The sequence below is a fragment of the Bacteroidetes bacterium SB0662_bin_6 genome (assembly GCA_009839485.1).
Classification (GTDB): domain Bacteria; phylum Bacteroidota; class Rhodothermia; order Rhodothermales; family VXPQ01; genus VXPQ01.
This window is the reverse complement of record VXPQ01000038.1, coordinates 1-57671: the sequence shown is the minus strand read 5'-3', so window position 1 is coordinate 57671 and position 57671 is coordinate 1. Positions and strand designations below refer to the sequence as shown.

Below are 57671 nucleotides of genomic sequence, written 5' to 3'. Positions count from 1 at the left end.
CGGTCTGGAGGAAGGGCTCTTTCCTGTATCCATGGCCATCGGGGAGGTTGCCGCCGTGGAGGAGGAGCGCCGGCTTTTCTATGTAGGCGTTACGCGCGCGGCGGAACGGTTACACCTTTCTTATGCCCGGACCCGCTTTCGCTTCGGCAGTTCGGCGCCGACGGTACGCAGCCGCTTCCTGGACGAGATCGATGGCAGCGTCGTGCGCACCGAAGCCGGGGAAGCTGTCCGGCAGGAGGCGGGGCGCTTTCTTCCGGATCCTGAAGTGGTTTCCGGCTTCTCCGGAGGTCCGTCGTACGACCGGATGGCGCCGCATTATTACCGGCAGAACCTGGCCGCGCCCGCCCGCAAGGAAAGCGGTCGTACGGTGGTCTACGATCAGGGGGAGGGCGCCATTATCCCGGGGTGCTGTGTGAATCATCCCCATTTCGGCGAAGGAGAGGTGCTTTCCGTGGAAGGCCGCGGCGAGAAAGCAAGGGCTGTTATTGCCTTTCGGGAAGCGGGCCGGAAAAAGGTCATGCTGAAATTCGCTGAATTGCGTCTCGTGGAACATTGATTTCCTGCATTAACCCCCTTTGGTATGAAGAATTTTCACGTTTTTCGGCATACGCTGCTTCTGTTTCCGGCTCTCGCATGGCTTGTCGGGTGTTCTTCCCAGGATGAGCGTACCCGCGTGCTGGTGTATTCGCCGCACGGCAAGGAAATGCTCGGAGCCTATGAGCAGTTGTTCGAGGCCCGCTATCCTGATGTGGATATCGCATGGATAGACATGGGAGGGCAGGATGCGTACGACCGGATCCGGACCGAACGGCAGAATCCGCAGGCAAGCGTCTGGTGGGGCGGCGCCGGGATGGCGTTCGACCGGGCGGCCCGGGAGGGCCTGCTCGATCCGTATACGCCATCCTGGGCCGCGGAAGCGCCTCCGCACGCGTCCGGGGCCGGAGACACATGGTACGGCACCTTTCTGACCCCTGAAGTGATTACGTACAATACCCGTTCTCTTGCACTGACGGGCGAAGCGCCTCCGCAGGACTGGGATGAAATGCTTGAGGAGCAATGGCACGACCGGGTGATCATCCGGTATCCGCTGGCTTCCAGCACCATGCGGACCATTTGGGGAGCGATGATTCTCCGGCAGCCTACCGTAGAGGAAGGGTATGCATGGCTGGCCCGTCTGGACCGCAACGTGGAGACCTATACCGCCGACCCGACACAGCTTTATCTCAAACTGGCCCGCGAGGAAGGCGATGTAACGCTGTGGAATATGCCGGATACGTATATCCAGGCGCAGGACAACGGGTATCCTTTCGACTATGTGGTGCCTTCTTCCGGAACGCCGGTCCTTACGGACGGCATTGCGCTTGTGGCGGGGGGGCCGAACCCGGAGATTGCGCGGACTTTCTATGAGTTCGTCACGTCCGATAGCGCCCTGGTCGATCAGGCGCACCGGTTTTATCGCATCCCGGTCCGGAATACCATCCCGGATGCGGATCTTCCGGAATGGATGACCGGGGTGGATATCCAACCCATGGAGATCGATTGGGAACGTCTTGCCGGGGAAGGCCCTGAATGGATGCAGTACTGGGACGAGAACATCAAGGGGCGCGGCGCTGCGTATCTTGCGGACCGCGGCATGGAGTAAAGGGTGCTCTCACTTCGCGGACTCAGGGCCTGTTACCACTATGCAGCAGCACTCTGCGGGGCCTAATCAGAGTATCCGGAAAGGGCCGGTGAGGGACTGGGCCGGCTTATGTCAGTCGGCGGTGCGCGCCGCGCCGTTTTTTCCCATGCCGAGACGCTCCGCCAGTTCTTCGAACGTGTCAATCACGATGTGTGCGCCGGCCTCTTCGAGTTCGCCGGCGGAGAACGATGTGGTTATTCCCGCTACATGACACCCGGCCCGGTACGCCGAGCGCACTCCGTTCACCGAGTCCTCGATAACGAAGCACATCTCCGGCGCCAGACCGAGACGTTTTGCGGTCTCCTGATACGGTTCGGGATCGGGTTTGTGGCGGTGTATATCCTCCGCCGTGACGACGACCTCGAAAAAGCGATCCAGATCGAACCGGTCGAAGGCGAAGCGCTGGTATCTGCTTGTTGCGGAAGTCGTCAACGCAAGGCGCATTTGCGATTTCGCCAGGCGTATAAAATCCAGTACGCCCGGAATGGGGCGCATATCGGGCATGAGACTCAGGAAGGTTTCTTCCTTCGATACGGTGAGCGTGTCCACATCGTGCTCGTCCGATCCGAACTCGGACACGACCCGTTCGAACAGTTTGCGCTCAGGGATGCCCTTGAAGGAGGGATAGGCTTCGGCCGGGACGGGCAAATCGTGCAGGCCGAAAATGATCCGGTGCGACCGGTCGTGTATCGGCTCGGAGTCGATGACCACGCCGTCCATATCGAATACGATCGCTGCGAAAGGCGGCGCGGGCGAAAGGTCCGGGTTCATACGTCTTCGGCAAGGGGCGTCGGATCAGGTGCCTACGACCGTCCGAAGACAAAATACAACACACAGCCCAGCACCGGGAAGAAAATGATAACGAGGGCCCATCCCACCTTGTTGCCGACGGATTTTGAACTGCCGATCAATTCGACCAGCGCGATGATGTTGAGGATGACGATGATGACCCCGAAACACGTCAGTGATCCGAAATTACCGGCGCGTTCGAATAGATTCGGGCCGCATCCGGCAAGGAAAAGGGTTGCGGCGAGCGCAAGCGGTGCAGAGGCTGCAAGCGGGATCGGGCGGCGCGCGGGGTTATGCATGGCGTGGGGAAATAGGAATTTCAAGGGAGTGTTTCGGCAAAAAAGCTTTCCGGGTAACAGGGCGCTATGCGGGTTTTTGCCCGGATAAAAAGCCGGCCTTACGCTTGTGCTACGGGAACGCATGCGGTCCGGTTACGTTTTTGCGAGAAAATCTTCGGCCGGTATTTCCTGTTTTTCGCTGTCGAAGGCTCGATCCTTTTCCTTTTTCCGCCTGACCATGCGCATCGGTTCTCTCGAATTCGGCAGGTATCCCCTGTTTCTTGCGCCTATGGAGGATGTGAGCGATCCGCCGTTTCGCATCCTGTGCAAGCGGTACGGGGCGGATTTGCTCTACACCGAGTTTATCTCCAGCGGGGGATTGGTCTACGACGCCAGGGATTCCCTGCAAAAGCTGGATATCTATGAAGAGGAGCGACCGGTCGGCATACAGTTGTTCGGCGGCGATGTCGAACAGGTGCGGGAAGCGGTATCTGTCGTGGACCGGTCCAATCCGGACCTGATCGATATCAATTTCGGATGCCCGGTGCGCAAGGTGGTATGCAAGGACGGCGGGGCCGGGATTCTGCGCAATCTGCCAAAAATGCTGCAGATCACCGAGGCGGTGATCGAGGGCGCCACGCGGCCTGTGACGGTCAAGACGCGCCTGGGCTGGAATGACGACTCTATCCGGATCATAGAAGTGGCGCGCATGCTGGAGGAAGCCGGTATTGCTGCACTGGCGGTGCATGCCCGTACGCGCAGTCAGATGTACCGGGGCGAAGCCCGCTGGGAGTGGCTGCGCCGTATCCGGGAGGAGGGTGTCCGGGACATTCCGCTCATCGGAAACGGAGACGCCACCGATCCGGTCAGAATACGGGATATGTTCGCCGAGACGGGGGTGGATGCCGTGATGATCGGGCGCGGCGCGATCGGCAACCCATGGATTTTCCGGGAAACGAAGTCCTGGCTGGAAACGGGCGAGAAGATGGATCCGCCCACATGGGAGGAGCGTCTCGCCGTGGTAGCCGAGCATCTTGCGTTGAAATGCGAATGGCTGGGCGAGAGGAAGGGAGTGCTTGAGATGCGGCGGCATTACGGAGGCTATTTCAAGGGATTCCGGAATGCAGGCGCGCTGCGTACGGCACTTATGGAGCAGAACACCATGGAGGACACGCTCGAAACGCTTCTGAATTTCGAAGAGCGCACGCCGTATGTCCGGGTGCCTGTCCGGTCCCTTGCGTCACGCAGGAAGGTCCCCGTTCGTTCCGTCCTGCCCCGGACGGTTCGGGGCGTTTCCGTCGAGTCTCTTTCCGGCGCGCCGGCGCGCTCGAGCGCGGGATCGACTCAGTAGCAGGCTGTCCAGGGCATAGATGGAGCCTCCTCCGGCCACGAACAATATCAGGGTTGTGAACGGCTCCCAGATCACCAGCCCGCCCGCGGTGCCGAGCACGCCCCCGAGATATTTGATGTATCGGAGTTGTTCGTTGGAAGCGTTCAGAATGAGCGCCTCCAGTTTGTCTTCATTGTACTTCTGCATGTTCGACACGACGATGCCGTAGACGTCGAGCCGTTCAATAAACCCGAGTACAATGCGCGCAGACCAGTTCTCGATGTCTTCGGCACGGGCCTCGATTTTGTCCGGCAGTTGATCAAGTACGGGGTCCAGTTCGTCCAGGATCGTATCCATCGAGGCAGGAATTTCCTTGACTATTTCTTCCAGCCGCCGCCGGAAATCGTCCTGATTCCAGAAACGCCAGCTGCGCAGCGCAAGGCCCGCCACGCCTCTGCCGGCCAGGAGCCGGAGTTTGTCTTCCATGAAGGTTACGATCTGATCGCGTACTTCCGGTGAGGAGAGCGCCTCGTTGACGTAGCGGGATACAAATGTCTTCAGTTCGTGCCGGAACTCAGGGTCCTCGACGATGTTGCGCGTGACCAGGAAGGCCGTTTCCCGGTATTTCCGGAGGAGTCCCGACGCCTCGATCTTTTCCTTGATAATTTCTTCGTTGATGAGTTCTTCGGAGACGGTCTTCGCCAGCCGGTATATCACGCGTTCCCGTTGCGCAGGAATGAGACCTTGTCCCAGCAGGGGGCGCCTCCGCCTCGGGTGGAACAGCATGGTGATGGCCAGCCAGTTCGTGAGGTACCCGATCAACCCGCTCACGGAGATGATGCGGAGGAGGTTTTCGAAGCGGTACGTTATGCCGAAGTACGTGCGGTCGCCAACCGGCACATCCCACCAGAAACTGAAGACGAACGCAGCGAGGAGCAACGGCGGTACGCTGCGCAGCAGAAGCAGTACAAGCGACAGCATACGGCCTCGTTCCTGGCGTGCGGGTTCGAATTCCGTGCGATCTGGCGCAGGAAGAGCGGGCAGGTGGCGCCGGATGTATTCAATCAGCATCGGATAAGTACGAAGACTCTGGTGTGGTGTGGCGCCAAAAATAAAAACGGCGGCGTCGGCGCGTGAGAACAGGAAGAGGAGAATCTTGTCTTCCGGGTGTGCCTTCCGCTAAAAAACGTCCACAATGTCCATGTGCCGCAAATACTTGCGAGGATTCTCCTGCAGGTCTTTCAGCAGGGCGTCGAGCGCCCCGAGCGTGGAGCCCATCTGGATGTACAAGGTCGGATCGTTCAGCAGCCGGGCTATTGTGCCGTCGCCGTTATTGATTTTATCCAGAATCTCGTCCAGGTTGTGCGTGGTGCCTTCGAGCGTTTCCAGAGAATTTTCGAGATACATCGCTATATGGTCGAGGCGTTGCAGCGTCTGAGCCAGTGTGTCCGCACTGGCGCCCGAGATTCTGGAAAGGTCCTCTGAAACGGTCTCGACGTTGCTGATGATCTCTCTTACGGATTCCTGTTCCTCGCGCAGCGTGCGGGCCAGGGCATCCGTGACTTCTCGCAAAGCCCGGAGCGTCGGACGGATATCGGCGCCGGTTTCCCCGATCAGGAGGCCGGTATCTTCAAGGAGGAGGTTTGCGTTCGCCAGGGCTTCCTCGACATTTTCGGTAAGGCGGACACTTCGTTCCGTCACCGCTTCAAAGGCATCCGGCGCACTGATACCCTCGATGTATCCGCCGTCGGCTATCGGCGGGTTGCCCGGAGGGCCGGGGAAAATAACCACATAATTATTACCCAAGGCGGAAATGCCGCCAATTTCGGCATGGGATCCCTCCGGGATATGGATACTGTCATCGAGGTGCAACCGGACGCGCACCCGATTATCCGTGTCCAGCCGGACATTTCCCACCGTGCCCACATTGACCCCATTGATGCGTACGGAGCTGCTTCCTGAAAGCTCACCGGCCGATTCGAAATGGGTGTAGAGTACGTACGTGCTGCGGAAAAGCGGCACATCCTGCAGGAAACGGATGCCCAGTGCAAAAACAACCACCGCAGCGGCGAGGCTCAGACCGACGATCAGTTCTTTGGAGTACTTCACAGGGATGGACATTCGTTAGGGATGCAGGGATACTTCCGATGCGGAAGTCTGTTCTCCGATCACGTATTCGTTGGCCCGGACGAAATCAAGCAGAGATTCGTGATCGCTTCGGTGGATATCGTCTACAGTTCCGGTCCAGGCGATCCGGGCCTGATGGATAAAGGCGACCCGGTCAGCAATGGCAAGTACCGAATGCATGTCGTGCGTTATCACGATACTGGTTACGCGCAACTTCTCATTCAGTGACAGAATGAGCTCATCGATACGGTTGGACGTTGCAGGGTCGAGGCCGCTCGTCGGCTCGTCGTATATGATGTATTTGGGTTCCAGTGCAATGGCCCGGGCCAGTGCTACGCGCTTCTGCATGCCTCCCGACAGTTCGGACGGCATTTTTTTATCGATATCGGGCAATTGCACCATGTCGAGGCACTCTTCGACGCGGCTCCGGATAGCCTCATCGGATTTTCCTGTGAAGGTGCGCAGCGGAAAAGCAATGTTCTCGAAAGCGGACATCGAATCAAACAGCGCTCCACCCTGAAACAGCACACCGAACTTGCGTCGGATACGCCGCAACTCCTTGTAGGACACCTCATGGATATTGGCGCCGTCCACAAGCACGCGCCCCTCGTCGGGTGTGAGCAGGCCCACCGCATGTTTGATGAGTACGCTTTTACCGGAACCCGACCGGCCGATGACCGCCAGCGTTTCTCCCTCGGGAATGTCGAGGGAAACGTCGCGAAGCACGACGGTATTGTTGAACTGCTTGGTGATATGTTCGAGCCGGATCATGGCGCGTGAAAGCCTTTACAGCAGCGTGACGGCGAGGACCAGGTCTGCAATGAGAATAAAAACGCAACTCATCACGGCCGCCTGCGTGGTGCTTTTGCCGACGCCCTCGGCGCCGCCGGCCGTAAAATACCCCATATAACAGGATACGGAGGTAATGATAAATCCGAAAACGAATGCCTTGCTCAAGCCGAAGTACGGATCGAATGGACGAAAGAAGTCCCGGGCGCCCTGTACGAATTCCTGCGTGGTCAGATAACCGCCGAGGTTGGCTACGGCGATACCGCCTCCGATGCCGATGGCGCAGGCCGCCACGTAGAGCATCGGAAACATGATGATGCCCGCGAGGATCCGGGGCGCGATGAGGTAGCTTATTGAGTTGAGACCCATTGCCTCGAGGGCGTCGATCTGCTCCGTGACGCGCATGGTCCCCAGTTCGGCGGCAATGCGCGCGCCGACGCGCCCTGCCAGGATGAATCCCGTGACTACAGGCCCGAGCTCCAGAATCATGGAGGGCGCCACGACCGATCCGATGACGGTGGCGGGCAGGAAGACCGAAACGAGCTGGTAAGACACCTGTACCGTGGTCACGGCGCCGGAAAAAGCGGCGGCCAGCGCAACGATGGGGATGGATTCCACGCCGATGCGCATCATCTGGTCGAAGATGTTCTTGCGGTACGTGCGAAAATCGTCCGGCGATACAAACGCCTGGAAGATCAATAGCGAATATCTCCCCAGGATGGTGAAGGGACGCAGAAACCAGGTAAGCGTGTACGTCATCGTGCGCGGCGGAAATCGAACGAAGAAGGTGGCGGTAGCGGTACGGGGAGTAATGGGTAGTGATGCCGCTGCGCACGGCATGTCGCGTGGCGTTTTCGAACGGGAATCTGCCTTTGCGACTGTCTTCGGCAACCAAATCCTTATGAAAATAACGCCCGAATGGTTCCTTGTCTCCCGGATCGATCTTTCCCGGCAGCGGGCGGTTTCAATCAGACTATCCGCCTAATCCGCTTGTGATACAATAATTCCGCTCCTGCCCCGTTCTTGCAAAGGAAATTGGTTCTCTGTAAGGATTGCGCGGCTGGAACAGGATAGTTTTTCTGCATCCCGTCCGTTCCGTCATTCCGAATGCATCGTACGGATGAGGCCCTTGCGGTCGCATACATTGAAGAAGACGATCAGGAGGCGTTCCGCCAGTTGGTGGAACGGCATAAGGAGCGCATATTCGGCTATGTGATGGGTATGGTACGTGATCGGGACGTAGCGAACGACCTGTTTCAGGAAACCTTCTTTCGCGCGATCCGCGCGATGAAGAAGGAACGCGGATCGTACGCGTCGCAGGGCAAATGGCTGGCCTGGGTGATGCGCATTGCCCGCAATGCGGTCTTCGACCATATGCGCGAGCGGAAAAAATGGACCGATGTGGAAACGAACGATGCGCAGGACGGCTCCTTTTGGGACCGGTTGCCGGGTACACCGGCGCCTGCTGACGAGCAGGTGGACCTGCGCCACCGGATTGACATTATGGAGCAATGCATCGAACGGTTGCCGGGCGAGCAGCGCGAGGTACTGCTGCTGCGTCACGAAACCGGTATGACGTTCCGGGAGATTGCGGAGCTTACGAATGTATCCATAAATACAGCACTGGGGCGGATGCGTTATGCGCTTCTCAACCTGCAAAAGATGATACGGATAGAACTCGGCGAGGAGGCCGACGGAATACGAACCACCTGATACAACGAACCGGTATGGACAAGAAAGACGCCTGGCTTCTCGAACTGTACGAGGGTTCGGGGAAGCCCTCGGATCCCGGCTCCGGGAATACGGAAGAGGCCGCTTCCCTGCGCGAAATGAAGGACTGGCTGGATGCGCGATCCGCGATCCGGTCCGCACGGCCCGATCCGGAGGCCGTAGAGGCTGTACTGCAAGCGGCAGCACAGTCTGCCCAGCCCGCTGGCGCCCGACAAAATCGCCCTGCCCTGTCCCGTAAACGAGTGGTGTGGCGGTTGCCGAGACGTATTGCAGGCGGAGCCATCGCCGCGATGCTGGCGGTGGTCGCGATTGTCGGATTGTTTCGGGCGGATGTATTTGCTCCGGCTCTGACCGATTCCGAACCGGTAGCGCTCCGTCCCGATGCATCCGTATCTACGGAAGCAGTCCCCGCCGAAGCTTCTCCCGAAACGCTTTCTCCAGCCGGAGAGGCTGAGGATCGTGGGGCGGATGTACAGCCCGGGAATGCGGGGCTCGCTGCGGCCCCTTCTCCTGATCTTCCGGCTTCTGCCGGCGCCCCGCCCTCGGAAACAGCAGTGGAAGCTCCCTCTCCAACGGTTCTTGCGGGCGCATCGTCCGCTGATGCTGCCGGACCGCTGCAATCGGCTGCTGCTGCGTCCGAACAGGCCGAGGACGGCACGCTGGCCCAGCCGGGATTCATTTTGGTGGAAATACCGGCCTGGGACGACCAGAGCGATGTCATATCCCTGCAACAGCGCATCCGGAGTATCGGCGATGGGGTGGCCACGGGCTGGGAAACGCCCGCGGTGCCTCTTGAGATGCTCCCTGCCGGATCGGGGAATACCGGGTTGACGCCCGCCTCGGAACGCCGCTGACGATGTGCGTCGGAACTATGCTATTCATTACTGGAAACTGGAGGTAACGCACCCTGCTCAACCAATACCGTAAAGCCATGACCTCTCTTTCCCTGTACTTCAAAGGCTGGTTGCTTGCCCTGCCGATCCTGATTCTTGCTGCCGGAACGGCGGCGGCGCAGCAACCGGATTCGCTTCGAGGCGATGACCCGACGCTTCGTTCCTTTAACATCCAGGATGGCGTGGTGTCCATAAATGGGCGGCAAATTCCACCCGAAAAACTGCCGGAAGACTTCCCGCCGAAAGGCGCTTCCGTGAATTATACTATGTCTTCTTCTGACGAGAACCTGATTATTCAACTGCAAGACGGGCGGCGGTATACTCTGGAAGGGGACAGTCTGTGGTTGAAAACCCACATGGGCGATTTCGAATGCATTTTGCTGGATGGGGCTTGTGCAGACATGGAAGCGGACGCCACTTTGTTTATCGTTACCGCACCGCCCGAAGCCATTCTGGCGCGGAAGGCCGACGACCTGCGCGAACAAGCGAGGCGTCTCCAGGACCTGCAACATCGTTTTGATGAATCGCAGACGAACGAATTGCAGCAAATGCTGGAGGAAATGACGATGCACGCGGCGGAAGCGGCCCGTACGGCGAGCGAGTTTCCGCATATTCAGATGCAGCACTATCTCTCGGACATACAGGACAACGACAGGGGGCTTTTCGACCGGTTGATGAGCGAGCGGCGCATGGAGCATGAGACGGTGAACATGGCTCGCAAGCTCGCTGCGATGGAGGAGGGGAAGGCGCGCCGGGACAGCATAGCGGTATTGCGGGAACGACTGACCGAGATTTTCGAACTCAAGCAGGAGAACCGCCGCCGCGAGGTGGAGCAACTCGAGGAGAAACTGCAGGAGTTGCAAAAGGCGGTTTCCGAGCGCGAGCGCCTCGGCGATCAGATCGTGGACCGTCGCCTGCAGGAGTTGCTGGGCAACGATACCCTGGACTGGTAACGTAGCTTTTTTGAAAGGCCGGGGGGAGCCGCAAGGCCTCCCCCTATGCTTTTTCGACAGTTTTTTGTATATTTATAGATAGTGTGGGGTTTTGCGCTGCGATTTGCTTTTCTGCCTATCCACCACCCACCCTTTTCGCCGGCGCAAGATGCAGAGGAGGCGATCCTGTTAGACCGTTTCCGTAACCATGATGCATCGTTTGCGTTCGGGCTTTTTTTTGCGCAACGGATTTCCCGTAGGGGGAATGGTCCGGTTTTGCGCCATAATCGTTCTTGCCGCTTCTGCGGTGGGGGCGGCTTCTCATGCAAGCGGGGCTGCCGGCGCCCCGCTTGCTTCCTCAAACGCGATTGCGCTTCGCGCCGTCCCGCAGGTGGAGCGTGTTTCGCTGACCGAGCGATCCGACGGCGAGGGCTACGTTATTCGATTTCATACGGATGGCCCGGTAGCTGCCTATAGCGAGCCACGCATGCTTGCCGACGGGCAACTGGAGGTGATTCTTTTCAATACGCGGCTTTCCTCCGATCACATGAGGGATGATGCCGCAGGGCCCGTCCTCCGGTATTCCGGGGAGGAAGAGGAAGGCCATCTGTTTTTCCGGTTTACATTGGATGCCGGACAGCCTGTGGATGCCTCGACCTACCGCGACGGAGGCTCCAACGATATTCTTGTAGGACTTGCGTATGCATCCGGGCGGATTGCTTCGCGCCGTGAAGCGGACAGGGAAGTCCGGCAGATTCCCGTTCGGTCGGTATCGCTGCTGGCCACGCCTTCCACCAATCAGTTGCCCGCTATCGGAGGAGGAACGACCGGCCTGACGCGAGAAGCGGTATTACCGTCAAGCGAACCGGCTCCGGCGGGCGGGCATTGGCTTCTGGACACCGTGGTGATCGATGCTGGGCATGGCGGCAAGGACCCGGGGGCGGAAGGACACGGCCTCCGCGAAAAAGACATCGCCCTTGCCGTTTCGCTGAAACTCGGAGCGTACCTCGAGGAGCGTCTTGGCGTGAATGTCGAGTATACGCGTCAGGACGACCGCTTTATCGAACTCAAGGATCGGGGGCGGATCGCCAACGAGCGGGGGGGCAAGCTTTTCATTTCGATCCATGCGAATTCGGCGGGCAATAAGGCGGCGAGCGGCGCCGAAACCTTTTTCATCGGCCTGCACAAGACCGATGCTGCCCGCAATACGATGGAGCGGGAGAACGAGGTGGTGAAGATGGAGAGTTCCCAGCAGGAATACGAGGACATGACCGAGGAAGCCCTCATTCGCATGGCGCTTACGCAAAGTGCATACATGCAACAGAGCCAGGAACTCGCCGTGCTGATCCAGGATCAGTTCGAGAAACGGGTGAAGCGCAAGAACCGGGGCGTCAAGCAGGCCGGTTTCTATGTGCTCTGGGGCGCTTCCATGCCCGCCGTGCTGGTCGAATTGGGATTTATCAGCAATAGGTCCGAAGCGGCGTTTCTGGCAAGCGAACGCGGGCAGGATTATCTGGCAAGTGCTATCTTCAGGGCGGTTCGCGCGTACAAGGAGCAGTATGACAGGGGTCTCGGTCCGCAGGTGAGCCTTCCCTAATGCGCCCGGACGGAAGAATTTCCATTCGGCCGTGCAGTTCGTTTTCCGTTTTTCAATTTTCTTTCGAATGCATTTTTCCGCCGAAACGTCTGTACAGTCCTTGCATGATGCGATTCGCACCGTGCCGGATTTTCCTCAACCGGGGATTGCATTCAAGGATGTCACGCCGATTTTGCTGGACCCCGTCCTGTTTCGAGAGGCTGTCGAGGCGCTCGCAGAGCCTTTTCGGGATGCCGGCGTCACAAAGGTAGCGGGGATCGAAGCCCGCGGCTTCCTGTTTGGATTATCTCTGGCCGAGGAACTCGATGCAGGGTTTGTCCCCATTCGAAAACAGGGCAAACTGCCCTGGCGGACGTACCGAATGGAATACGATCTGGAGTATGGCACGGATTGTGTCGAGATGCACATGGACGCCATTTCGGAGGGAGACCGAATTCTTATCCATGACGATGTAATCGCTACGGGCGGCACGGCGGCGGCGACGGCGAAACTGATCCGGGAGGCCGGCGGCGAGCTTGCCGGATTTTCATTCCTTGTCGAGCTGGATTACCTCTCAGGCCGGGAGCGCCTCGAAAGCGATGCGGTGATCGGATCTGTGCTCCGGTTCAACGCGTAGGGCCCGGCGGGCAGACAACCCCGAAATCAGGGCTAACGGACCGCGATACAGGAGATTTCCACCCGGGCGCCCCTCGGAAGTGCGGCAACTTCCACTGCTTCCCGGGCAGGGGGGCGTTCCGAAAAATACCGGGCGTATACATCGTTTACGATTCCATAGTCGTTGATGTCCGCCAGGAACACCGTGCACCGAACGACATTTCTGTAATCCATTTGTGCGGCTTTGAGCACGGCGCCGAGGTTTTGCAGTACGCGTTCCGTTTCGGCCTCTGCACCGCCGGACACCATGCTCCCCGTTTCGGGATCGATTCCCAGCTGTCCGGAGCAATAGAGGGTGTTTCCGGCGAGAATGCCCTGATTGTAAGGGCCTATGGCTGCCGGAGCCAGCGGCGTCTTGACGGCGCGACGGGATGTCGATTGGTCGGAGTTGTGGTGGGTCATGGAGCCGCTGCTGTTAAAAAATGAGGAGTATCCCTAACTTTCGTAATTGTATCGGTTTTCACAAGCGAATATTTGTCAAAGACCATGGACCTGGGTATCGAAGGACGGATCGCATTTATAGCCGGCGCCAGCAGCGGGCTGGGGCGTGCCGTGGCTGTCGCGCTTGCCGGAGAAGGGGCTCGCGTAGCGATCTGTTCCCGGAATAAGGGGCGTATTGCAGCGGCTGCCGACCGTGTGGCGCAGGAAGCCGGCGTCGATCGGGAACGTATTCTTCCGCTTGCGTGTGACGTGACGAAAGAACGTGATGTGGACGATGCGATCGAGCGGACTTGCGCGCATTTCGGCGGGCTGCATATCCTGGTGACGAACGCCGGCGGGCCGCCCCCGGGCTATATCGACGATTTGTCCCTCGAAACGTGGCGTGCGGCGATTGAGTTGAATCTGGTAAGCACTATCCAGTTGTGCCGGGCGGCGCTGCCGCATTTGCGGGCGGCTGCGGCGGCCGATGATCCGCATGCCAGCATTCTGATGATCACGTCGATTTCAGCCAAACGCCCAATTCCCAGCCTGTACCTTTCGAATGCGACCCGCGCCGGGGTACAAGGCTTTGCAAAGACCCTTTCGGAGGAATTGGGTCCGGCGGGTATTACGGTCAATACCATTTTGCCGGGGTATACGCGTACGGAACGGTTGAAGGAACTGGCGGCGCACCTTGCCTCGACATCAGGGACTCCTGTCGAAGAGATCGAGGCCGGATGGGCCGAAAACAATGCCCTGCGGCGCATTGCGGAACCGGAGGAGTTTGCGGCGGCAGCGGCTTTTCTGGTAAGCAAGCGGGCCGCGTACATAACCGGCACAGGGTTTCCCGTGGACGGCGGGTGGTCGAAGCACGTATTGTAGCAGCATAGGACAAACCATGAACAGGAAGGGACGGGTACTGGTGGCCATGAGCGGCGGCGTGGATTCGTCGGTTGCGGCGGTCATGCTGCACGAGCAGGGATACGAGGTGGTCGGCGTCACCATGAAGACATGGGATTACGCGCGCAGCGGCGGGCGTACCGGAAAGCATGGGGGCAAGGAAGTAGGGTGTTGCACGCTCGAATCCATGAACGATGCACGCTCCGTCGCCGTGAAGTATGGCTTTGCGCATTTTATCGTAGACATCCGCGAGGAATTCGGCGATTGGGTGATCGAGCGGTTCACCGGCGAATATCTCGCCGGTCGCACGCCCAATCCGTGTGTATTGTGCAATACGCATATAAAGTGGGCGGCGCTGATGCGCCGGGCAGACCAGCTGGACTGCGACTACATTGCTACGGGGCATTACGCCCGGCTCCGGCGCGAAGAAGCCACGGGCCGGATCGTACTGATGAAGGGCCGCGATGCCCGCAAGGATCAGAGTTATGCCTTGTGGGGGGTGTCCCAGGAGCATCTGGCCCGCACCATGCTGCCCCTGGGCGTATTCGAGAAGCCGGCCATCCGGGAGATGGCTGCTGCGTACGGGCTGGACCGCGTGGCGGATAAGCCCGATTCCTACGAGATATGTTTTATCCCGGACAATGATTACCGGCGGTTCCTGAAAGACCGCGTAGAGGGGTTGGCGGAGGACGTGTCGGGAGGGTTGTTCGTCACCTCGGACGGGACTGTCGTCGGGAGGCATGAGGGGTATCCGTTTTACACGGTCGGACAGCGCCGGGGTCTTGGCGTGGCGCTCGGGTATCCGGCGTATGTGATCGATATCGACGCCGAAACGAATACCATTGTCCTGGGTGCGCGCGACGAGTTATTCCGCGGTGCGCTCACGGCCCGGCAGATCAATCTCGTGAAGTACGAACATCTTGACGACGAACTGCCGGTGGACGTGAAGATTCGTTACAACGATCCGGGGGTGCCCGGCATGGTCCGGCAGGAAGGGCCGGATGAACTCCACGTGGCTTTTGCCGCGCCGCGTCAGGCTATTACGCGCGGGCAGTCCGTGGTGCTGTACGAGGGCGACGATGTGGTGGGCGGCGGATGGATAGAGCAGGTGGGCGAGTCAGTCCAACCTGATGCTTCTCTGGAGTTTCAAAAATAGAGGCCCCAGATATCCTCGCTGAAATCGTCGAGGCACGGAACGGGCGGAGAAGTGCATGACGGGTTGGTGGCGCTCGGCACCAGAGAGCATCCCTGCTCCGAACTGTATCCGATGAAGTCCCGCAGGCCTTTCACAGGGGTCCACCGTTCGGCGACCACCACGCCGGCGCCGAAGAAGCCGTATCCGTTTTCGATGTTGGAAAGGGTGCCGGGTTCGACGAGCACCTCAGGATCGAATATGCCCCCCGGAGGACTCCATTCTTCGTTCGCCGCTACAAAATGAAACTCGACGCGGCGCAGGGCGATATTGGGGTTGCCTTCGGTCACCAGACATCTGCTTTTGTATACCTCCTCCACGATTGCAAAATCGTCTGTCATGTTGATGTCGTACCGTACGACGCCGGGCGCTCTTTGCTCTGTCCCCTGATAGGACACTTCCACCGGGTAATTCACGACCGGATGGAGCTTCAGGTCGGTGGGCCAGACCTGGGCGGGGGGTACGTTGGTGGCTTCGTACCGCATCTCGACCCCCAGCAGGTTGGGAAGAGGATTTCCTCGTACGTAGACATGTATTCTCGGGCTTAAGTCCGAGCGTTCGATGGTAAAATCCACTTCGGGCGGTACTTTCACCGTGGCGGTGGATACGGCGCCGTCCGAGCGGGTGACGTCGAGACGGTACCGGTGTCCATGTACAGGGCGAAATACTGCTTCGAAGAGATGCGCCGTAACGCTATCGCCGTACGTTACCTGGTAGGGCCTCCAGACGAACGTTTCTCCGGTTTCAAGGTTCGTAGTGGTTACGGAAGCATCCAGCGTGCCAGGGCGGTCGATGCCGGGCTCTCCTTCGATAGAAAAGATGCGCACGCGCTGGGTGTCTGCCGCGGCGTCCAGAAGCCCCCAGATCGTGAACGGGCGTGGTTCGCCGATCAGTGGGTTGACCGCGCTTTCGCAGGAGGCGAGAAAAGCGGCGGCAATCAGGATGCCAAGCGTTGTATTTCGAAGGGATGCAAGGCGCATAATCAGAATTCGATCTCGATGCCCGCGGTGGGAACGAAGGGGAGCTGGTCGGTTCTTTGCAGGGTGAAAAGATCCAGAGCAAAAAGATTGGGCCGGTTGTAGGTGTTGATGGCGCCGATCTGTACGGTGATGTCCGCCGAACCTGCGGACATTTGCCGCTCGATCGTTACATCGAGCCGGTGGTATGCAGGGAGCACGCCTTCGAAGGGCCGATCATAGATCACGCGCGGAAAGCCCTGGATCCTTTCCACATCCACCACCCCGTCCATCAGGATGAATCCGTCGAAAGCACGGACCCGGGTATAGGGAAGACCCGATCCGATATTCCAGCGGGCGCTCATGTCGAATCCGTATACGGAACCGCTCAGGATCAGGTTGAACTGGTGGCGCCGGTCGTGCGGCGGGCGGAAGGAGAGCCGGTCGGTGCCGAACCATACAGGCAGTGATTCCTGCATAGCGTCGTACCGGGTCGAGGAGTAGCCGTAGTTGAGGAAGGCGTAGAAGTTGGGGCGGCGGAACTCCACCCGCAGATCCATACCCCCGACCTGGCCGTCCGCCGGCTGAAGCCGCGTCGTGAAACGAGGGAAGGAGGTCCATTCCGCAATAAACAGGTTGCGGAGATTCTTGTAGAATGCTTCCGCCGAGATTTCGAGCGACGAAGACAGTGTGATCCGGTATCCGGCAAGGCCGTGCAGCGCAAACGGAACTTCTCCGGTCGGCGCCTCTGCCCAAGCCGTAAAGATACTGGCGGCGTCGCGCCGGTCGCTTAATCCGATGATGTTTTGCCGGTAGATACCGCCGGCCATGCTCCACTGGTGCCTGCCCCGTTCGAAGACGCCCCGGATACGCGGCTCCACGAAGAAGCCTGAATTGCCGAAAAACTGCGCGACGGCGCCGGCCCGCAGCCGGAGGCCGTTTCCAAAGTCGAATTCCGGTTCCGCCCAGCCGCCTGCATTGGTCGAGCGGACAAAATTGTCCACGATATTCTGGTAGGTTCCTCCGAGGTCCGCCGTGAGTTCCACATTGCGCACGAAGAATCCCCATCCCACTTCGACGCGTTGCCCGAAGTTGGTGAAATTGACCTCGAGGTTGTAATTGTCCACATCGGTGGTTCGCGACGGTTCTTCGCTCGGCCCGAATTCCGTCTGGAGGCGCGACCAGGAAAACATGGCTTCGCCGAGGATGGGAAGCGCTCTGGGGAGCACGAGGTGCCGCACGCCGAGCGCGGTGTTTTTCCAGCGAATCTCGTTATTGGAACTGAAGAGATTCGGTTCCGCCAACGTGCCCCGGTCGAACGTATGCACCGACGAAACGGAGGTCTGGTGATTCCGTGCGATGGGGATGTGGACCTTGCCGAACAGGTCGCCGAACCGGTAGGGCAGGTCGTCCGCCACATAGAGGGACGCCACTTCTTCAAGCGTCGAGATGCGGGCCGATCCAAGGAATGAAATATTTCCTACAAGCGGTCCCTCGAGCCGGAGGGAATTGACGAAGGGCGTCAGCGCAATGCCCGTTTCGTAGTTTCGTTTGTTACCGTTGCGCGTTTGCACGTCGATCACGGAGGAAAGACGTCCGGAAAATTCTGCGCCGAATCCGCCTGCGTAGATATCCGCGTTATTGATGATGTCCGACGGAAACGCCGAATAGAACCCCAGCAGGTGGAACGGCTGGTAGATGTACATGCCGTCGAGCAGCGTAAGGTTCTGGGAGGGCTCCCCGCCCCGGATGAAGACCTGTCCTCCGCGGTCTCCCATGGATACCACGCCGGGTTGGGCGGCGAGGTAGTTGACGAGATCGCCGGAAACGCTGGGCGAAGGGATCAATTCGATGTCCTGCGGAAGCACTCGTTGCTGGCCCGCGGTCACGCGGGCGGCGCCGGTTTCCCGTTCGGCCTCGACGACGACCTCGTCTATTTCGGCTTGTTGCCCGGCCAGTGCGATGTCGAGGTGCCGCGAATCGCCCGCCGCGAGATCGAGGGTATCCGTAAACGTTTCGAATCCGATGAAGGAGGCCTGTAGTATGTACCGCCCTTCCGGGACGCGGCCGATCAGGTATATTCCGTCCGGATCGGTTACCCCGCCAAGCACGGTGTCGTCCCGGGTCAGGATGACGTGTACGCCTTGGAGCGGTTGCCCATCGTCCAGCGCGGTGACGAATCCGCGTACGGCGGCATACTGCTGCGCATGGACACGGTCTGGCATGAACAATAGCGCGCACCCGATAAGCCCGAGAAGGATACAAACGTTCCGTGGCAGAGGTGCGATCATTGGGCCGAATTGTTTTCCATGCGATTTTTCTTTCTCACGATGAGAAAGGCCATTTCCAGCGCTTGTTCATAATTCAGCCGCGGGTCCACTTGCGATTTGTAGGCCCGCGCCAGATCCGTGTCTTCCAGGCCTCCTGCGCCGCCCGTGCATTCGGTAACGTCTTCTCCCGCGAGTTCGAAATGTACGCCGCCGAGATGCGAGTCCTCCGCAGCATGGATATCGAATGCCTGTTCGAGTTCGTCCAGGATGTTTTCGAAACGCCGGGTCTTGATGCCTGTCTCCGTCAACTCGGTGTTTCCGTGCATGGGATCGCTCATCCACAACACGGGCGTCCCCGAAGCCTTCACGGCCCGGATCAGGGAAGGCAGGAGATCGGCAATGCAGCCGGCGCCCAGACGATGAATGAGCACGAGTCGGCCGGGGTCGTTTTCGGGATTCAGGATGCGTACGATGCGCACCAGATCCTCCGGCGACATGAAGGGGCTGACTTTCAGGCCGATGGGATTGACAAGCCCCCTTGCGTATTCGATGTGCGCTCCCTCGTAGTCCGACGTTCTGGCGCCGATCCACGGGAAGTGGGTCGCCAGATTGAATATGCCTTCATTGTGCGGCACGCTGCGCGTAAAGGCTTCTTCGTACGGCAGGTGCAATGCTTCGTGGCTGGTGAAGAACTGGGTGCGCTCCAGACTGTGAAGCGGGTTGCCCGAGACGGTTTCAATGAATGAAACGGTCTCGCGAATGGATTCCAGAATCTGCCGGTATTCCTTTTCCAGGGGCGTGCGGCGGATGAAATCAAGGTTCCAGTATTCCGGATGGTGGAGGTCCGCAAAGCCCGTATTGATGAGCGCCCGGACGAGATTCAGCGTCATTGCGGAATGCGCATGAGCGCGCAGCATGCGCTTCGGATCCGGTTCGCGCGCTTCGGGGGTGAACTCTGCGCCGTTCACGATGTCGCCCCGGTAGCTTGGGAGCGTTACTCCATTGCGGGTCTCCGTATCGGCGGAGCGGGGCTTGGCATGCTGGCCCGCAAAGCGGCCTATCCGCACCACACGGGTCCGGATCCCGAAGATCAACACGAGACTCATCTGAAGGAGCACCTTCAGACGATTGGCGATAATCTGCGCACTGCATTCGTCGAAGTGCTCTGCGCATTCGCCGCCCTGAAGGATAAAACGCCGCCCTTGCGCCGCTTCCGCAATCTGTTTCTTGAGCACATGGATTTCCCAGGATGTCACAAGCGGGGGCAAACTGTGTACTTGCTCCAGCGCTTCGGACAATGCGGCCTGATCGGGGTACGTGGCTTGCTGCGCAGCAGGCCGCTCGCGCCAGGACGCAGGACTCCAATCTGTTATGGCAGGGGAGAGGGGCACGTCCGATGAAATGCAGGGATACGGGGCGAAATATACGCAAGATACACGCAAACGCCCGGAAACCCATCGCGTTTCATGAGGGCTGATGCGTTTTCCAGAAGGTGCTCAGGGACGGTCGGCAATATGAATCATGCCGGGATCAAGTCCGAAGGTAATGCGTGAGAGGGGCGCGTTTCGCAGGCGCAAGCGGCGCATCTATTATCTCTATTAATCGGCCAACGTAGCTCAGTTGGTAGAGCAGCTCACTCGTAATGAGCAGGTCACCGGTTCAAGTCCGGTCGTTGGCTCCACCGGAAATGCGCCTGCCGGAGGTTCGTAACCATTCTGGTGACCTGCCAACCATCGCCTGCACATCATGGAGCGCCCCCTCCTTACCCGATGGTATGCTTGAGGTGATCCGACAATCGCAAGCTTAAAGCGATCAACGTCAACGTTGGATTCGGAGCCCCTGAAGTCGGGAAAGTCGAGGCGCCGGCTACATACAGATTCTCGATGCCATGTACCTTTGCGTTGGCGTCGAGCACCCCTTGCCTGGGATCATCATGCATGCGCGTGGTGCCCATGTGATGAAACCCTCCACCCAGAAAGGATGGCCAGGTGGTATCGTCTTCGAGCAACCAATCCAGGATTTGAACCCGCCCCTGCCCGGTCCGGCCGAATTCATGCGCCACCATTTCGAAAAAGATTCGCATCGACCTTTTGTCCAACTCCGACAGTTTCCAGTGCAAATCGGCATAGGGCATTCCCAGCGCATCCTTCTCGGTACTGAGCACTACGCGGGAGGCGGGATTAGGCATTTGCTCGGCGCGTGACTGGAGTTGATAATCACGACGTCCCTCGTCAGGTGCAGCAGGTCGGTTGGGTGGGCGCCGCGGCTGTTCCCCTTCCTGTTCGTCACTGCGCATCCATTGCCTGAGGTCGTCGTCCGAAAATCTCTGAAAAAAACTCCTCATCTCTTCGGGAAAGGTCCCCGGCCGGAGCGAGGCAGTGCCGTTGAGAATACGATGCTTCCGCTGAGCCTGCTCGGCCAGGGCCAGTTCTCCACTGGGCGGCCGTTCCCCGCCCAATCGGAACGCGTACATAGGCATAGGGTCCGGCTTTTCCAGGATCAACTGCGCTCCGCCCATCTCGAAGTGTTCCATGAAAAAGCGTCCCACCAGATCGTGGTCATTGCCCAGCCCGGCGGGCGCCTGCGCATTGGAGGCCAGCAGAATCCGTGCATTCTGAATCGATCCGCAGGCCAGCACGTAATGCCGGGCCCGGACACGGTGACGCTTGCCGTCGATGGTTTGCGCCCGCAATCCGGCCACGGCCCGTACCGACTCGTTCGCTTCGATCTCCGTGACGTTGGCGTAGGTGTAAAGATGAAGGTTTTCCGCATCGATAATCGTATCCCGGTACTGCGTCCCGAATCGTGTTGGCGGACTGAACTGCCACATCTTCGTCCATATCTTTTCTTCGTCGAATGGCAGCCGTTTCCACGAGGGATACCTGGCTTCATAGTCGGCCACGTCGTATACATAAGGCCCCAGTTCAACATAGGCTTGTGCACGTTCATAGAACGGGTCGAGATGTTCTTTTTGGAACGGCCAGCCGCTATGGGGCACCCAGTCGCGTTTTTTGAAATCGATGGGATCCATGGGCGCACACCAGCCGCCCCAGTGCCCGGTGGTGCCGCCAAAGTAATGGAGCCGGGCGGCTTCCAGGGGCACCTTATACGGATCGCCAATGCTTTTGCCGGCATAGAGGGCCTGCATCTGCGGTTCATAGTTGAACCCGCCGCCTTCAAGCAAAATTACGGTGTAGGGCGTTCCTATCCATTCCATCGCCATGCTGATGCCGGCGGCGCCGGCGCCGACGATGCAGAGATCGCCTTCAATGAGGGCGCCGTCCTCCAGGGTTCGGGCATCTGTATGCATATCCGATGACGATTATGAGTAGACGAGCGAGAAGAGAGCGCACTGGCGTGCTTCGGTGACGGAGAGCACCCATCCCTTGAGAAGAACCGTTCGTCCGGCGGCAAAGTCGCTTCGGATCGTTGCCTCCAGGTGAGAGTGCAGTGTTCTGGCATCCGTCAGGGCCGGCATATCGCTGCCCAGGATGGCCGCACGCAGGATATCCACATCGCACTCTGCGGGATACACCTCTCGATAATGCATTCCAAGGTCGCGAACACGGCGTTCGCCGAGCATGTCGAGTAAAGCAGGCCGGGCCAGGGTTTGCAGATTCGCGGAAGGGCCCGTTTGCCACGCTGCACCCGGCAGGCCGAGAGCCAGCGCGCCTGCCGCCGCACACGTGATAAAATGGCGTCTGTCCATCGTTCGTCCGCGGGTTTTCAGATATGGGAAGAGTGTGTCCAGGATGCTACTCACTCTGCAAGATACGCCTCAAAAAAATCGCGTGTGGACTGGTCCGTCAGCATCCCGGGTTCAACGGGATCGCCCAAACGCATGAAGTGCATGTCTTGCCCGTTCCAGGCCGGCCACTCGGGTAAGCCCGCGCCGTTCGGGTTCCCGTGGGTAGCGAATTGGACCCAGTACGACAACATCGTGTCGGCGAGGCGCCGATCCAGGGATTCCCACGGGCGGTTCAGCATATCGAGGTTGTGGAAGAAATACGGCACCTCGGCAGTGTGAAACGCCCCGAATTCCGGGCGCTCCGGCCAGGGTATGCCCCGTTCGAAATAATACAGGTAGAGGTCTGTTTTCGCCGTCTGCGCCCGCTCTGCAGCCAGCAACTCCAGAGCCACGGCGGCCAGATCGCGCTGGCTGGTTTTCTGGGCATGGCCCGCTTCTTCGTCCGTGTTTGTCGGATAGAGCGCGAGAAACGCTTCCGCCGACTCGCCGTAGCGTTCGCCCGCTGCCTCGCGAAACGATTCGACCGTGGCTTTTCCATACCCGGGGAAGGCGCTCGGTTCGTCGGCATTAAAGCCCATAAGCATAGGCACATCGTGTTGCGTTCCCCGAGTGTAGATCGCGGGGACGCTGTCCGGCACGAAGTAGCCGTCCATCACCGGCCCGAAACGCAGGGGGCCGCCCCCGGACGCGGGTGTGGCGGTCAACTCGTCGACGGTCATCTCGCGCAGTTCCTGGAGCGAAGATGCGCCTGTTGCCGTGGCGAATTCGGCGCCAGCGTCTTCCGCTTCGGACAGCGGGCGCGCCAGCGTGTGCGTGGAACTCAGGCCGAACGAGGCCAGCCCTCCCGGTCCGCTCTGTACGATCGCGCGATGGAAGAGATTTTCGGCAGGCGGAGCGACCGTGAGCAGGTATACCGCCATAGCTCCGGCCGATTGCCCGGCGATCGTGACGTTGTTCGGATCGCCGCCGAAGGCTGCAATGTGCTCTTTTATCCACTGGAGGGCGGCGACCAGATCGAACAGGCCGAAGTTGCTCGAAGCATTGCCGCCGGACCCGGCGGTCAGTTCCGGATGGGCCAGAAAGCCGAGCACCCCCAGCCGGTAGTTGACGGTGACTACCACCAATCCCTTCGTTGCCAACTTTTCTCCATCATAGACCGCTACGGAACCGGATCCTTCGCTGAAGCCGCCGCCGTGGATATACATCAGGACCGGCCGCCGTTCGCTGGCGTCTGCCGCCGCCGTCCAGACGTTGAGATACAGGCAGTCCTCGCTCACACTGCCCTGGTGCATGAACTCTTCGGTCCACGGCGGTCGCGATCCCGCCACATTCTGGATGCAGCCGGGACCGAACGCGTCCGCCTCGCGAACTCCTTCCCATGAAGAAGGCGGTTCCGGAGCGCGCCAGCGCAGCGCGCCAACGGGCGGCGCGGCATAGGGGATGCTTTTGTACACCCGGACAGTCGGATCCGAGCCGGATATGCCTGTGAGCAGACCACTCTCAAGATGGAGCGGCTCCGTGATTTGCGCCGTTGCGATAAGCGGGAGCAGGCTCAACCATGCGACGCCGAGCCATACCTTACGGGATACCTTAGCCATATAACAGTCTTTGCCTTGCCGAAATCCCCGGAAAAAAACCCTCAGGAAAGCGCCTCCCGGCAGTAGGCTACGCACTTCTTCATTTCCTCCATGACTGTCGAGCCTTCCGGGATGGGGTATTCCAGTTCGATCATTGCCGGAATCGGATACGCTTCGTCCCGGAGCAACTGGAGCACCTCGGCGATCGGCGTGTCGCCTTCGCCCCAGGGCACGTTATCTCCGCCGTTTTCCGGGCTTTTCCGATCCTTCAGATGCAGGTGCGTAATCCGGTCGTGGTACTGTTGGATCACCGGGATCGGAGAGGTGCCCAGCCCCGCCACGTAGTGCCCGATGTCGAGATTGAGCATGTTGTAGGGCGAGTAGGAAAGCGGAATGTCGAAACTGAAATCCTCATCGGCCACCTGGGTATGGTTATGCATGCCCGTGACCAGCTCGTGCTTCGTGGCGAAAGGTCCCATTCGCTCGCCGGCTTCATTCGAGATTTCGAACGAGATGCCGCGCGCGCCCACTGCCCGAGCAGCCCGGAAGGCGTAGTCGATCTCCCCGTCGGACCACCCCGGATTGCCCAGCTTGAGAATGTCGATATCGACCCCGGCGTCACGATACATCTTTCCGAGGGCTTCGAACTTGTCCATAGGGGCCGACAAGCGCCATTCGGCGGCGTCTTTGTCCGCAGCTTCTCGCTCGGCCCTGAGTTCGGCCCGCTCTTCTTCGCTCAACTCCCGCCAGTTGCGGGGAAACGGCGGTGCTGCCGGGCCGCCCGCGAACTCTTCCGCGGGGCTGCCTATGAGTTCGACCATATTGAGGCCGAGTTCAACCATGTAGCTGAGAATTTCCTCGGCGCTGGCGGGAATCTGACGAAAGCTGTAGGAAATAGCTCCAATTTGTACGCCGGAGGTTCCGGGGTGCAGGAGGCCCATGCTTTTTGCTGAAAAGCCCAGGCTGCTCAGTGTCAGGCCGCCGACGGCGGCGCCTCCCATGCGGTACAGAAAATGGCGGCGATTCATGGTAGTGGGGGGTGGGGGTGGGGAATAGGATGAAAAATTAATGTAGGAAAAAATTTGGGTTTTGGCGCAGCCGTCAGCCGCTGGTAGCCAGGGTTATATTTTGACGGGCTATGTGTCTATATGTGCGGAACCGGGCCGGCATGCAATAAGGGAGACCGCCAGAGAAAAATCGCCCGGATGGGGGACGTTGCAAGGCGCTTTTTCCATTTTGACCTTTCATGGAAACAATGCGGGTACGCTTGAAACAGAGCGCCGAAAACGGCATATTAATTCTTGAACCTTTTCCAAAGCCATGATCGATACCCTTGCCACCGCACACGCTCTTGTGGAAGCGGGCCTTGAACAGCGCCCGGCCGAAGCGATAGCAAGAGCTATCCGTAACGGGCAGGGGTACGCGGCTTCGGAAGATTTCGTACGCGCCGAAATAGGCGCCGTACGATCCGAAATAGGCGCCGTACGATCCGAAATAGGTTCCCTACGATCCGAAATAGGCGTCGAAATAGGTTCCGTACGCGCCGAAATAGGTTCCCTGCGATCCGAAATAGGCGTCGAAATAGGTTCCGTATGGGCCGAAATGGGCAAACTCCATGCCGACCTGACGGAGCAAAACAATGCCCTTCTTCGCTGGATAATGGGGTTGGGCTTCGGGGCTATTGCAGGCGTATTGGCGCAGCTTGTAGTTCAGATTTTACAGCAATAGCCTGCTTTGCGAGGATTCCGCGAAGAACGCTCCTTCAATGGATGTGATTTCTCTTCCCCTCCTAGACGAAATCTTCCGGCAGGTTTAAGCCCCGCTTGGCGTTGCCGCTATGGCCGAAGTCTTGTAACAAGCACGAAACGGTCAACGATCTCTCAGGAAAGCGCCTCTCGACAGTAGTCCACGCACTTCTTCATCTCCTCCATAACCGTCGAGCCCTCCGGTGTCGGATATTCCAGTTCGATCAATGCCGGAATCGGATACGCTTCGTCCCTGAGAAACCGGAGTACCTCGGCAATCGGCGTGTCACCCTCACCCCAGGGAACGTTACCCCCGCCGTTTTCCGGACTTTTCCGATCCTTTAGATGCAGGTGCGTAATCCGGTCGTGGTACTTTTTGATCACCGATATCGGAGAGGTTCCCAGGCCCGCCACGTAGTGCCCGATGTCGAGGTTGAGCATGTTATAGGGCGAGTAGGAGAGCGGAATGTCGAAACTGAAACCCTCATCGGCCACCTGGACATTGTTATGCATGCCCGTGACCATCTTGTGCTTCGTGGCGAAAGGCCCTATTCGTTCGCCGGCTTCATTCGAGATTCCGAACGAGATGCCGCGTGCGCCCACCGCCCGGGCTGCCCGGAAGGCGTAGTCGAGTTCCCCGTCGGACCACACCGGCCTGCCCAGTTTGAGAATGTCGATATGGACCCCGGCGTCGCGGTACATCTTGCCGAGGGCTTCGAACTTGTCCATAGGGGCCGACAAGCGCCATTCGGCGGCGTCTCTGTCTGCCGCGGCCCGTTCGGCTCTGAAAACGTCGCGTTCATCCTCGCTCAATTCGCTCCAGTTGAGAGGCCACGTCGGCCCTGCCGGCCCACCGGCGAATTCCTCCGCCGGCTGACCCATGAGTTCGATCGTATCGAGACCGAGTTCGACCATGTATTCGAGGATTTGCTCGGCGCTGGCGGGAATTTCTCGAAAGCTGTAGGAAATAGCTCCAATTTGGACGCCGGAGACTCCGGGGCGCAGGAGGCCCATGCTTTTTGCCGGAAGGCCCAGGCTGCTCAGTGTCAGGCCGCCGACAGCGGCGCCTCCCATGCGGTACAGAAAATGGCGGCGATTCATGATAGTGGGGGGTGGGGGTGGGGAATAGAATGAAAAATTAATGTAGGAAAAAATTCGGGTTTTTGGCGCAGCCGTCAGCCGCAGGCGTATTGGCGCAGCTTGTAGTTCAGATTTTACAGCAATAGGCTGTTTTGCACGGTGTGCTACCCGGACGCAAGGGGCTTTGTGTAGCTATTCACCGCAAAAGACGCGGAGAATAGTCATGTAGCCCATGTGCAAGAAACCTGTCTAAATATTCGCCGCAAAAAATGCGGTAAATAGTTGTCCCGCTCATGAAGAAGAGGGCTTACACGGATATTCACCGCAAAAAATGCGTCGAATAGATATGCTGTTCATGTGTAAGGAGCTTGTGCTCTAAACTGGAAAGCTGGTCCCGGTTGCCTATCTTTACAGGGGGTGTCCCTTCGTCTCCTGAGAAGAAAATGAAACCCACCTATCTGATCACGGGCGCGATCCTGTTCCTTTCGTTAACGATACCTGCCCGTTTTGCGTTTGCTCAAGAGATCGGGCAGGAGAGGAAAGCCTTCACAGGGACGGTCGGTCTTACCCACAAAGGCGTTTCCCACATACCCAGCTTCACCCTCGGTAAGCCTGCCGTTATTTTTAACTTGAGCGTCGGAAAGAGAAAATTGGCGTTCGAGCCGCGGCTTCAATTTTCCACAAGAGGGAAACCCTGGGCCTTTTTATTCCGGTTGCGCTACCGAATGCTGCAAACCGAGAGGTTTCGGCTTGGCGTCGTGCTCAGCCCGGTGCTTTCCTTCATCACGTCGTCCGTCACGGAAGACGATGTCCAGCGGGACGCCATCGAAGCCCGGCGATTCATAGGCGGGCAGGTCCTATCTGATTATTCCCTTGCGAAAAATCTGAATGCAGGAATGCACTATCTGTATTCGCGCGGTATCGAAGAATCCACCTTTCGAAACATGCATTTTATCAGATTCACGACCCGACTATCCAATATTGCAGTGCTCGACGAATGGACCGTCACCTTAAACTCGCAAGTCTACTACCTGAGAATAGACGAAAAGGAGGGGGCGTATTTTTCCCCGAGCGCCGTATTGGCCAAAAGGGGTTTTCCGTTTTCCCTGTCGGCCATGATCAACAGAGCCTTCCGCACCGACGTCCCCGGTGACACGTTTCTCTGGAGCGCAAGCGTGATTTATTCGTATTGAGGAAGGAGAGAGGGGATTTATCCGCACCGTTATACCGTGTTGGTTGCGGGGGTGTGCGGCGATGCGCGCGCCGGGCACGGATGGGCTACAATCATTGCGGCGTAATCCGCAGCAGTTCATCAGGAGCGTTAGTAAGCACATAGATGGCTCCATCCGGCCCCATGGCGATGTCCCGGACGCGGCCATGGCCCTTTAGCAAAATTTCCTGTTTCACAACTCGTCCCTCTTCAACGACCAGGCGCCTTACTTCTTCAGCTCGGAGTGCTGTCACAAGCAGATCATTCCGCCATGCCGGAAACCGGTCTCCCGTTACAAATGCTGTAGCACTCACGGCAATAGAGGGGGTCCAATAGGTGATCGGTTGTTCCATCCCCTCTTTCCGGGTCTGGTCTGTGATGGTGCTGCCGTCATAATTGATGCCGTAGGTAATCACCGGCCACCCGTAATTGGCTCCATTCCATAATATGTTCAGTTCATCACCTCCTTGCGGGCCATGATCCGTAAAGTATATATCACCCGTTTCAGGGTGCTGCGCCAGGCCTTGTACATTTCGAGTACCCCAGGCGTAGATGGCCTGCAGCACATCATGCCGGCCATACAAGGGATTATCTTCCGGTATAGAACCATCCGGACGGATTCGATAAATTTTTCCTTCCGGCCTTGCCAATAGTTGCGGGTTATTACTTTCCTGTATACTTCGCTCCATATCGCCAATGGTGAAATACAGATAGCCCTGGTCATCAAATATGACCCGGCTACCCCAGCGCGCTCCACCGCTTACCAGCAGGGAGTCGTGAACCTGAAACAGGGTTTGCTCTTCGACCCATTCATGGCCGCTTATTTTGCCCCGCACGACTTTCGTCATACCCGGAGCCGTCCTGTCCGTAGCGTTGTCCGGATTGTGACTCAGCGCGATATAAATCCAGCCATTGTCCGAATAGTCAGGATCTACTGCAAGGCCCATCATCCCGCCAGCCGCATCATACGCATATGTTTGAGGCAGCCCGGCAATGGATTGCTCATCCGGTTTGCCATCCGCCATCCTGTAGAGTTCCCCTTGATAGCCGGTGATGTAGGCCAGGTTCTGGTCAACAAAATCGATAGCCCACGGCCCATTTAATCCTTCGGTAATCACTTTTTCAACCTTGAGCGCGTAGTCTTCGGTTTCAACGATTTGATAAATGGCTTCTCCGGATTGCGCCTGTACACACACCGAGAGGGTTGCGTTAACGATTAGCGGCAATAAGGCTTTCGTCATGATGACGGCCTTGAAGTGGGGGTGGAAACCCGCGACGCCCATTCCATGAGCAGGAACCTCTTCAACCGGTCCGCAGCGCAGGAAATCTCTTTTCCGCGAAGGCGAATCCGCCGAAGAGCACGGCCGTGAATAACGCGTCTCCGAGGAGGGTATTGTGGAAGTAGGGGATCGCGGCGACGTAGCATGCTATGAGCCCCTCGAAGGTTTGCGGGTACATCGACTGCGGGAATAATGCGCCGCCCGCCCAGACACCGAAATTCGTCACGATAAAGAAAAGTACGGACCCGGTTACGGAAGCCCCCGCGATCCGCCACGGACTGCGGTTTTTGCGCAACAGAAATCCGATGCCCACCACTCCTGCGAAGGCGAAATACACAATAGGCACCGGCTGAAAGCCCAGGAGAATATCGCTGATAAGCATGGCGGTGAAGACCATGGCGACGGCCACCCCCTTTCTGGCGAAGAGCGCGCCTCCAAACAGCGCCATGGCGCCTATGGGAGCGACATTGGGAGGGTGAGGGAGAAAGCGCAACAGCGCCGCCGCAAGCACGAACGCGCAGAGCGCGCCGAATCGTAGCGTGAGGAATCGGGAAGGAGAGGTGCGATCGGTCATGAATGCGTCGAATGCTCGCTGAATATGCAGCGTTGTTTTCAGGAGGGATGGCGTATACGAAGATACGGGCAGGGCAGCGAACGATCAACGGCCCTGCCGGGTATAGAAGCCATGCCGGTCTCTGCCGGTCGCATTTTTCTTGCGCCTCACGCCATTTTTTGATTATTTGCGATACTGCCCTTTTCCTGCAAAGCCACTCCTTATAACCGTCATGCGCTTCTTCCACAGTTCCTGCTCCATTTCTTTGCTTGCCGCCTTTGTGTTCATCCTGACGGCCCATCCTGCTACAGGCCAGTCGGCTCCTGATCGTGTGCTGGCGTTTCCGTCTCCCGTTTCAGGCGAGGTTTTACCGTCTGATCAGGGAGCGCCTGGCGCCTGGCATCGCATCAACAAACTGGGCACGACCGCTTCGTTGCTTCATGTGCTGGCCCATCCCGACGACGAACACGCGGGCATGCTTGCCTTGTCTTCCCGGGCATGGGGCGCACGCACGTCCGAGTTGAGCATCAACAGAGGTGAAGCGGGCGCCAATGCCATCGGCTCGGAACTGTTCGATGCGCTGGGGTTGATTCGAACACGGGAACTGGTACTGTCGGGCCGGTATTACGGCCTGGACGATTTATACTTTACCCGCGCTGTCGATTACGGGTATTCCAAGACGCTGGACGAAGCGATGAGTAGCTGGGACCCCGAAGTCGTACTGGAGGACATCGTGCGGGTCATTCGCCTGAATCGTCCGATTGCTGTCGTTTCCCGGTTCTATGCCGGCTTACGGGACGGACATGGACACCACCAGGCTTCCGGGGTGCTTACCCCCCAGGCGGTAGCTGCCGCAGCCGACCCCAACCGCTTCCCGGAACAGATTTCGGAAGAAGGGCTCCGCTCCTGGTCCGTTCCGCTGCTTTTCCGGGGCGGGGCCGCTGACGACGAGCCGCACCATGTGGTTCTGGACGCCACGGCATACAGCCCGCTTCTCGGCGTCTCGTACGGAGACTATGGGCGCTATGGCCTGAGTCTCCAGCGTTCCCAGACATCGGGGCGGTTCCGGAACTGGGGAGGCCGTACGTACCGCTATGAACTGCTCGGCGACTCGGCCAGCGATGCGGAGAACCGGGTATCCGACACCTTTTTTGAGGGAATCGATACGAGTCTGCCCGGGTTTCCGGCGCTTGTAGGGGAAGAGGCGTCTCTCGAGGTTGCTTCATCCCTTGCCGAACTTCAGACCCTGATCGACGGGGTGATGCAGGATTTCGATTTTCTGGCGCCGGAGCAGGTGGTTTCCGAACTCGTACGCGGCCTGGGCCTGGTGCGCTCCACCATCGAGGCTGCGGCGGATCTTCCGGAAACGGCCTTTGAATTGTCCGTGAAGGCGCAGCAATTCGAAGATGCGATCATAGCCGCAGCGGGCGTGCGCATACGCGCCGAACTGGCCGATCAGGCATTGGGCGCTTCGCTGGTGAGAAATCAGGAAGCCGCTATTGCCGTCGCTGTGGAGAGCGAACTGCCTGATCGTATTGCGGTGCGCGAAGTGCTGGTTCTTGAGCGGGACAAGGGAGGCGTTGCCGAATTGGCCCGGTCGGACGAAGGGGCCGGAAACGAGGTGGAGCTCGTGGCCAGGGTCGGATCGGGGGATCCGCTCTTCGACGGCCCGTATTTCGAGCGCAGCAGCCCCACCGAAAATATGTATCGGATTCTGGAGCCTTCTTCGGCGATGCACTTGCCCTGGCGCCCCATGGCCTTGTCCGTGCAGGTGCTTCTGGAGGTGGACGGGGTGGAGATCGTGCGGACGATGCCTGTCACCGGATACGTATCCCGCTTACCTTTCGGTTTCCTTGCCCGCCGGGTGGAAATTCTTCCCGATTTGTCCGTTTCGATCAGTCCGCGTGTACATGTCCTTCCGATGGACATGGAGGATATCGGGGCGGTGGAGGCGGTTCCGGTGCTCGTGCGCGTCGAGGCTATTGCGGATTCAGTGGTTGCGGACATAGCCATCGAACTGCCTGAGGGCTGGACGAGCGATCCGGCTTCCATACAGCATGCGTTCGGGAACCAGGGCGAAGTCGTCGAGGCGCGTTTCATGGTACAGCCTCCTGCGGACTGGTCCGGTGAAGCAACGATCCAGGCCATGGCCGAATCCGGGGAAGGGGAAGACCGCCGGCAATACCGGAATGGCTACCAGGTCATCGAGCATCGGGATTTGCCGCTTGCCCGTCTCCGGATGCCGGCGGAAATCACCATCCTCTCCGTGCCGGTCGCCCGGCTGGACGGCATGCAGGTGGGGTACGTCATGGGCGTGGGTGACGAGGTGCCCGCTGCGATCGAAAACCTCGGCGCCTCTGTGCAACTGCTTGGCGAGGGGGATCTGGCGAGCGGTTCTCTGGATCACTTCGATACCATCGTTGTAGGGACGCGGGCGTATGCCGTGCGGCAGGACCTTGTAGAGCATAACCGGCGCCTGCTGGATTATGCGGCGGCGGGCGGCAACCTGATCATCCTGTATCAGACCCAGGAGTTCGTGCCGAACGACATGGCGGCGCATCCTGCCGAATTGCCCCGGGGGGCGCAGGAAGTCTCCGAACAGGATTCTCCCGTGCGTATTCTTGCGCCGGATCATCCCCTCCTGACCACGCCCAACGCGATTACCCTGGCCGATTTCGACCACTGGATCGAGCAGCGGGGCTCCAAGTTCTTCACGGAGTGGGATGCTGCCTATACCCCGCTCGTGGAAACACAGGATACCGGGCAGGCGCCGCAGCAGGGCATATGGCTGGCCTCGGAAGTGGGGTCAGGGCACTACAGCTACCTTTCGCTGGCGCTTCACCGCCAGGTGCCGTACGGGGTCCCGGGCGCATTCCGTATATTATCCAACGCGATTGCGCTCGGCGGCAGGTAAGGTCATGACCGGATTTGCCCCGATTCCGGAAAGTATGGCAAGGAAAGAAGGGATATCCCTGTGCAAGGGCCAAAGATAGAGAAGGTCATTTTCTGGGTTACCTTCGGCGGGGTTCTTTGCCTGATCGTCCCGCTGATTATGTTTCCGTCCGGCGGCGCTGAGGTGCTGGGCAACGCCATGAACTGGATGACCCGGACCCTCGGATGGCTGCATCTGTGGTTTTTCGTGGTCGTCTTCGGTTTTCTGCTCTACGTGGCTCTGGGGAAATACGGACGTGTCCGATTCGGCGGTCCCGACAGCCCGCCGGAATTTTCGTTGTTCAGCTGGGGCGCCATGCTGTTTTGCGCCGGCATCGGGGCCAGTGTCATCTATTGGGGCACGATCGAATGGGCCTATTACTACACGGAACCCCCGTTCGATATCGAGCCCCGGTCCAAGGAAGCCATAGAGTGGGCCGCCGCCTATGGCATGTTCCATTGGGGGCCGCTCGCCTGGGCCATCTATACTGTGCCGGTACTTCCTCTCGGGTATCTGTACTGGAACCGGGGGCGGCCCGTGCTGCGTCTTTCGGCGGCGTGCGAAGGGGCGATCGGCGCCCGGGCGGCTGCGGGCCTGCCGGGCAAGATCATCGACATCGTGTTCATTCTGGGCCTGCTCGGCGGGGTGGGGACTTCTATAGGGCTCAGCACGCCCCTCATTTCCGCAGGTATTGCAGACCTGTTCGGCCTCGAGCGCACCTTCCTGCTCGACGCCTTCGTCATAGTGATCTGGAGCGCCCTGTTTGGATTCAGTGTCTATTCCGGGTTGAAAAGGGGGATCAAGGTCCTGAGCGACATCAATGTCTGGCTGGTCACTGCGCTGATGGCGTTTGTGTTCGTGTTTGGTCCGACGATGTTCATTATCGATTCCTTCACGCATAGCGTCGGACTGATATTTCAGAATTTCATCAAGATGAGTTTCTATGCCGATTCGGTTGCCAAGGCCGGCAGTGCGATTGCGGCGTCCGGCGTGGCCTCTGCGGAGTCCGGCGCCACCTTTGCCGAAGAATGGACCATTTTTTACTGGGCCTGGTGGGTGGCGTATGCGCCGTTCATGGGGCTCTTCATCGCCCGCATATCGAGGGGGCGCACCATCCGCGAAGTGATTCTGGGCGAGATGATTGCCGGGTCGCTGGGATGCTGGCTCGTTTTCGGCGTGCTCGGCAACACCGGTATGTTTTTCGATCTGGAGGGATCGCAAAACCTGACGGAGATGGTGGCAATCGGTCAGGCGCCCGAGGCGATCATAGCAACCATTGCCGCAGTAGGCGGGCGGGTGCTCCCGGTTGCCGCGCCCCTCGTGGCGCTTTTTGTTGCGCTGGCTTTCATTTTCGGGGCGACCACCCTGGACTCCGCGGCCTATGTGCTGGCTGCGGTGGCCACGAAAGAGCAAGGAAGGGTTGTCGAGCCGGCCAGGTGGCATCGCATTTTCTGGGCCATTGTACTGGCGTGCGTGTCTCTTGCGTTGATGTTCGCAGGGGGACAGCAGAGCATAGATGCTTTGAAGGCGTCCTCGATCCTGGTATCCATCCCGTTGATGGCGATTCTGGTTATCCTCGCCGTGTCCTTTATGAAGTGGATCCGGGAGGATGTCCGCTGACGGGGAAAACAGGCCCCGCCCTTCGGGTTCCGCCGGTCACGGCGTCACTCTTCGTTGCTCGTCGCTCATTTGGAACCACCAAACTTCACTCCTCGCGCCTTGATTGACGCCGTGCCTGACGGAACAGAGCATTGCTGCATAGTGGTAACAGAGCCTAAAAACGAAATACCGCGAGAAACTGGGGAATGACCTCGTCGGCGTCCTCGAAGCCGAACTTGTTGATCCAGATATGCATTTCGGTTCCTGCAAAAAAGCGTCCCGGGCTTCCGGCGAGCGCCTTGCCGACATCGAGGCGTAGCTGGGGTTGCATCAGGATCCAGTACGGCGCATCACCGACTTCGGTATTCCGGCTGCTTTGCCACTCGGCATGTCCTTCCAGGGAGAATGCGCCGCCGCCGATATTGAACGGCAGCGCCCAGTTGAAATCGATGAGGTGGCTGTTGTCGTCTTTGGGTGCGCCGCCTTCGGTGAGTCCTGCACTGCGATCCACGAGATACACATAGTCGAGGTTTGCGAAGGCGAAGCCAGGCAGATCCAGTTGCAGCCGGAACCCGGGTGTGATCTTCAGTACCTTTCCTTGCGCTCCCCAGTTTATTCCTCCCAGCGGACCTACGCCCCGGATGGGCCCCCATGCAATTTCGTGCCCCGTGAGCGCCCCGAGGCTGAGGAATGGATACCATTCCATATATATATCCCGGTTAGCGCCCCCGGCGCCTTTGCAGCACGCCATATCCACAAAGAAAAAATTCTCGCCAAGACTCCAGCCGCTGGCATGCTGGAATGTGATCAGGTGCTGTGTTCCGGTGGGGCTCACGGCGTGCTCCTCGAGTGCGGAGCCCACCTGATATTGTACTTCCGTGACGCTCCACCCTTGGGCGTCGGCGCTGCCGCTGGTGACGAGCGAAAAAGCCGCAACAAGGAAGAGGGGCACGAGGAAGCGGGGGGCGCTGTGCATGGAACAGGCAGGTTTTTTGCTGGATTTTTTGCAGGATACTCTGATTAAGTCCTCAAACCTCAGAGACTGCGAGGGGTGCGCTGGCAAGGAATGACGAAGAAGCGTGGCAGGCCCCACGTAATGAGGAATGACACAGCCAGCGCACCCCTCGCAGTCTCCCGAAGGGCGCGTCACGTCCACAACGTACCGAATCTACAGTGTTTTCTGCTGGTTTCAACAATGCGATCATGAATCCTTTACGCACGAACGTGACGCGCTGAGGGAAGCGGTTTTGATCAGAGTATCCTGTACTGAAAGCACTGTGGAACAGGTCGAAAGATACTGTACGCAGCGACTTTGATCAGAGTATCCTGATAAGGTATTTGTGAAAACAGCGCGTTTGCCCGGTTATTAGCGGCGTTCTGCTCTTTACGGACAATGCTCCGATGGTTATACTTCCGTCTCTGTCCGGTATTTTTCGCGGTCGGGGATCAGGCTATAAGGCCTCCGGTAAAAAAGTGTTCGTACAGGACGAGCGAGCCCGTTCCGCTTCGTGTTTCTGTGCGGGCCGGACTGTTTTCTTAACAAGTGCAGGTACCTGTCATGTCTTTTCGCGATCTGACCCGTCGTCGATTCGTCAAAACAGCCGCCCTCGCTTCCGCAGGGGTCGGATTTGCTCCGTACGCCGCCGGCGCCGCTTCCCCTTTCAGGGAAAAGCGTTCCGATGGACACATACCTTTTACCCTTGGCGTAGCCACCTATTCGCTGCGCAGATTCGACCGGACCGAGGCCATCTCCATGGTCCAGGCATTGCATGTGGAGCATGTCAGCGTCAAGTCGTTCCACATGCCCTATGAAGATTCCCCGGAAGACCTGGCGTCGGGTGTGCGGGAATTTGCGCGGGCGGGTATCGAACTCGTAAGCGGAGGAAACAATACGATCGATAAAGACGACGATGATCATGTCCGCATGTTTTTCGAATACGCCAGGGCCGTCGGCATTCCTATGCTGGTCATCGCCCCGACTGCGAAAAACATGCCCCGGATCGAACGATTCGTCAAGGAATACGACATTAGCGTAGCCATTCACAACCACGGCCCGGAAGACCCGCATTTCCCGGGACCGCGGGATGGTCTCGAAGTGATCCGGGATATGGACCCGCGCGTGGGTTTGTGCATCGATGTCGGGCATACGGCCCGAACCGGCGTGGATGTGGTGGAATCCATTGCCGAAGCGGGTGACCGCCTGCTGGATGTCCATATGAAGGATCTGCGGGACATGAGCGATCGGGACAGCCAGTGCATTGTGGGTGAAGGCGCCATGCCTGTAGCCGACATTTTCAGGCAGCTGGTGGAGATGAACTATCAGGGCTACGTGAACCTCGAATACGAGATTGACGCCAGGGACCCGTTACCGGGTATGAAGCAATCCTTTGCATACATGCGGGGCGTGCTTGCCGGGATGGCGGCGTAACGAAACAGGCATTTACTGAACATACCTTTCCGGAATCATCATGACGCACAAGCGAACCTCATCATCTCGCAGGAGCTTTCTCAAAACCATGACCGCCGGTGCGGCCGGCGGCATGCTTGGGGGTGGCATCATTACGAGCGGTATGACCTCGAAGAGTTACGGACGCATCCTCGGGGCGAACGATCGCGTCCGCGTCGGTGTCGTGGGCTTTTCCGATCGGGCGCGCGGATCGCTCATTCCGTCACTGCTTGCTTCCGCCAGGGACATGAATTTCGATATCGTGGCCGTGTCCGATATCTGGAACCGCCGGCGCGAAGAGGGAACGGCATTTGTGCAAGCGCAGCGCGCGGAAGCCGGTCTTGAGGGAGGCGACGGGGTCAAGGCGATGCGCAACAACGAGGAACTGTACGACTCCGGCATGGTCGATGCGGTAGTCATCTCCACCGCGGATTTTCAGCATGCGCTGCATGCCATTGAAGCTGTCGAAGCCGGATGCGACGTGTATGTCGAAAAGCCGTTCGCCAACACGATGGGGGACGCCAATCTGGCCCTGGAGAGGATTACGGCGTCGGATCGCGTGCTGCAAGTGGGTACCCAGCGCCGCAGCGCCTCGAATTACATGGCCGCCAACGAGTATATCCGCTCCGGAAAGTTCGGCGATATTGTGGCGGCGCATATGACCTGGAATGTAAACCAGCCCGGACGGTGGCGGCGTCCGAATCTGGTGGCGTCCATCAAGGAATCGGATACGGACTGGACGCGCTATCTGATGAACCGCCCGTATGAGGCATGGGACCCGCGGAAATATCTCGAATACCGGTTATTCTGGCCGTACTCCTCCGGTATTCCCGGTCAATGGATGGTGCACCAGATCGATACCGTACACTGGTTTAGCGGCCTGCCGTATCCCCGCAGCGTAGTCGGCAACGGCGGCATTTACCTGTGGAAGGACGGGCGAAAGAATTTCGATACGATGACCGCGGTCTATGATTACGGTCCGCTGGATGACGCCACCGGCGGGTTTCAGGTGGTGTATTCTTCCCGGCAGACGAACGCGGCCGGCGGGGTCCGGGAACTCTATTATTCCAACGGGGGCACCCTGAACCTCGATACGAACACCGTGAGTCCGGACGGAGGGCTGACCGAGCGCCATGCCGTTACCATGGGTATGCAGCCGTTCCAGCTCAATGAAATGAAGCTGGACGAGGTGGGGGGCGTGGCCACGGCGGCAAACACCGGCGGCGATGACGCCACCATGGCGCACATGCGCAACTGGATGGAATGCGTGCGCTCTCGCGAGACACCCAATGCGGACATTCATGCTGCCTGGAACCATTCCGTGGCGCTCTGCATGACGATCGCCGCGCTGCATACCGGCAAGCGGATCACCTTCGATATGCAGAAGATGGATGTCGTCGTGAGTTGAACAATGGGTTTCATGGCTGTACACGGCGTCGGGGGACTCTTGCGCAGACGGCTCTTTTTCGGGTGGGGGGCATGGTTCGTTCTTGCGGCATTGATTCCTGTGTCGGGCGCTTTCCCCGGCCTCGCGGTTGGGCAGGATCTCGATACGCCGCAGGTTCTTGTAGTGCCGGATTCGGCGGCGCAGCGCGTGGATGTGCTGGTCGATGGGGAGGTGTTCACCGCGTACCTGTATGCGGACACGCTTTCCGTGCTTAAGAAGCCGGTGCTGTATCCGTTGCGGACGGCATCCGGCATCGCCGTGACGCGGGGGTATCCCCTGGAGCAGACAGCGGGCGAGCGCGTGGATCACCCGCATCATATTGGCCTGTGGTTCAATTACGGCGATATCAACGGGCTGGATTTCTGGAACAATTCGGATGCCGTATCCGCCGAGCGCGCCGCTTCGATGGGCACGATTCGTCACCGGGCGGTCACGCAAGCCGAAAGCGGGGAGGGACGCGGCGCGCTTCATGTCACGATGGATTGGCTCGCTCCGGACGGCACGGTGCTCCTTCGCGAGGATACCCGCTTCGTGTTTCACGCCGAGGCCGATCTCCGTGTCGTCGATCGCATCACGACGCTGACCGCGCTGGACCGGGAGGTGTCTTTCGACGACAACAAGGAAGGAGCCCTTGGTTTACGGGTCACGCGCGCGCTGGAAATGCCTTCGGGCCGTCCTGTGGATGTGCTTGCGAATGACGGTTCTGTAATGAGCACGACGGACAACGAACATGTGACCGGGCAATACCGCAACAGCGAGGGGATTGCGGGATATCCTGATGTCTGGGGGAAGCGCGCCCGCTGGATGACGCTCTCCGGAACGATCCGGGATCGTCCGGTGACGGTCGCGGTGCTCGATCATCCCCGGAACCCGGGGTTTCCGACCTACTGGCATGCGCGCGACTATGGCCTGTTTGCGGCCAATCCATTTGGACAGGCTGTTTTCAGTGAAGGAGCGGAAGCCCTGCATTTCGCGCTGGCGCCGGGGGCGTCTGCCACACTGCGCCATCGGGTTCTGCTTTTTTCCGGGCATCCGGCGCCTGAGGATGTAGAGGCCGCCTACCGGGATTTTGCGGAATAGCCCACTGCTTCGTCATTCCTTGCCAGCGAATCCCTTTCAGCCTCTGAGCTTTGCGGACTTAATCAGAGTATCCTTAACCGCTTACCCGTATCGCATTTTTTCTGTGTAAACCCTTTGTCAGCTATGCAGCGCATGGACCGCCGCCGTTTTTTAGAAACTTCATCCATTGCTCTCGGAGGATTCGCTTTCGGGGGACTTGTTTCCGGGTGCGGTGGGGAAGGCGCCGGGACGGGAGAAGGCGCCGGAACGGTTGTACAACCTTCCTGGAAATACGCCATCTGCAACGAGATCATGCAGGATTGGGACTGGGCGCGGCAGTGCAGGTACGCCGCCGAGGCGGGGTATGAGGGGATTGAGGTAGCGCCCTTTACGCTGGGCGATCATGTAGACGACATATCGACGGATCGTCGGGCCGAACTTCGGGGCATTGCCGAGGAAGCCGGTGTGGATATTCTGGGATTACACTGGCTGCTTGTGACGCCGGAAGGCCTGCATACCACCACGCCCGACGAGGCCATTCGCCGCAGGAGCTGGGAGTACATGGTGAAACTTGCGGAGTTTTGTGCGAACCTTGGCGGTAAGGTGATGATTTTCGGTTCGCCCGGACAGCGTTCTTCGGTGGGTATTTCAACCGGGGAGGCGGTCGAGCACCTGACGAACGGATTGCGTGACGTGGCGCCGTCCATTGCCGGGCATGGCGTGCAGTTGCTGCTTGAACCGTTGTCCAGCGATCAGACGGATGTGATCAATACGCTGGGCGAAGCGCTGACTGTGGTCGAGGCGGTCAACCACCCGGCTGTCTCGACCATGTTCGATTTTCACAACACGGCAGACGAAACGAGTCCGCTTGACGAACTGGTCCATACCTATTACGATCATATCGGGCACATCCAGATTCAGGAGATGGACGGCACGTACCTTGGTACCGGCGATGCCGTTGAGACGTACGTGCCGGCGTTACAAGCCTTCCGGGATAATGGCTACGACAAGTGGATATCCCTTGAGGTGTTCGACTTTGAACCCGGGCCTGAGTTGATCGCAACGGCTTCGATGGCCACGCTGAAAAGGATGCAGGCGGCGTTGTAAGGTAGGTACGGGCCATCCCTTCATTAAATCTTAACATCGCGAATTCATTTATCTAAATACTGTTTATTATGCAGGTGACAAAATAGATCCCTTTATATAAGGGAATAAAACCACATTCTTTTCTAATAATCAATAAAATTACATCATGCATTATTTAATTGTTAAGAGTTAAAAAACAAACAAGTTGTTTTTCTTGGCGTATCTACCTTGGCATTATAACAGGGCCACATACTCCTTGCTCCGGTTACTTCCTCCCTGACAGGTTCTTCTGAACCTGCTCGGGTTTGTCTCAATAGGGGGAATGGGACAGAGGAAGCTAACCGGGCAGGAGTTGCTATGCTCCTCCCTTGATCCTGTACCATAGTTCCCCGGTTTCAAATACCGGAGGCGTAGCCTTACAGCGCGAGCCCTACGCCGGCGGTGAGCACGGTTCTGTGGTTACCCTGGCTTGCCTCCACGTTTACGAGGAATGGGCCGAGTTTGAGCGAAGCGCCTGCCATGCCACGCAGCGTCGTATCTCCCGCCAATTCGAAGGAGACATTCTCGCCTTCGACCGCCGATAGCTCTTCTCCGAACGTGTAATCCACGTTCACGGTAGTTTCTTCCGTTTGTATCCCTGCGTACAGTGTCAGGAAGACGAACGTTTTGCTAAGGGCAACACCGGCAGCTATCGAGGAGGTTGTGAGGATTTCCTCACTGGCTGAGTTGGTGATCAAAAGACGTTGCATCATGAAATGACCGGCGATCCGGAAAGGCAGGCCCGGTATATAGCGGTCGACGCTGTGACGCAATCCGATGCCGACGAATTGGAGGTGACCATAGTTTTCGTCGCTGACACGGGGAAGGTAGCGGACGATTAGGTCTGTACCCGCCAGTGAGCCGATGCCGAGTTGCGGGATAGCGAGGGGGGCAATCGATCCGTCGTACAGACCGGGCAGCACGTTGAATGAAAGGGTACTGTCAACGACGATGTCGTCGGGGGTGTTGTCCAGTCCATCCGCACCGGGATGTACCGTTTGCCGGACAGTTCCCGTGACGATTCCCGGCGACGTGTCGCCGAATACGGTGGGGCCGTCGTTTATACGGAAGGTTACGGGCAGGTCGTACCGGTTGCCGTCCGGAGCGTGGAATGTGTAGGGGGTTTCGTATGCGATATCGAGGGTCCGGTCGACCTCCGGGATCAGTGCGCCCATCACTTTGACGCCGAGAAACAGGTCGAAGGGAAGGGCCCCGCCACCCACTTTAGCAGTGTGGATCAGTCCGGCATTGATATCCGCCCCGAAGGCGTTCACCACGGGCTGGAGGTATAATTCGGCATATTCCGCCCCGACATCGGCGATGACGTCAGGGAGTTGCTGCGCAAACGCGGGGCGGGACGCCAGAAAGGCTATGCCAAGAACTGCGTACGATACTATGCGCGGCAGGATGGGGGAGCGGCGGGGCGTCAGGAGGGAGAGAGAGGTCATACGTGCAGGCGGGCGCCCCGTAAAAGTATCGTGTGTTATTCCGCCAGCGTTACAAGCATCCATTCCTTGAATGTGCTGATGCCAAGGCCCGCTTGAGGAACTCCCCGGTATCCCCGTTCTTCCGCACTGGCCATACGACCGCCCGGCAACCCCCCGAAACCGGGCTGCTGCGCCGCATTGACGACGAACTCGTCCGGGGTAGCAATGCCGACGCCTATTTCCTGGCCCGGTTTTGCCCCGATAGCATACAACACCCCGTCGGCGTGCGCAAGAGGCACCTGAATTTCGTAGGTGAGTACGCCCTGGTCCGCCTCGACCGCTGCGACAATACCTGGAATGGAGTCTTTGTGCCTGCGGATTGCTTGTCCGTCTGCCCCGATGATTTCCACCTCCTGTGTTGAGCGCTCGATGCGAACCCGGTCGGCTGCCGCGCCTTCGCTGAGGCGGCGTTCGCCGGCGTCATCCATGGACAGACCAAGCGGAAAGCGAATCCCGAATGTTTGTTCCTTGCCGCCGGCAGGATCAACCCAGATAATCAATCCTGCGCGCATAATGCTCCCGATACTCGCCACATCTCTCGTACTGAGCGAAAGGTACAGGTGCTTGTCGTCGTTCTGCACGCCGGCCAGCAGACCGTCTTTGCTGCTGAGTGTTTGCAGTTTGCCGCCCCATTCATTCAGTTGGGCGTCCACAACGACCGGCTCGCCGGGCTCGGAACTCGTCACAAGGGCGGCGCTTCCACATCCTGTGAACAGGGTAGCAGCCAGCACCGTGAGGGCAAACGTTTGTCTAAGAGAGAGGAGTGCGTGCATGGTGCGTTGAAGGTATGGCATATCCATAAAAAAACGCCGAGCGGTACGAACAGTTGCCAAGCCATTCGTACCACTGCGGCGCTTCCGGGTTCTGCGGGTATGTTATCGCCCGCGTCCGCCTCCCCGTCCGCCGCGCATGCGGTTACCCCGATCCCGATCTCCGCCGCGTTTGCCCCTCATGTTTTTTCCTCTCCCGTTTTTGCCTCTGGAACTGCCCTTGCCCAGTTTTTCCATTTGCTCTTCGGTCAATACTTCTCCGAGGGAGTTTTTTAATTCGTCTTGCAAGGCGCGTCGACGTTCTCCGAGTTCTTCAAGGGATTGTCTGTGTTCCGCAAGGATGGCTTTCACCGAGGCGGCTTGCTCGTCCGTAAGGTCGAGTCGTTCTGTCATCCATTTGAGGTTCCGGTCCATACGGTCCGAGGCGTGTTTCTTTGCCGTGGTGTCCTGGACGGCGCTGTCCTGTGCAAGCACAGGCGGGGTGAGCAATAGACAGGCAGTCATGGTCGTGATGCCTGTCAGGATATGCAGAAGGCGTTTCATTATAGGAATACCGTATGGTGATGAATGGACCTGAGATGCAAAGCCGCATCGTTTCCGAATTTCCGTCGGCTTTCGGAAGTTGGATGCTTCGAACCCGTGCGTCATTCCATCGCCCGCGATTTTTATTTACACCACCTTCAGCTTCCAGCGTCCGCGCCGGAACCATGCGATCCCCACTGCGGCATACACTACCTGGGTAGCTGCAACGCCTATGAAAATACCTTCTGTACCAAGGCCCAGCGTATGCGCCAGAAGCAACGCTGTGGGAATCTGGAAGAGCCATCCGCAGAAGAAATTGATCCATGTAGGCGTAACGGTGTCACCGGCCCCGTTGAAGGCCTGCAGCATGGTCATGCCGAGCGCCAGGAAGGGGTAACTGCCGCCGAGATAGCGCAAGAGCAGCGCCCCGACCTCGATCACCCCGGGTTGGTCGGTGAAAAGGCACATGATGCTGTTGGATGTCATGATCAGACCGATCCCTGCGAGTGCAAGAATGGACGCGCTGGCGCCGGCAGTAATCCACACGGATCGTGCAGCCCGGTCAGGCTGCCCGGCGCCGAGGTTTTGCCCGGTCAGCGTGGCGGCTGCATTGGCCATGCCCCACGCGGGCAGAATGGCGAAGATGACGACACGTACCCCGATCGTATACCCCGCTACCGCCTCGCTGCCGAATACCGCTACAAGACGTATGATGGCGATCCAGCTGGCTGAAGCGATCAGGTATTGCACGATACCCGGTCCGGAAATTTTCAGCATGCGCTGCAAAAGTTTCCTGTTCGTGTGCATCGCTTTGCGCCGTATCGTCAATCGTCCGCTGCCCCGGAACAGCACGAGGAGTTGATAGGCGATGCCCGTGGCTCGTGAAATAGCCGTTGCGATGGCCGCTCCGGTGATGCCCATGGCGGGAATGGGTCCCAAACCGAAAATGAACAGGGGGTCGAGTGCAATATTCAGAAGATTTGCAATGGCCAGTGCCCGCATGGCGAATACGGCGTCGCCGGCCCCCCTGAAAATGGCGTTGATGAGAAAAAGAAGCAGGATGGTGATGTTGCTGCCGAAGAGGATGGCGACGTACGTGGTACCGTATTCCACCACCTCTTCCGTGGCGCCCATGAGGCGGAGCATATCGGGGGCGAACACGATGCCGACCACGGAGAACGGGATGGAAATCGCAACGCCCGCAATGATGGCTTGCCAGGCCGTGGCGGACGCTGCCTCGGGATTCTTTTCCCCGATTCGCCGGGCCACCATGGCAGTGACCGCCATGCTCAGGCCAATGCCCGTGGCGAATACGAAAATCAGCAGCGAGGCGCCGATACCCACCGCCGCCACTGCATCCGCTCCCAGCCGGCTGACAAAGAAAATGTCTGCAAACTCGAAGACGGATTGCATGAGCATCTCCAGCACCATCGGAATGGACAGCAGCACGACGGCGCGCACGAGGCTGCCGGAAGTGAAGTCCTGATGCGTTCCGCGAATGGCTTCGAGTACGGCGCGTCCCCAAGTGCCGGGACGTTGGGAGAGATTGATAAGAGAAGGTTTCTTGGGGGACAAGGAGTGTTTACCTCTGGATCGAAACCTGCGCCGGAGCGTTTGATTTTGTCCGCAGGGATGCTCGTTTATTCTTGTCTGTTATGTTCACTGATCGCTTCGGACGCCGGCATACCTGTCTTCGCATTTCCATTACGGAGCGGTGCAACTTGCGCTGCCGGTATTGTATGCCGGAGGAAGGGGTAGACCTCTCGCCCCGAAGCGAATTGCTTACTTTCGAGGAGATCGAACGACTCGCGCGCATTTTCGTTTGCCGCGGCGTCGATAAAATTCGACTCACGGGCGGTGAGCCCCTTGTGCGTAAGCATATGGAAGACCTGGCGGAAAGGCTGGGACGCTTGCCCGGGCTCAGGACGCTGGCTCTTACCACGAACGGCATGCTGTTGCCGAAAAAACTGCCCCGTCTCCATGCCGCCGGAGTCAATGCGATCAACATCAGTCTGGATACCCTCGTGCCGGAGAGATTTGAAACGATTACCCGGCGCAAAGGCCTCGAAGAGGTATTGCAAGCCATCGACCTGACGATTGCGTACGGCTACAGCCCGGTGAAGGTGAATTGTGTAGTCATGCACGGGGTGAACGACGACGAGGTACCCGATTTCGTGGAGTTGACGCGAGACGCCCCGATCGGAGTCCGGTTTATCGAATATATGCCTTTTCAGGGCAATAGCTGGTCCGAAAACGGATTTGTTCCGTATGCAGACATGCTGGAGCGCATCCGCATGGTTCATCCCGGACTGGTTCGATTGGAAGACGGACCGCATGCCACGTCGAAAACCTGGCGTGTTCCGGGGTACCGGGGCACGGTGGGGTTTATCACGTCGATGAGCGAAAAATTCTGCGGGACGTGCAATCGGCTCCGTCTTACCGCCGACGGATCGTTGAAGGTATGCCTTTTCGGGCATGCTGAGGTAAGCCTGCGCGATTTGCTTCGTGCCGGGGCTTCGGATGGGGAACTGGAAGAGGCGATCCGGAGCGCCGTGTTGCGGAAGAAGGCCGCGCACGCGGGTATGCTCCAACTGGTTGATCAGGAAAATCGCCCCATGATCCTGATCGGGGGATAGGCGGCAGGCGGTTCCGGCCCCGGACCGGCCGAAAGAAACATCTCTGTTGCCGTCATGGGTGTTCCCAATGCAGGCGTTCAAAGGAAACGGGCATGCCTGCAGGCGCTTCATCGAGGGATTCCGGAAGATGAATGAGGCCGTCCGCCAGCGCCAGCGACGAAACGATATGGGATCCTTGCGGCCCCGCAGGCGCAACGATCAACCTGCGTTCTGTCCAGCGCGCCCGTCCCGGCACGAAATGATGCAGTCCCCGTTTTTTGGGAATGTCCTTGCCCAGCACAGCAGATTCGAGCCGGGGCAACGTGTCTTGCCGTCCCAGCATGCCGGCAAGGGCAGGACGCACGTACGCCTCGAAGCAGACCGCGGAGGAAACCGGATTGCCGGGCAGTCCGAAGACAGGGATATCTCCAAGTAGCCCGAAGACGAGCGGCTTGCCGGGCCGTTGGCGTACCCGCCAGAACAGCATGGATAGCCCCATGTCTTCAAGCACCTCCTTCACGAAGTCGTAGTCTCCCACGGAAACGCCTCCGGATATAACCAGCATATCGCCCTTGCAGGCGGCTTCGAGCGCATTGCGGACGGCTTCCCGTGTGTCGCGGGCGTGAAATTGACCATATACTTGTCCGCCTGCCGTAGCGATTTGCGCTGCCAGCGCCGGGCCGTTCGCGTTGCGGATCTTGCCGGGGCGCAGCGCTTCGGATGGTTCGATCAGTTCGTTGCCCGTCGTAACGATAGATACTTCAGGTGGGCGCGCAATCGGAACCTGCACCTGGCCCAGTGAGGCGAGCACGGCAATGTCGGCAGGGCTCAATACGTTTCCTGCTTCCAGCACCGTGCGGCCCCGGGGCATGTCTTGCCCGGCCGACCGCACATGATCGCCGGGGCTTGCTGCCTTAAGGAACGTTACGGAGTTTTCCTCAGCATGCACTTCTGCGACCTCGATGGGGATCACGGCGTTCGCTCCTTCCGGCAAGGGGGCGCCCGTCATGATGCGGACACAGGTGCCCGGTGCAAGGGGGTGCGTATCGCTGCATCCTGCAGAGATTTCGCCGGCGAGCGGCAGACATACGCCCGGTGCAGGCACATCCTGTGCCCGCACGGCAAAACCGTCCATCGCCGAGTTGTCGAACGGAGGAATGTTTTCGGCGGCGGCAACAGGTCGGCCCAGCGTTTTGCCAAGGGCCCTGTCGAGGCCCGTGACGTCTTCATGCGGATCAGGCAGATGATCCAGGACGATGTCCCGCGCTTCCGGAAACGAAATGAAAGTTTTCACCGGGCTGCTTTGTATACGGAAGCCTGTTTATGTTCGGTAGCGGATCGTTACGGATATCCGCTCTCGCTGAGAGGTCACGGTCCGTCAAAATACAGCAGTCCTCCACTGTATCCGCCGACCATGAGTTCGAGGGCGCCGTCGCCATCCGGGTCACCGAAGGACGGGACGGCTGCTTCGGGCACATCGTACGGCAGTGGTTCGCTCTCCCCGAACAGGGGGGTGGTCCGGTCTCCCAGATTGCGGAACAGGAGAAGCCCCTCATGCTCGCTTCCGACAATCATGTCCAGGTCCCCATCGCGGTCTGTATCGATAAACGTCGGCACGCTGCGGCGTCCGACATCGATCCCGGCGTATTCGTCGGAAACGAATTCGAAGACCGGGGCGGAAGCGGTTCCTGCGTTCCGGTAGAAATTGATGGTCCCGGATGTTTCGCCGACGAACAGGTCCAGATCGCCGTCGTCGTCGATGTCCACCAGGGCCGGCGTGGTGTGGCTGCCGCGGGTCAACCGGATGTATGCCCGCTGTTGCAAAACGAAGTCCGGTGTTCCGGGGGCGCCTTCGTTGCGGTACCATGCGATGCCGTCGTTCCATGTCCCGAGCAGAAGATCGTGGTCCCCGTCGGCATCCAGGTCTGCGAAGGCCGGCGCGTAATGATAGGCGGGAAAGAAGGCAGGCGCTTCTCCGGTACGGTATGCGCCGTCCACATTTTCGAAGTATGCCAGCGAGGCGGTGCGCCCGTCTTCCGATGAGATTTTATTGGAGATGAGCAGGTCTTCGTCGCCGTCCGCATCCATATCCACCAGTACGGGATAGCTTTCGCTTCCCACATCGATCTGATCCATGAACCGGGTCGTGCGCAGCGCAAACCGTTCTTCGGGAAGCTGTTCGTACATATACAGATTGGATTGCGCGGTCCTGTTCGGGTTGAACGCTCCCCCGAGGACTCCTGCCAGCAGATCCATATCCCCGTCGTTGTCGAGGTCTCCGAAGGAAGGAGCATTGTATCCACTGGACTGGAGCGGATCGTCGATCGGAAAGGGAACGGGCGTAGTGCGCAGGCGAGGCCGGGCGCAGGCTCCTGTGTTTTCGATGTACAGCAGGCCGGGCTCGAAGAAATCTCCCCAGAACAGATCCTGGTCGTTGTCGCCGTCGATATCGGCAAAGGTCATGGTATTGGCTCCATGCAGCGGATCGGAGCGGTTTTGCGTGTCTTCGGCAAAAACATCTTTTCCCGGAGACGGCCCCTCGTTCATAAAGTCGTCATTAGTCCCCGGAATATTCGGAAGGGCTGCCGGGGCGGGCATGCCGGGTTGCCCGAACTGAGCCACAATCCGAATGTCCTCAAAGTTTTCCGTAACGAGTTGAAATACGGGCGCGGGCTCGGTTTCGACGGCTTCATACCGCATGACGGTGCCGTCAATGCGTCCAATGAACAAATCCGGCATGCCGTCGCAGTCGATGTCGGTAACGTTCGGGATATTCTGTCGGTCGGAGAATACGGGTTCCCCCTCTGCATCCCGGAGGGTATCTACTGCCTGTACGAAGTCGGCCTGCAGGGGCGTGCCCACGTTTTTGTAATACCGCATATGACTGAAAGGCTGCTCGGCAAGCAGGTCGAAATCCCCATCTCCGTCCATGTCCGCGAAACGGTACCATTCTCCGACATCGAGTTCTGCGTACTTGTCGGACCGCCAGGTCCATAAAGCCGGGCCCTGCGTGTCGTTGCGCTCGAAAAACATGATGGCGTTCGGATGCTCCTGCACGAACAGGTCGTTGTCCCCATCCGCATCGATATCGAGGAGTTGGGGTCTCGGCATGTTGAATCCGCCGAGAAAGGGATATGCGTATGCGTCGCCGTTCGCCTTGTATACCTCGAAGGGAGCGATCATACGCCGGATGGGCATCTCGCCGGCGGCTCGTTCGCTTCCTGCACGCGGTTCCGTACCGGCGCAACCGGCGAGAAACGTGACCGGCAGCGCGCCGAAAAGCAGGAAAAGAAAGGGGAACGGACGGGAACGATGCATCCTGGGTCTCAGCGGGCGGTTGTTTCATCCCGCTGGGCGCCGATGCCCGTGGGATACTGTTCCACCTCGATGACCTTTACGATGTCGAACGTGTTTGCGTCGATAACCGCCACGGATCCGTTGGGCGAATCATTGTCTTCCCGGTGATATCGGGGGGTGAACGCAGCGTTCAGGTTGTTGCTGGATACGTAGATATACCGTCCATCCGGTCGTACCGCACTGCCGTGCGGTTCTGCGAGGCCGTGCCCGGAAATTCTTTCGATTTCGGTTCCGGTAGCCAGGTCAAGAATAGCCACGGCGTTGGCCATTTTGGCGGGAAAGACCACGCGATCCCCTCCGGGAAGAAACGATGGATGCCAGGGTCCTCCACCAAGGGGCAGGGTGTACGTGACGCTGGGCTGCATCGGCTCGGTGATATCGAGAAAAAGGATATCTCCACTCATATGTCCTCCGACGATCATGGAATGCCCGTCGGGAGCCACGGCAAATTGCACCAGACTGTGATGCGCGCCCGGGACGGGAACGAGTTCGATATCCATGGATTCGGCGTCCACGACGGCAATCTGATTCATGCCGAGACTGGCGCTGAACACGTATTTCCCGTCGGGGGTCACGTTAAGCGCGTGCGGCCGGGGATGAAATACATCTATTTCCTCGATATCCATGCCGTCCGGCTCGATAACCCCGATGCGCTGCGGCGGGTTGACGGCGGTCATCGACCGGCCCACATACAACTGTTCCAGAACGGGATCGAAGGCCAGCATACCCGGCGCCTCGAATGCCGTGCGCCCCACCAGTTCATTATCCCGATTGAATTTCAGTACGGTATGTTCGCCGATGAGCGATACATACCAGAACGCCCCGTCGGGCGTGACCGCCACATGGTGAGGTTTGGCGTTCTCGGAGAAGCCGAAATCGCGCAGGTCCACGGTACGGGCGACGACATGCGCTTCCATGTCGATAATAGAAATCACCCCGGAGCCCTGGTTGCATACGTAGAGGAACGGTCCGGCATCCGCATACGCGATTTTTCCATCGTCGCTCGGGGCGCCGCTTTCGATCCATGACCGCACCCGCGCGATGGCGGCAGGATCGACTCCCTCCTGTTCTGCACGTTCAACAAGCAGGCTTCGGTCGGCGTCGAAGGGAATGACCACCTCGCCCTGTTCGGATCCTCGCATCAGGGATTCCCACGATTCGCCGTCGAGGCCCGTGTCCTCCGTGAGAAGAGGAAGGAAGGATTCCTGAATGATCGGAAGGACATCGCGCGTAAACACGAGGTCGGTTCGCGTTTGCCCTGCTGCCCGGGGCGCCCCCATCGCGAGGACCGCGCCGCCCAGTACGCAAACGAGGGCGAGCGTTTCAGTCAGAGTTTTCTTAATCAGATGTTTCTCAAGATTACGCCGCATGCAACTTGTCGGATAGTGGGGCGGGCAACAAGACCATCCAACGCCGAACCGCAAAATCGCAACCGAAAGCAGGGACCTTGGGTCGCGCATTCGAACAAAACATAGGGCCCGGGATATCCTGCGAACTCGCGGCCAACCGCACGTTTATGTTTTGAGAGAAGGCGCGTCCCAAGGTCCTCGCCCATGTGGATTTAATCAGAGGTTCCTTAAAGACCCAGTTCCTGCTTCTTCTTCAGGATGAAAAGGCCCTCGCCGATGCTGGAAACCACGATTGTACCGCTCTCGAAGAACGGATAATTACTCCAGGATCCTGCAAAGCCCGCAGAGTTGTCGCCGACCGGCATCGTGTCGAAATATCCCACCTCCCGTGGGTTCATGGGATCGCTTACATCGTGGATGCGGAGCCCGCTGACATAATTCGACTGGTACATCAGATTTCCGTCGATGTACAGGTTATGATCCGACGCTTCGCTTCCCCATGTGTACTCCTTGATGAGTTGCGGGTCGTCGATATCGGTGATATCCCAGATGAGGGTGCGGGTTTCGGGTACGCTGCCGCTTATCTCGTCCAGTTCGTCGTTCACGAAGAAGTAGTGGTGATCGTCGCTGATCCAACCCTGGTGGGTGTAGGACACACTGGGATACGCTGCCGTCGCTACGCTGACGGGGGCGTCCTTGTCCGTAACGTCCGCAATATTCAGGGCCGTTTCGTTGGAACCGAAACAGAGTTCGCGTCCTGCGTAGTCGGAGTCCGGGCCGTTGTATACGAGGCATTGCGCGTCGTGCGTGTAGCCTGTACCGGCGCGTCCGGTCCCCGAGGCGGAGTAGCATCCGGCGAACGTCGGATTGGCCGGGTCCTGGATATTGATCATGTGCAGTCCGCCTCCACAGGTTTCGCCGCCGGCCCGACCGCCTACAACGTATGCAAACCCGGTCTCCGTGTTGATGACGATGTTGTGCGCACTGTTGATTCCGTCATAATGCGCCGTTTCCTCGAAGGTTACGGGCATGTCGCCGACATTGCGCAGTTGCGTCAGGTCGAACACCTGTACGCCGTGTTCCTGAGCGGCATCGGCTACGATAAAGGCATGATCCTTATACACCTTGATGTCGCGCCAGACGGCTCCCGGCGTGCCTTCCGTTTTCGGCAGATTGCCGAGATACACCGGGTTAGAGGGATCTGTGACATCCACGAACGATGTCCCGTCCACTCGCCCAACGAGTGCATATTCCCGCCCGCTTTCCGGGTCGGTCCATCCCCAGATGTCGTTTAGCTGGACGCCGCGTTCGCCGCCTACTTCACGTATCGGGAGAAACGCAAGCATGTCCACCATATCGCAGGAAAAAACGCCGGCAGAACCTTCCGAACAGTCCACCATGTCGCCCGTGACAGCCTCGAGTCCGCCTGCCGGGCTGCGGAGGGTGGTGCTATGTGTCCAGCCGCCTTCCTCGCTGTGTTCGAACACGGCTACCGCGCCGGCGCCGAAATCGGCCCGGTTGAGGGCGACCACGGCGATGTGCCCGGAGACATCCAGCGTTTGCCCGAACAGATCACCGCGCTCCAGGTCGGGAAGGCTGATCATCATGGATTTGGCGTATGCGCCGTCTTCCCCTTTTGCGAACCGGTACACGCCGCCCTGGAAGCCTGCTCCTAACGGTGCGCCGCTCCACACTTCATTTCCGCCGAGCGCGATATCCGTTCCAAATCCCGGCGGGCTCGTGGCTGAGAACGGCAACAACAGCATGGCCGATGACCAACTGTTCGATTCTGCATCTCTCTGGTACATGATGGCGCCGCCCGCGCGGTTGGCGAACCGGGGAATGCCGACAAGCAGTTCATCGCCCATCAGGTCCAGGGAGGCGCCGTAGCGGTCACCCTCTTCCGAAACACGGCCTTTCAGCAGTTGCGATTCAATCCATTCCCCGGAGGAAGCGTCTTGCTCGAACAGGTATACGCCGCCCGCTGCGTCGTCCCCGCCATGGGCTCCGACAAACGCATGTCCTTCCGCCGCGGCAATGGCTGTTCCGAAGCGACCGCCCTGTTTCACTTCACTGCCTTGGAGACGTGCGACCTGCATCCACATTCCGTTGTCGTCCTGCTCGAATACATAGGCGGCTCCCGCGGACGAATCGGCGGCCGGAGCCCCTACGAACACGGCGCCGCCGCTTAGCCCAACCGTTCCCCCGAAGGCATCGTCGGGCCCGGCATCGTCGCCCGTCAGGGCTGCCTGATGCATCCACCCGTCTTCCGTGTGCTCGAATACATGTGCGGAGCCGGCTTCTCCTTCCTTGCCAGACGATCCGACGACGAGCATATTCCCTTCAACAGCCAGACTGCCTCCGAATCCATCATTCATTTCGGCGTCCATCGCCGTAATCGTGGCTTCCTGCACCCATTCTCCGTCTGCCTGATGGAAGATGTAGACGGTGCCCGGGCGGTACAGGTTATCCGGTTCTCCGACAAAAATCCGCTCTCCGGAAATAAGGAGAGCATTGCCGAATCCTTTCTGGGCATGCGCCGTTCCGACAAGGCAGATAGATGTCAGGAAAGCAGCGACAAGCATGCGGTAGCTTTGTGTTGCCATGGTTTTGAAAGATGTGATGGATGGGTGGCGATCCTGAGGTTTTAGCATAGCGCCGTACGTACAGCGTCGGATGGATACGGAATCCTGCACACATCGTACGAAAAAATACCAGCCAACATGCTATGAACGGATATTCTTTTCGTTCCAAAGGAAACTCCGTATCCTGTGCATTATACTAAAATTAATCACTCTGCGGCGTCCGCCGTTTTTCAGGGGTATTCTATGTTCCGATTTCATTTTCCGCTTTTCCTTCTCGTTTTTGCGTGTGCAGGGTGCGGCTCGCCCGCGGAGGGACCGGTCGTTCCGGTGCTGCAGATGCAGGAATCAGGGACGGACGCACTCCTCATCGGGCTGCATGCGGTATCCGACCGCATTGTGTGGGCGGCGGGCACAGGCGGAAGCTATGCATGGACGGATGACGGCGGGGTTACCTGGCATGCCGGCACGGTGCCCGGCGCCGACAGCCTCCAGTTCCGGGATGTACATGCCATGAGCCTCGATACGGCCTGGCTGCTCAGCATCGGCTCGGGAGAGGATTCGCGCATTTACCGGACCGTTGACCGGGGCGCTTCGTGGGAAATGCTCTTCCGGAACGAGATAGATGAGGCATTCTTCGACTGTTTCGATTTTCGGGAAGACGGATCAGCGTTTGCATTCAGCGATGCAGTGGACGGGCGGTTTCCTCTTCTGCATACGGAGGATGGCGATGTCTGGCGTGTGCTGCCTCCGGAAACGCTCCCGTCCGCACAGCCGGGCGAGGGTGGTTTTGCCGCGAGCGGAACCTGTTTGATTGTGCTGGATGACCAGACGGTTCTTATCGGGACCGGCAATGCGGCGACGCCGCGTGTACTCAGGAACGAACATCGGGACAGCACCTGGACAAGCAGTGACGTACCTCTGCCGGGCGGGGAGGCGGCAGGCGTGACCACGCTGGCTTTCCGGGATGCGCAGCATGGCGTCGTATTGGGTGGGGATATTACGGCCCCCGGGACTATCCAGCAGAATACCGCGGTCACGGAGGATGGCGGTGTTTCCTGGCGGCTTGCTTCCTCCCCCGGATTTCCCGGAGCGGTGTATGGCGCGGCGTATGTTCCAGGCGGCATTCTTGTAGCGGCGGGTCCGGGCGGGGCGGCCTTTTCGAGGGACGATGCGCAAACCTGGTCGCCGCTCGATTCGCTGACATGGTGGAGCGTGGATGCGGCGGCGCCGGACGCCGTATGGATGGTGGGGCCCGAAGGGCGTATTGCACGAATTTCTTTCCGGTCTGCGCCATGAGCAAGGATGCCGTGCCCCGCGAGGTCAACGACATTGCGCGTCACCGGCCCCGTTTTGACCAGGACACGGTATGCCGGATTCTCGCCGAGCGGTATGGCGTGTCCGCTCGTCTCGAAACGCTGCCCAGTGACCGCGATCTCAATTTCGCCGTGTATACCGGCGACCGGAACGGATCGTCCAGCGAGGCTTCCTTTGTATTCAAGATCGCTCATGCGCTCGAGGACGGGAAGGTCTTGCAGGGCCAGCATGCCGCCATGCGGCGCCTTGCAGAGCACGGTTTGGCTGTGCCTGCTATTGTTCCGGCGCTCGACGGTGAGGATATCGTACTCCTGTCCGATCAGGAAGGCCGCCGGCACCTTGCGCGGCTTCTTTCCTGGTTACCCGGCGTGCCGCTTGCCTCGGTACGCCCGCGCTCCCTCGATTTGTTGTCCGATCTTGGGCGATTCACGGGGCGGATGTCCTCTGCGCTGGCGGATTTCAGGCACCCTGCGCTTGAACGTTCGCTGGTCTGGGACATGGCCTGCGCCGCAGAGACCGTGGCCGAGCGGCTGGAATTCCTGGAGGCGGGTGAACGCGCGCTCGTCGAGCCGTTCCTGCAGCTTTTCCGGGATACGCAGGCTCGCTGCAGCAGTCGGTTGCGCCGGAGTGTCGTACACCACGATGCGAACGACTGGAATGTGCTTGTCAATGGCCCGGAGCACCGAAATCGCCGGGTCACCGGACTGATCGACTTCGGGGACACGCTTGTTTCGTTCGCGGTGGCCGATGTGGCCGTTGCCGCGGCGTACGGCGTGCTTGGCATGACCGATCCGCTTCGCGCCGCCTCTGTCATCGCAGCCGGTTGCCATCGGGAATTTCCGCTCGATGAGTACGATACGAGCGTACTGTTTCCTTTTCTTGCCATGCGGTTGTGCGTCAGCGTGTGTATGTCTGCGCACCAGCGGCGCATGGAGCCGGACAACGCATATCTGGTGGTCAGTCGGGAGCCCGCGCTTCGGACGCTTGCGCTCCTCAGCGATATTCCTCCACGGCTTGCGGAATATGTGTTCCGGCATGCCTGTGGGTACGAACCGTGCCCTGACGGCGTCCGCACCGCCGCCTGGTGCCGCAGCCGCAAGGGGACGTTCGCCCCTGTGGTTGCTGCGGCGTCTTCCAAAGCGGTGACGTTCGATTTCAGCACGCAGAGTTCGGAATGGACCTTCAGAAATCCATTGGATCCGGAGCGGTCAGCCCGGCATATCGAGCGCAGGATGCGTGAGGAAGGGGCGGAGGTCGGCATTGGAAGGTACGCTGAAGTGCGCCTCGTATACCGGGGCGAGCAGTTCAGGACAGGGTCGCAGTTGCGCACGGTGCATCTGGGCGTTGATTTGTTCCAGCCGCCGGGGAGTCCTGTTTTTGCGCCGCTGGACGGAGTGGTGCACAGTGTGGCGGATTACGATAATCCGTATGACTACGGTCCTACCGTAGTGCTCGAACATGCTCCGGAAGACGGGCCGGTGTTTCGTACGCTGTACGGCCATCTGTCCCGCACCTCCGTTGAGGGGCTGCAGGTTGGTTCAGTGGTGCGGGCGGGGGAGAAAATCGCTGAGATCGGGGCGTGGGAAGAAAACGGTGGGTGGGCGCCGCACGTGCATGTTCAGATCATAGCGGATGGGCTGGATATCGAGGGAGCGTTCCCCGGTGTGGCGCCGCCGTGGTGCAAGGAGGTATGGATGGCCGTTTCGCCGGATCCGTCCGATTTGCTGGGGCTCTCCGGCGATGTCCGCGCGCCGCTGGCGCCGGATGCTCCGGAGTTGCTGGCCCGCCGGAGGGAACGCATTGCTCCGTCGTTAAGCGTTTCATACCGGGCGCCCATGAGCATACACCGGGGGTATATGGCGCATCTGTACGACGAAAACGGACAGCCTTTTCTCGATACGGTGAACAATGTGGCGCATGTGGGCCATGCACACCCTCGCGTGGCCGAGGCCGTGTCGCGCCGGTTGCGGGTGCTGAACACGAACACGCGCTATCTTTACGACGAACTGAGCCGCTATGCGGAACGCCTTGCGGCCCGCCTCCCGGATCCGCTGTCCGTGTGTTTTTTCGTAAACAGCGGGAGCGAGGCGAACGATCTGGCGCTGCGCATCGCCCACGCCCATACCGGATTCCGGGATGTGGCGGCGATAGCACAGGCTTATCACGGCCACCTGTCGTCGCTGATTGCCGTCAGTTCGTACAAGTTCGACGGGAAGGGCGGGGCAGGGCGTCCTGCGCATGTACATATCGTACCCACGCCCGATCCGTACCGGCATTCCGGTTCCGCCGACGATCATGCGACGCTGCTTCGCCGCGCGCTGGCCGCTGCGCCTGACGGCGTGGCCGCCTTTATAGCCGAATCGGCAATGGGGTGCGCCGGGCAGGTGTTTTTTCCGCACGGATATCTCCGCAAGGCATTCGATGCGGCCCGGGAAGTAGGCGCTGTATGCATTGCCGACGAAGTGCAGACCGGGTTCGGGCGTATGGGAGATGCGTTCTGGGCCTTCGAGTTGCAGGGCGCCATCCCGGACATCGTAACGATGGGAAAACCCATCGGCAACGGCTACCCGTTAGGCGCCGTCGTGACGACCCCGGAATTGGCGCGGTCCTTCGATACAGGGATGGAATACTTCAATACGTTCGGCGGCAGTCCGGCTTCCTGCGCGGCGGGGCTGGCGGTGCTGGACGTGATCGAGGAGGAAGGTCTTGTGCAGCGTGCGCTTGAAAGGGGCGAGCAGTTCCTCGACGGGTTGACGGCGCTTGCCGGAATACACGAGATGATTGGGGATGTGCGCGGCCGCGGACTTTTTCTGGGTGTGGAACTGGTCACCAACCGGGCATCGAAAGAACCTGCAGGGGAAGCAGCCTCCTATGTGGTGGAGCGGATGCGCGAATCGGGCATTCTTGCCAGCGTGGACGGGCCGTACGGCAATGTGCTCAAGATTAAACCCCCCATGGTTATAGAGACTTCCGGGGTGGATTGGTATGTGGGAACGCTGGACCGGATTCTGAACGAGGATTTCGTCCGTGCCGCGGTCGCTTGCGATTCGTTGGCGGAAAAGCGACCTTGATGTTGAGTACGCGACATGAATTTTCCGTCTTAGGGGAGGGTATTCATGAACAAGCGCCGCAAAAGGGAAATTGTCATGGCGGCGGGCATTCTGGCGATCTTTGTTGTTGCAATGTTTCTGATCGCTACGCTTACCTGACAGGCCCAGGGCCTGTTAACACTATGCAGCGGCGCTCTGCGGGGCCTGTTTTCCTGTCAGGCCAGACACCGCGAGCGCAGTGTGGCCCAGCCACATAAGCGAGCGGCAACGCCGCATGGCGGG

Annotated in this window: 47 protein-coding genes and 1 tRNA gene (1 of these 48 running past the window's edge); 22 read left to right on the top strand and 26 right to left on the bottom strand. The window is 59.1% G+C overall.

All coding sequences use genetic code 11. The annotated features are described in order from the left end of the window. Both F4Y00_07105 and F4Y00_07100 read left to right on the top strand, forming a co-directional pair. Window positions 1–556: the 3' end of an AAA family ATPase gene (locus F4Y00_07105; protein ID MYE04720.1), read on the top strand. Its footprint begins 1775 nt before the window's first position; the window shows 556 of its 2331 coding nt (coding positions 1776–2331); the start codon falls outside the window, past its left edge; it ends in the stop codon at window positions 554–556. Window positions 557–580: 24 nt separating this feature from the next. Next, on the top strand, window positions 581–1642 hold the full coding sequence (locus F4Y00_07100; GenBank protein ID MYE04719.1) for an extracellular solute-binding protein: 1062 nt from the start codon (window positions 581–583) through the stop codon (window positions 1640–1642). Window positions 1643–1753: 111 nt separating this feature from the next. On the opposite strand, the gene F4Y00_07095 is transcribed toward F4Y00_07100, so the two are convergent. Together F4Y00_07095 and F4Y00_07090 are read right to left on the bottom strand one after the other, a co-directional pair. Further along, window positions 1754–2452, bottom strand: coding sequence for an HAD family phosphatase (locus tag F4Y00_07095; protein ID MYE04718.1), 699 nt, complete (start codon window positions 2450–2452; stop codon window positions 1754–1756). Between the two features lie 32 nt (window positions 2453–2484). Further along, complete coding sequence (locus F4Y00_07090; GenBank protein ID MYE04717.1) at window positions 2485–2769, bottom strand: PLDc_N domain-containing protein; 285 nt, start codon at window positions 2767–2769, stop codon at window positions 2485–2487. Between the two features lie 217 nt (window positions 2770–2986). Here F4Y00_07090 and dusB point away from each other — a divergent pair, with 217 nt between their 5' ends. After that, entirely contained in the window at window positions 2987–4099 is a 1113-nt protein-coding gene (gene dusB / locus F4Y00_07085; GenBank protein MYE04716.1) for a tRNA dihydrouridine synthase DusB, read from the top strand. Here the strand turns inward: dusB and F4Y00_07080 are convergent. From F4Y00_07080 to F4Y00_07065, 4 genes are all read right to left on the bottom strand, one after another. Next, a complete protein-coding gene (locus F4Y00_07080; GenBank protein MYE04715.1) occupies window positions 3989–5149 on the bottom strand; it encodes a DUF445 family protein in 1161 nt (386 codons plus the stop codon). The genes dusB and F4Y00_07080 overlap by 111 nt on opposite strands. A gap of 108 nt (window positions 5150–5257) precedes the next feature. Continuing rightward, window positions 5258–6199, bottom strand: coding sequence for an MCE family protein (locus F4Y00_07075; protein MYE04714.1), 942 nt, complete (start codon window positions 6197–6199; stop codon window positions 5258–5260). Between the two features lie 3 nt (window positions 6200–6202). After that, on the bottom strand, window positions 6203–6976 hold the full coding sequence (locus F4Y00_07070; GenBank protein ID MYE04713.1) for an ABC transporter ATP-binding protein: 774 nt from the start codon (window positions 6974–6976) through the stop codon (window positions 6203–6205). 15 nt (window positions 6977–6991) lie between these two features. Further along, complete coding sequence (locus F4Y00_07065; GenBank protein ID MYE04712.1) at window positions 6992–7753, bottom strand: ABC transporter permease; 762 nt, start codon at window positions 7751–7753, stop codon at window positions 6992–6994. A 348-nt stretch (window positions 7754–8101) separates the two neighbouring features. Here F4Y00_07065 and F4Y00_07060 point away from each other — a divergent pair, with 348 nt between their 5' ends. The 5 genes from F4Y00_07060 (at window position 8102) to F4Y00_07040 (ending at window position 12763) form a co-directional block, all read left to right on the top strand. After that, the gene (locus F4Y00_07060; GenBank protein MYE04711.1) at window positions 8102–8707 is read left to right on the top strand and encodes a sigma-70 family RNA polymerase sigma factor; all 606 of its coding nucleotides are present in this window, start codon (window positions 8102–8104) and stop codon (window positions 8705–8707) included. 14 nt (window positions 8708–8721) lie between these two features. Beyond that, complete coding sequence (locus F4Y00_07055; protein ID MYE04710.1) at window positions 8722–9579, top strand: hypothetical protein; 858 nt, start codon at window positions 8722–8724, stop codon at window positions 9577–9579. 77 nt (window positions 9580–9656) lie between these two features. After that, window positions 9657–10571 carry a hypothetical protein gene (locus F4Y00_07050; GenBank protein ID MYE04709.1) on the top strand — a complete coding sequence of 305 codons (915 nt, stop codon included), beginning with the start codon at window positions 9657–9659 and terminating at the stop codon, window positions 10569–10571. A gap of 244 nt (window positions 10572–10815) precedes the next feature. Next, a complete protein-coding gene (locus F4Y00_07045) occupies window positions 10816–12147 on the top strand; it encodes an N-acetylmuramoyl-L-alanine amidase (protein MYE04708.1) in 1332 nt (443 codons plus the stop codon). Window positions 12148–12214: 67 nt separating this feature from the next. Continuing rightward, complete coding sequence (locus F4Y00_07040; protein MYE04707.1) at window positions 12215–12763, top strand: adenine phosphoribosyltransferase; 549 nt, start codon at window positions 12215–12217, stop codon at window positions 12761–12763. 32 nt (window positions 12764–12795) lie between these two features. On the opposite strand, the gene F4Y00_07035 is transcribed toward F4Y00_07040, so the two are convergent. After that, window positions 12796–13203: a RidA family protein gene (locus tag F4Y00_07035; GenBank protein MYE04706.1), complete on the bottom strand. Its 408-nt coding sequence runs from the start codon at window positions 13201–13203 to the stop codon at window positions 12796–12798. Between the two features lie 84 nt (window positions 13204–13287). Between F4Y00_07035 and F4Y00_07030 the strand changes: the two genes are divergently transcribed. Continuing rightward, window positions 13288–14103, top strand: a complete 816-nt coding sequence (locus F4Y00_07030) for an SDR family oxidoreductase (GenBank protein ID MYE04705.1) — start codon at window positions 13288–13290, stop codon at window positions 14101–14103. A gap of 16 nt (window positions 14104–14119) precedes the next feature. Continuing rightward, window positions 14120–15277, top strand: a complete 1158-nt coding sequence (gene mnmA, locus F4Y00_07025) for a tRNA 2-thiouridine(34) synthase MnmA (GenBank protein ID MYE04704.1) — start codon at window positions 14120–14122, stop codon at window positions 15275–15277. Here the strand turns inward: mnmA and F4Y00_07020 are convergent. Genes F4Y00_07020 through F4Y00_07010 form a run of 3 tightly spaced genes read right to left on the bottom strand, consistent with a single transcriptional unit; the run spans window position 15268 to window position 19942 of the window. Further along, the gene (locus tag F4Y00_07020; GenBank protein MYE04703.1) at window positions 15268–16293 is read right to left on the bottom strand and encodes a DUF4249 family protein; all 1026 of its coding nucleotides are present in this window, start codon (window positions 16291–16293) and stop codon (window positions 15268–15270) included. The genes mnmA and F4Y00_07020 overlap by 10 nt on opposite strands. 2 nt (window positions 16294–16295) lie before the next feature. Further along, a complete protein-coding gene (locus tag F4Y00_07015) occupies window positions 16296–18560 on the bottom strand; it encodes a TonB-dependent receptor plug domain-containing protein (GenBank protein ID MYE04702.1) in 2265 nt (754 codons plus the stop codon). Continuing rightward, the gene (locus tag F4Y00_07010; GenBank protein ID MYE04701.1) at window positions 18557–19942 is read right to left on the bottom strand and encodes a 3-deoxy-7-phosphoheptulonate synthase class II; all 1386 of its coding nucleotides are present in this window, start codon (window positions 19940–19942) and stop codon (window positions 18557–18559) included. The genes F4Y00_07015 and F4Y00_07010 overlap by 4 nt, the downstream gene beginning before the upstream one ends. A 202-nt stretch (window positions 19943–20144) precedes the next feature. Here F4Y00_07010 and F4Y00_07005 point away from each other — a divergent pair. Beyond that, window positions 20145–20220: transfer RNA gene (locus F4Y00_07005), tRNA-Thr, on the top strand. Between the two features lie 81 nt (window positions 20221–20301). Here the strand turns inward: F4Y00_07005 and F4Y00_07000 are convergent. From F4Y00_07000 to F4Y00_06985, 4 genes are read right to left on the bottom strand one after another with little or no spacing between them, the layout of a single operon-like run. After that, window positions 20302–21849 carry a GMC family oxidoreductase gene (locus F4Y00_07000; protein MYE04700.1) on the bottom strand — a complete coding sequence of 516 codons (1548 nt, stop codon included), beginning with the start codon at window positions 21847–21849 and terminating at the stop codon, window positions 20302–20304. 12 nt (window positions 21850–21861) lie between these two features. After that, entirely contained in the window at window positions 21862–22248 is a 387-nt protein-coding gene (locus tag F4Y00_06995; protein MYE04699.1) for a hypothetical protein, read from the bottom strand. A gap of 50 nt (window positions 22249–22298) precedes the next feature. Next, window positions 22299–23885, bottom strand: coding sequence for a carboxylesterase family protein (locus tag F4Y00_06990; protein ID MYE04698.1), 1587 nt, complete (start codon window positions 23883–23885; stop codon window positions 22299–22301). Between the two features lie 41 nt (window positions 23886–23926). Next, window positions 23927–24892, bottom strand: a complete 966-nt coding sequence (locus F4Y00_06985; GenBank protein ID MYE04697.1) for a sugar phosphate isomerase/epimerase — start codon at window positions 24890–24892, stop codon at window positions 23927–23929. A 292-nt stretch (window positions 24893–25184) separates the two neighbouring features. On the opposite strand from F4Y00_06985, the gene F4Y00_06980 reads away from it, so the two are divergent. Beyond that, window positions 25185–25592 carry a hypothetical protein gene (locus F4Y00_06980; GenBank protein ID MYE04696.1) on the top strand — a complete coding sequence of 136 codons (408 nt, stop codon included), beginning with the start codon at window positions 25185–25187 and terminating at the stop codon, window positions 25590–25592. A 152-nt stretch (window positions 25593–25744) separates the two neighbouring features. On the opposite strand, the gene F4Y00_06975 is transcribed toward F4Y00_06980, so the two are convergent. Further along, entirely contained in the window at window positions 25745–26710 is a 966-nt protein-coding gene (locus F4Y00_06975; protein ID MYE04695.1) for a sugar phosphate isomerase/epimerase, read from the bottom strand. 422 nt (window positions 26711–27132) lie between these two features. Between F4Y00_06975 and F4Y00_06970 the strand changes: the two genes are divergently transcribed. Then, window positions 27133–27882, top strand: a complete 750-nt coding sequence (locus F4Y00_06970; protein ID MYE04694.1) for a hypothetical protein — start codon at window positions 27133–27135, stop codon at window positions 27880–27882. Between the two features lie 91 nt (window positions 27883–27973). Here F4Y00_06970 and F4Y00_06965 read toward each other — a convergent pair whose 3' ends face one another. Both F4Y00_06965 and F4Y00_06960 read right to left on the bottom strand, forming a co-directional pair. Further along, window positions 27974–29182 carry a PQQ-dependent sugar dehydrogenase gene (locus F4Y00_06965; protein MYE04693.1) on the bottom strand — a complete coding sequence of 403 codons (1209 nt, stop codon included), beginning with the start codon at window positions 29180–29182 and terminating at the stop codon, window positions 27974–27976. A 19-nt stretch (window positions 29183–29201) separates the two neighbouring features. Beyond that, a complete protein-coding gene (locus F4Y00_06960; protein ID MYE04692.1) occupies window positions 29202–29690 on the bottom strand; it encodes a hypothetical protein in 489 nt (162 codons plus the stop codon). A gap of 274 nt (window positions 29691–29964) precedes the next feature. On the opposite strand from F4Y00_06960, the gene F4Y00_06955 reads away from it, so the two are divergent. Further along, complete coding sequence (locus tag F4Y00_06955) at window positions 29965–32646, top strand: PIG-L family deacetylase (GenBank protein ID MYE04691.1); 2682 nt, start codon at window positions 29965–29967, stop codon at window positions 32644–32646. 12 nt (window positions 32647–32658) lie between these two features. Continuing rightward, on the top strand, window positions 32659–34284 hold the full coding sequence (locus F4Y00_06950) for a BCCT family transporter (GenBank protein MYE04690.1): 1626 nt from the start codon (window positions 32659–32661) through the stop codon (window positions 34282–34284). Between the two features lie 154 nt (window positions 34285–34438). On the opposite strand, the gene F4Y00_06945 is transcribed toward F4Y00_06950, so the two are convergent. Then, window positions 34439–35239: a nucleoside-binding protein gene (locus F4Y00_06945; protein ID MYE04689.1), complete on the bottom strand. Its 801-nt coding sequence runs from the start codon at window positions 35237–35239 to the stop codon at window positions 34439–34441. Between the two features lie 582 nt (window positions 35240–35821). Here F4Y00_06945 and F4Y00_06940 point away from each other — a divergent pair. The 4 genes from F4Y00_06940 (at window position 35822) to F4Y00_06925 (ending at window position 40322) form a co-directional block, all read left to right on the top strand. Beyond that, the gene (locus tag F4Y00_06940) at window positions 35822–36691 is read left to right on the top strand and encodes a sugar phosphate isomerase/epimerase (GenBank protein ID MYE04688.1); all 870 of its coding nucleotides are present in this window, start codon (window positions 35822–35824) and stop codon (window positions 36689–36691) included. A 40-nt stretch (window positions 36692–36731) separates the two neighbouring features. After that, window positions 36732–38117, top strand: coding sequence for a Gfo/Idh/MocA family oxidoreductase (locus F4Y00_06935; GenBank protein MYE04687.1), 1386 nt, complete (start codon window positions 36732–36734; stop codon window positions 38115–38117). A 12-nt stretch (window positions 38118–38129) separates the two neighbouring features. Continuing rightward, window positions 38130–39236, top strand: coding sequence for a hypothetical protein (locus tag F4Y00_06930; GenBank protein ID MYE04686.1), 1107 nt, complete (start codon window positions 38130–38132; stop codon window positions 39234–39236). A gap of 123 nt (window positions 39237–39359) precedes the next feature. Then, entirely contained in the window at window positions 39360–40322 is a 963-nt protein-coding gene (locus F4Y00_06925) for a sugar phosphate isomerase/epimerase (protein ID MYE04685.1), read from the top strand. Window positions 40323–40717: 395 nt separating this feature from the next. On the opposite strand, the gene F4Y00_06920 is transcribed toward F4Y00_06925, so the two are convergent. From F4Y00_06920 to F4Y00_06905, 4 genes are all read right to left on the bottom strand, one after another. Continuing rightward, a complete protein-coding gene (locus F4Y00_06920; protein MYE04684.1) occupies window positions 40718–41788 on the bottom strand; it encodes a hypothetical protein in 1071 nt (356 codons plus the stop codon). A gap of 35 nt (window positions 41789–41823) precedes the next feature. After that, entirely contained in the window at window positions 41824–42600 is a 777-nt protein-coding gene (locus F4Y00_06915) for a hypothetical protein (GenBank protein MYE04683.1), read from the bottom strand. Window positions 42601–42702: 102 nt separating this feature from the next. Next, window positions 42703–43140 carry a hypothetical protein gene (locus F4Y00_06910; protein MYE04682.1) on the bottom strand — a complete coding sequence of 146 codons (438 nt, stop codon included), beginning with the start codon at window positions 43138–43140 and terminating at the stop codon, window positions 42703–42705. Window positions 43141–43266: 126 nt separating this feature from the next. Then, window positions 43267–44550: an MATE family efflux transporter gene (locus F4Y00_06905; GenBank protein MYE04681.1), complete on the bottom strand. Its 1284-nt coding sequence runs from the start codon at window positions 44548–44550 to the stop codon at window positions 43267–43269. A gap of 224 nt (window positions 44551–44774) precedes the next feature. Here F4Y00_06905 and moaA point away from each other — a divergent pair, with 224 nt between their 5' ends. Then, on the top strand, window positions 44775–45755 hold the full coding sequence (gene moaA / locus F4Y00_06900; protein MYE04680.1) for a GTP 3',8-cyclase MoaA: 981 nt from the start codon (window positions 44775–44777) through the stop codon (window positions 45753–45755). Window positions 45756–45807: 52 nt separating this feature from the next. Here the strand turns inward: moaA and F4Y00_06895 are convergent, their stop codons facing one another. The 4 genes from F4Y00_06895 to F4Y00_06880 all read right to left on the bottom strand — a co-directional run bounded on the left by F4Y00_06895 (window position 45808) and on the right by F4Y00_06880 (window position 53094). Continuing rightward, complete coding sequence (locus tag F4Y00_06895) at window positions 45808–47028, bottom strand: molybdopterin molybdotransferase MoeA (protein MYE04679.1); 1221 nt, start codon at window positions 47026–47028, stop codon at window positions 45808–45810. Window positions 47029–47102: 74 nt separating this feature from the next. Next, window positions 47103–49052, bottom strand: a complete 1950-nt coding sequence (locus F4Y00_06890; GenBank protein ID MYE04678.1) for a VCBS repeat-containing protein — start codon at window positions 49050–49052, stop codon at window positions 47103–47105. 8 nt (window positions 49053–49060) lie between these two features. Continuing rightward, on the bottom strand, window positions 49061–50461 hold the full coding sequence (locus F4Y00_06885) for a YncE family protein (protein MYE04677.1): 1401 nt from the start codon (window positions 50459–50461) through the stop codon (window positions 49061–49063). A gap of 206 nt (window positions 50462–50667) precedes the next feature. After that, window positions 50668–53094 carry a choice-of-anchor B family protein gene (locus tag F4Y00_06880; GenBank protein MYE04676.1) on the bottom strand — a complete coding sequence of 809 codons (2427 nt, stop codon included), beginning with the start codon at window positions 53092–53094 and terminating at the stop codon, window positions 50668–50670. Window positions 53095–53268: 174 nt separating this feature from the next. On the opposite strand from F4Y00_06880, the gene F4Y00_06875 reads away from it, so the two are divergent. Continuing rightward, complete coding sequence (locus F4Y00_06875; GenBank protein ID MYE04675.1) at window positions 53269–54321, top strand: hypothetical protein; 1053 nt, start codon at window positions 53269–53271, stop codon at window positions 54319–54321. Further along, on the top strand, window positions 54228–57410 hold the full coding sequence (locus F4Y00_06870) for an aminotransferase class III-fold pyridoxal phosphate-dependent enzyme (GenBank protein MYE04674.1): 3183 nt from the start codon (window positions 54228–54230) through the stop codon (window positions 57408–57410). Before F4Y00_06875 ends, F4Y00_06870 begins: the two co-directional genes overlap by 94 nt. Window positions 57411–57671: the final 261 nt, after the last annotated feature.

Coding starts and splice junctions, on each gene's coding strand:
- F4Y00_07100 (MYE04719.1), top strand. CDS start 581: ATGAAGAATTTTCACGTTTTTCGGCATACGCTGCTTCTGTTTCCGGCT.
- F4Y00_07095 (MYE04718.1), bottom strand. CDS start 2,452: ATGAACCCGGACCTTTCGCCCGCGCCGCCTTTCGCAGCGATCGTATTC.
- F4Y00_07090 (MYE04717.1), bottom strand. CDS start 2,769: ATGCATAACCCCGCGCGCCGCCCGATCCCGCTTGCAGCCTCTGCACCG.
- dusB (MYE04716.1), top strand. CDS start 2,987: ATGCGCATCGGTTCTCTCGAATTCGGCAGGTATCCCCTGTTTCTTGCG.
- F4Y00_07080 (MYE04715.1), bottom strand. CDS start 5,149: ATGCTGATTGAATACATCCGGCGCCACCTGCCCGCTCTTCCTGCGCCA.
- F4Y00_07075 (MYE04714.1), bottom strand. CDS start 6,199: ATGTCCATCCCTGTGAAGTACTCCAAAGAACTGATCGTCGGTCTGAGC.
- F4Y00_07070 (MYE04713.1), bottom strand. CDS start 6,976: ATGATCCGGCTCGAACATATCACCAAGCAGTTCAACAATACCGTCGTG.
- F4Y00_07065 (MYE04712.1), bottom strand. CDS start 7,753: ATGACGTACACGCTTACCTGGTTTCTGCGTCCCTTCACCATCCTGGGG.
- F4Y00_07060 (MYE04711.1), top strand. CDS start 8,102: ATGCATCGTACGGATGAGGCCCTTGCGGTCGCATACATTGAAGAAGAC.
- F4Y00_07055 (MYE04710.1), top strand. CDS start 8,722: ATGGACAAGAAAGACGCCTGGCTTCTCGAACTGTACGAGGGTTCGGGG.
- F4Y00_07050 (MYE04709.1), top strand. CDS start 9,657: ATGACCTCTCTTTCCCTGTACTTCAAAGGCTGGTTGCTTGCCCTGCCG.
- F4Y00_07045 (MYE04708.1), top strand. CDS start 10,816: ATGGTCCGGTTTTGCGCCATAATCGTTCTTGCCGCTTCTGCGGTGGGG.
- F4Y00_07040 (MYE04707.1), top strand. CDS start 12,215: ATGCATTTTTCCGCCGAAACGTCTGTACAGTCCTTGCATGATGCGATT.
- F4Y00_07035 (MYE04706.1), bottom strand. CDS start 13,203: ATGACCCACCACAACTCCGACCAATCGACATCCCGTCGCGCCGTCAAG.
- F4Y00_07030 (MYE04705.1), top strand. CDS start 13,288: ATGGACCTGGGTATCGAAGGACGGATCGCATTTATAGCCGGCGCCAGC.
- mnmA (MYE04704.1), top strand. CDS start 14,120: ATGAACAGGAAGGGACGGGTACTGGTGGCCATGAGCGGCGGCGTGGAT.
- F4Y00_07020 (MYE04703.1), bottom strand. CDS start 16,293: ATGCGCCTTGCATCCCTTCGAAATACAACGCTTGGCATCCTGATTGCC.
- F4Y00_07015 (MYE04702.1), bottom strand. CDS start 18,560: ATGATCGCACCTCTGCCACGGAACGTTTGTATCCTTCTCGGGCTTATC.
- F4Y00_07000 (MYE04700.1), bottom strand. CDS start 21,849: ATGCATACAGATGCCCGAACCCTGGAGGACGGCGCCCTCATTGAAGGC.
- F4Y00_06995 (MYE04699.1), bottom strand. CDS start 22,248: ATGGACAGACGCCATTTTATCACGTGTGCGGCGGCAGGCGCGCTGGCT.
- F4Y00_06990 (MYE04698.1), bottom strand. CDS start 23,885: ATGGCTAAGGTATCCCGTAAGGTATGGCTCGGCGTCGCATGGTTGAGC.
- F4Y00_06985 (MYE04697.1), bottom strand. CDS start 24,892: ATGAATCGCCGCCATTTTCTGTACCGCATGGGAGGCGCCGCCGTCGGC.
- F4Y00_06980 (MYE04696.1), top strand. CDS start 25,185: ATGATCGATACCCTTGCCACCGCACACGCTCTTGTGGAAGCGGGCCTT.
- F4Y00_06975 (MYE04695.1), bottom strand. CDS start 26,710: ATGAATCGCCGCCATTTTCTGTACCGCATGGGAGGCGCCGCTGTCGGC.
- F4Y00_06970 (MYE04694.1), top strand. CDS start 27,133: ATGAAACCCACCTATCTGATCACGGGCGCGATCCTGTTCCTTTCGTTA.
- F4Y00_06965 (MYE04693.1), bottom strand. CDS start 29,182: ATGGGCGTCGCGGGTTTCCACCCCCACTTCAAGGCCGTCATCATGACG.
- F4Y00_06955 (MYE04691.1), top strand. CDS start 29,965: ATGCGCTTCTTCCACAGTTCCTGCTCCATTTCTTTGCTTGCCGCCTTT.
- F4Y00_06945 (MYE04689.1), bottom strand. CDS start 35,239: ATGCACAGCGCCCCCCGCTTCCTCGTGCCCCTCTTCCTTGTTGCGGCT.
- F4Y00_06940 (MYE04688.1), top strand. CDS start 35,822: ATGTCTTTTCGCGATCTGACCCGTCGTCGATTCGTCAAAACAGCCGCC.
- F4Y00_06935 (MYE04687.1), top strand. CDS start 36,732: ATGACGCACAAGCGAACCTCATCATCTCGCAGGAGCTTTCTCAAAACC.
- F4Y00_06930 (MYE04686.1), top strand. CDS start 38,130: ATGGCTGTACACGGCGTCGGGGGACTCTTGCGCAGACGGCTCTTTTTC.
- F4Y00_06925 (MYE04685.1), top strand. CDS start 39,360: ATGCAGCGCATGGACCGCCGCCGTTTTTTAGAAACTTCATCCATTGCT.
- F4Y00_06920 (MYE04684.1), bottom strand. CDS start 41,788: ATGACCTCTCTCTCCCTCCTGACGCCCCGCCGCTCCCCCATCCTGCCG.
- F4Y00_06915 (MYE04683.1), bottom strand. CDS start 42,600: ATGCACGCACTCCTCTCTCTTAGACAAACGTTTGCCCTCACGGTGCTG.
- F4Y00_06910 (MYE04682.1), bottom strand. CDS start 43,140: ATGAAACGCCTTCTGCATATCCTGACAGGCATCACGACCATGACTGCC.
- F4Y00_06905 (MYE04681.1), bottom strand. CDS start 44,550: ATGGTGCTGGAGATGCTCATGCAATCCGTCTTCGAGTTTGCAGACATT.
- moaA (MYE04680.1), top strand. CDS start 44,775: ATGTTCACTGATCGCTTCGGACGCCGGCATACCTGTCTTCGCATTTCC.
- F4Y00_06890 (MYE04678.1), bottom strand. CDS start 49,052: ATGCATCGTTCCCGTCCGTTCCCCTTTCTTTTCCTGCTTTTCGGCGCG.
- F4Y00_06885 (MYE04677.1), bottom strand. CDS start 50,461: ATGCGGCGTAATCTTGAGAAACATCTGATTAAGAAAACTCTGACTGAA.
- F4Y00_06880 (MYE04676.1), bottom strand. CDS start 53,094: ATGCTAAAACCTCAGGATCGCCACCCATCCATCACATCTTTCAAAACC.
- F4Y00_06875 (MYE04675.1), top strand. CDS start 53,269: ATGTTCCGATTTCATTTTCCGCTTTTCCTTCTCGTTTTTGCGTGTGCA.
- F4Y00_06870 (MYE04674.1), top strand. CDS start 54,228: ATGGTGGAGCGTGGATGCGGCGGCGCCGGACGCCGTATGGATGGTGGG.